Below are 57,671 nucleotides of genomic sequence, written 5' to 3' on the forward strand. Positions count from 1 at the left end.
CTGTTTCAATGAAATCGCCGGGGTATATCTTTTCGGCTCCGCCGTCGATAAAATGAGACCCGAAAGCGACATAGATTTAGGGATAATAACGGTACCCGGTGCAGTAAAATCAGAAATTGAACTTGAACTTTTTTTGGAAAAACTGCATCTCTCATTGAGAAATTTCGAAGGGCACTCCTTTGACCTTGTTTCCGTGACGGATGCAAATGTGATTCTTGCTTTTGAAATATTGCGGTATGGAATACCTATATTTATAAAAGACGAGGACGTCGTTTCAGATGTTATAGAACACGTTAGCCGAAAATATGCCGATGTATACCCGAGGTATAAAAAGGCTCTAGAATTGATAAGGAGTGAGTATTGATGAAAAATGAAATTATTGAAAGGAAAATAGCTTTTATCAAGGAACAAATTAACGATATAGAGTTGCTTATAAGAAATAAAAGCAGGGAAGAAATTCTAAAAGACCAATGGCTCATTAAAGGCCTCAAATATTCACTCCAAACTGCCATTGAGGCGATGATCGATATCACTTTCCACATTTGCGCCAAACATTTCAAAAAAGCCCCTATTGATGCGAGAGATGGCCTGAGTATACTACTAGATAAAAATATAATAACCGAACGAGATTTTTTAACTTTTAGCCAGATGATAGGTTTTAGAAATAGAATAGTTCATGGCTATGAACAGGTATCTGCTGAAAGGGTATACGAAATAGCCTCAAGTGGATTATCCGATTTGGAACATTTTATCGATTTGATATTAAGGTACACAAAATTATAATTAAATGACTTAAACCAGGCAAATTCATAATCTAACCGATTCAACTCCCAAAAACCTGACCGCACAGCTTGAAAATCCATAAACAAAATCCGCCCGCACCCGGTCGGCGAGCTCCCCCGCTCCCGGCCGGTTTTTTTGTTTTTTCGCGCCGCCGGATATAATGGAGGTGAAATCGCAAAGGAAAGGAGGTGAAGCCGATGGCGGTTATCGCGACTCCCGTAGACGCCACCTTGCAGGTTGTGGTCCAGACCGGGACCGATGACGGCGGAAGGCCCGTCACCAGGGTAAGGTCCTTCAGGAACCTGAAGCCCTCCGCCGTGGACGACGACGTGATGGCGGTGGCAAAGGCTTTTGCCAACCTTCAGGCCCACCCGGTGGACTCCATTGTGAAGGTGGTGGAAATCGCACTGACCGAGGAACAATAAGAAAACCTGAAACTTAGAAAGGAGGTGTAGCCCATGGCCCAGACCTTAGAGCTCAGCTTTCAAAACGAAGCGGGAAGGACCGCCCGAATCCTCATCGCCGACCCGAAGGAAAATCTGACCCCCGAGGAAGTGCAGCCGGTGATGGACCTGGTGGTTTCGAAGAACATCTTCTCCACGAGCGGCGGCGACATCGTAAAAGCCCTCGGGGCCAGGATAATCATAAGGGACGCCGTGGAAATCATCACTGCCGGGTAATTCTCTCCCCCGGGCTTTCGCCCGGGGCTTTAATTTAACCTGAAGGAGGTAGCCATAATGGAAGAACTGATAGCTCAGGTTGCCAACGTGGGCTTCCCCATCGTGGTTTCTATATATCTCCTCGTGCGCATAGAATCCAAGATGGAGAGCCTCACGGTCAGCATCCACGAGCTTTCAAAGGTAATAGAAGGTCTGAAAGTCCCAAAATAAGCTTTGGAGTGCCTAATACCGCCAGCTGGGAAGGGCGCTCTTCAAAAAGGCGGTAAAAATAGCCCAGCTGTCTAAACTGCAAGTTGCAGTTTAGACAAGAGGATAGAGAACATGGAAAGACTCTACCCCAGATTTATAGTGGTTCATCACACCGCGGGGCACGACGTTTCGGCCTTAGAAATAAACAGGATGCACGCATCGAGGGGTTTTGGCGTCAAAATAAACGAGCCCCTCTCTCTGGTAGAGGAATACAGGAAGCGGGGTTTCCCCTGCGAAGGCGATGCCGCTGTCGTGAGCATCGGCTACCACTATCTCATAAGGGCCGACGGAACGATAGAAAGGGGAAGGCCAGATTTTGCCCCGGGAGCTCACTGCGCCGCTGCGGGGATGAATTCCCGGTCTATAGGCATAGCCCTCACGGGAAACTTTTCTTCCAAAGACAACCCTGACGGCAAAAAAGGCCATACAGCGCCTACGCCAGCCCAGCTCAAAACCTTGAAGGAGCTGATATTCTTTTTGATGGACGTTTACTTCATACCCCCGCAGTCGGTGTTGAAGCATTCGGAAGTCATAGGTGCGAACACCGAATGTCCCGGGGACAGATTTTCCTTTTCTTTTTGGCATTGACAGCAAACATTTGTTTGGTTATAATTGTCTTAAAGTTCCGCCTTCGCCAGAATCTGGAGGTGTTTTGTAATGGACGTGGAAATGTTTATAAGCACGGGCATCGCGGCTTTAGTGCCCGTATACGAAAGCGGCCAGGGAAACGCGACCAGGCTAATCACTTCGGACGGAAAGGAACACCTCGTCTCCCATACGGTTAAGACCGTCATAAAAAGGATAGCCCGGGCTTACGGGGCCGACCTTTCCGCCCTTCGGAAGAATTACGGAAAGGCTGTAAACCGGAAAAATTACGTGCCTATTCCCCTTTCTTCCTCTTTAATCCTCATCCCTGTAAAGTTCCGGGAAAGGCCTTTGAGCGAGAACGACGGCACCGTGGGGTACCTATCGTATTACGAGATCCAGAAGGTTTCGGAGGAAGCCCCTGGCTGCCGGGTCCTGCTTTCCTGCGGACGGGAACTCAAAATACTACTTGCCAAAGCAACGCTCATGGATTACATGAAGGACGCAAGGCTCATCGCGGGCCTTTACGAAGAAAGGCATAAAAAAGATGGAAACTGCCTTCGGGAAAATAATTTCCCTTATGAAAGCGAAGCAAGGCTCAGAGAGGAGCTCGTAAAACTTCTTTTTCAAATTTTAGTAAAAAGCGGCGGTTGAAACCCGCCGCTTATATTCTAACCACTTTCCTTTCTCACTCCAACAAGTTCGATTATTTTGGACGCGATCTCGTAGTTCGGCAGCACGAATTCCGCACCACTTTTTTCGATGGCAACCCGTGGCATCCCAAAAATCACAGCGGTTTCTGGAGATTCGGCGATGGTCCTGCCGCCGGACTTCCTTATCTTGACCATGGCCTCGGCGCCGTCGTCGCCCATGCCGGTCATGAGGACTCCCACCGTATCTTTGCCGAAGAGCGAAAGGACTGACTCCATGGTGACATCCGCCGACGGCATGAAACGGTGCTTTGGGCTGTCGGTGAGCACTATCTTCTTTTTCTTCCCCTCTTCTGTTACCAGGAGGTTGTAACCGCCTTTCCCGACATAGCATACGCCGGGTTTTATCTCCATGCCGTCTTCTGCCTCGACTACCTTCATCGCACATTGCTCGTCGAGCCTTTTTGCAAAAGGGCCCGTGAAGGCCGGGGGCATATGCTGCACGAGGAACACAGCTGCGTTAAGGCGTGCGGGCAAATAAGGGAGCACCTTCATGATGGACCTCGGCCCTCCCGTGGAGATCCCTATGACTACGGCCTTCATATCGCCATCAGACAAAATGTATTCTTCGGGCATCTTCACCGGATTTTCCTTAGAAGACCCTATCGTCCTCGCCCCCGCTTTTACCTTGGCGATTAGCTCCTCTTCGAAATCCTTTAATCCCAGTCTCACCCCTTGAGGCTTTGCCACAAAATCGAAGGCGCCAAGTTCCAGAGCCCTCAGAGTCACATCGGCCCCTTTTTTCGTCTCGGAAGAGAGCATCAACACATTCCCCAGCCTTTTCTCCTTAATCTTTTCCAGGGCCGAGAGCCCGTCCATCCCCGGCATGTTGACGTCCATCGTTATGACATCAGGACGAAGCTTCTGTGCTTTTTCCAATGCTTCGCTCCCGTTTTTTGCCGTATCGACCACCTTTATATCAGGATCTTTTTCGAGCACGTCCTTTATAATAAGCCTCATTAAGGCAGAATCGTCTACTACGAGCACTTTTATCATACTTTTCACCTCAAAAAGTCCGTCAATTTCGGTGCAATGGTACCGGTAGGACTTAAATAAGGGCTCCCTTTCACCGGTTATCTTTTCAAGTAATCCCCCAAAGCCCTGTCGGTCTTTTTTATGTGGTTTATGAGCCAATCGACCAAAAATCCGTTCATCTTTACGACCAGGTCCACTGTCGGGCCGGTTTGCTCGAGTTTTTCTTTAAATTCCGTGAATTTTTTTATAAAGCTCTCGTGCTGAGTCTTGTGCCCATCATAGCCCGGGTAGTTTTCCGCCTTCATTATTTTCTCTTCCTCGCCGAAATGCATCACTACGTAGTTGCTTAGGAAATCAATCACCTTCACTACTTCCTCTTTGCCTTTGCCCTTGGTACACGCATCCATCAGGTCGTTTACCCGCCTAAAAAGCTCTTTGTGCTGATCATCAATTTTTTCTATTCCCGTCGAAAGGTCTTCCGTCCACTTTATAGCCATTAATATCCCCTCCTTGACGATAATATTCGCCGAAAAGTTATTTTTTCCTCCAGTGGTAAATTATACTTGACTGCTTTTTTGAGAAATTGTAAAATATTACTAGCATTTTTACGCAATATTCGACAAAATACCGCCGATAAGGGCAAACCTGTCGAAAGGCAGGGGCGCAAAGCCATGGGCCTACGGCTCTCAAAAAGAGCTACGGTCGCCAGGCTGCCGGCTGACTGAAGCTAGCAGCCTGTTTGTCAAGGGCTGCATTTTTTATTTCGTTGGTGGGAAGGGGGTAGCCGGTGAAGAGAATAGTCATATTTGGCCTAGGAAGCGAGCTTTACGGCATGGACATATACGAGCTGCAGGAGATAATACGGATGGTCGAAATAACGCGCATACCGAAAGCGCCTTCCTTTATAGAAGGGGTTATAAACCTGCGGGGGAAGGTCATCCCGATAATCGACCTTAAGAAAAAGTTCGGAATCGTGGGAGACGAAAATTCCTCCGAAAGAAGGATTATAGTTGCAAACATCGGAGAGCAGAAGGCGGGCCTCATAGTCGACCATGTGAGTGAAGTGACGACAGTAAGGGACGAAGACATAGAACAGCCTCCTGCCGTGCTGGGACTAGAAAGCCGTTTTATAAGCGGCCTTGCGAAGCTGGGCGAAAGGATAGTAATCCTTTTGAAAGCTGATGAAATTCTGAACGCCATGGAGAAAAAAGAGCTTAAAAATTTATCGGAGGAGGAGACGAATGATGAAGCTTCCCAAAATATTTAGAGCAAAAGGAAGTATAAGGACAAGGCTCGTAACTTTGTTTTTGATTACCGCTCTCTTGCCCCTTGCAGTCTTAGGCTTTTTTAATTACACCATTTCCAAAAACAACCTCACCCATGCGGCCGACCGGGAACTTCTCAGCAAAGCGGTTTTCGCCGCGGACTCCATAGACAGGTGGATAGGCGAAAAGATAAAAATAATAGAGGCCATCGCCGGAAATCCGGTGGTAAAAAGCGGCGATATAAAGAGCCTAGTGCCATTGCTCAACACCCTGCAGCCCACCATACCTGACGTGCAGCTCCTTTGGTATGCCACGCCTAATGGAAAATTTTATATGTATAGCAGCGGTGACTATACCGTCCCCGCAGGCGAAATCACTGACCGTCAGTACTTTAAAGACTTGATGGCTACCGGCAAGACAGTAGTGTCGGAAGTCGTGATCGACAAGGTTACCGGCAGCAAGATAGTAGTCATAGCATCCCCCGTAAAAGGCCCGAGCGGCATCACGGGAATAGTCGGTGCCGACGTCAACGCCGGAGTGCTTTCCGACATCGCAAACTCCACCAAATACGGAAAGACGGGATATGCCTTCGTCGTGGATAAAAAAGGCATGGTCATAGCTCACCCTGACGAGAGCAAGATAATGAATTTAAACATAACAAACACCGGCTCCGATTCCTTAAACAGCGTGGGGCAGCGCATGATAAAGGGCGAGGAAACTACAGTACACTATGAATTCGAAGGCGTTGAAAAGCTTGCCGCCATTTCGCCGGTGACCACCACCGGCTGGTCCGTGTGCGTCACTGCTCCAACATCCGAGGTGTACGCGGGACTAAATGGCTTTTTGTTCACGACCCTTTCAGTCATGGCAATTGCGGCGATTATAGTGATATTAATATCGCTCATCTTCAGCAGGCAGATATCGACGCCCCTTGTTAAGCTAACCGCCGTAGCCGATACCATTGCCACCGGCGATATGAGGGTGGACGTCCCCACCGACTTTTTCGGCGAATTTTCCGTCCTCGGCATGTCTCTCAAGAAGATGATGGAGAACACTAAAGATGTGCTCAACGTCATAAAAGGCTCCATAGACAATCTGGAAAAGGCCGTAAGGGACATATCTCAGGGTGCACAGGATACAGCCCAGGCGGCAGAACAGGTGGCTGAGACGATAAACCAGATCTCGGCGGGAGCTCAGGACATGGCCCAGAACGCGGAAAATATCTCTGAAGCCGTTGAGGGCTCGACCAAGCAGATCGAGGCCTTGGTGGAAAACATCGGGATCATAGCTCGGAATACCGCCGAGACCGCAGAAAGCACGGAAAAGGGCGACAAAACAATGCGGGAGCTCATAAGCAAGATGGACCTGGTCTCCAGCAAGGCTGAAGAAATAAAGTCGGCCATGGCAGGCCTCATGGAACACGCCAAGGAGATATCCGGCATTACCGATATAATAACGGGCATAGCCGAGCAGACCAACCTCCTTGCCCTCAATGCGGCTATTGAAGCAGCAAGGGCCGGCGAAGCTGGCCGGGGCTTTGCTGTCGTCGCCGAGGAAATAAGAAAGTTGGCGGAACAGTCCAGCCACCAGGCCAGCGAGATAAACAGGATAGTGAAAAAGGTTGCAGAAAACATCGAGCTTTCGAACAAAGTCTGGGAAGAAGTGGTTGGCCTCATAGTGGAGCAAGCTTCCATAGGCGGAGAAGCCATGTCCCAGTTCAGAAAAATTGCGGAGGGCGCGAGAAAGGTTTCTGAGCTCTTGAAAGACATAGAAGAAAAAGCCAGGGCCATAGGAGAAAACAGCAGGAAGATAAGCGAGGAAGTGGCCAACGCCGCCGCCATCTCGGAGGAAAACGCAGCATCTTCCGAGGAGATCGCCGCATCGGCCGAGGAAATGAGCTCGGCGGCCCAGACGATAAGCGCAAGCGCGACCAATCTCGTGGCCCTTGCGGAAAACCTGAAGAAAGAGAGCGAGAAATTCAAATTATAACAATTCCAATTACCGAAAGAGGCAGGATGCACCCAACGAGGGTGCATCCTGCAGTTAAAGGAGGATTTTTTTGAAGCTTCCTATCACGCATCTCAAACCAGGCATGAAACTTGAAAAGCCCGTCTACGGAAGCTGTGGTGAACTTCTGCTAAATCGTGGAATTGTGCTCACTAAGCGCTATATAGAAGCGCTTAGAAAAAACAACGTGTTAGTAGTAGAGATAGAAGGGCCCGTGCCTTTCGATGAAATTGAGATAAAGGAAGAACTTTCTCTCACTGTCAGGATAAACGCCATGCAGCAGCTTTGTTCCTTTGTGAAAAAGGATAATGTTTCGGTGGCCGACATTAAAGACACAGTAGAGGCCTTACTCGAAGAAATCCTTTCGGGGAAAGAAATCATCGACCACCTTGTAGACCTATGCTCCGCCGACCTTTATACCTTCGCCCATTCGGTGGACGTATGCATGCTTTCGCTACTTTGCGGGATGAAACTCGGTTTTAATAGAGAAAAGCTCCTTGCTTTGGGCATCGGGGCCATTTTGCACGACCTGGGGAAAACCCTCATCGACCCGCAGATCTTAAACAAGCCCGGTAAACTCACGCAGCAGGAATTCGAAATTATAATGACCCACCCCCTCAAAGGCTGGAAGCTGGTGGAAGAAAGGGGCGGCGATGCGATTCACCCCCGTTCGAAAAAAGTAATCCTGAACCACCACGAAAGGTACGACGGAAGCGGCTACCCGAGAAAGCTGAAAGCAGGCGAGATAGACCCCTTTTCGGCCATCTGCGCCGTAGCCGACGTGTATAACGCCATGACCACTGACAGGGTCTACAGGAAGGCCTTTCCTGCCCACGAAGTCTACGAAATGCTCCTAGCCTCCGGAAATGCAAAATTCGACAAAGACGTCATTCACGCGTTTTTGTCCTGCGTAAAACCCTATCCGGTGGGCACTCTGGTAAAGCTCAGCAACAGCAAGGTCGCTTGCGTGGTATCGCAAAACGATTCCCTCCCCTTCCGGCCCAAGGTCAAGGTATTGCCTTCGGGGGAAATCCTGGACCTGGAAAGGGAGCTTTCCGTAGTAATAGAGGCCGTCCTTTCTCCCGAAGAAATAAAAGACCTCATTCCCTGAAAGTCTAATTTATGTCGACGTCGGCCGCGAGAACGCCTATTATTTCGCCTCCCTCCGCCCTTACCGGCACCGATACGGTGACGGCCATGCGGTTTGCGGCGATGTCTATGTAGGGCTTTGATACGTATACGCTTCCCGCCGCGGCCTCGCGAAACCAGGGCCTGAAGGCCAGGTTTTTGACGGGCAGGTTGCTCGTAACGTAGACCACATCTCCCTTTTCGTCGAGGGTGATGAGCTCTAAAATCGCGGGGTTTTCCCGCTTTGCTTTGTCAAATTCTTCTTTCTGGGCTTTTTCGTCTTTTCTCACGACAAAATCTTTCCGGGCCAGGTCCAGGAGCTTTTGCTTTATCACCTCTATCCTGTCCTTCACAGCCTCCGACAGCTTATAATTTTTACTATAAGACTCAGACAATGCCATAAGTTCGCCCGCCATTTGAGAAAGCCTTGACGCCTCATCGGATATGGCCTTCACCATGTTCTTCTGTTCCTGGCTGGACGCGGCTATTTCTTCGACCCCTGCCGCCGTCTCCTGGGATACTGCCGCCATTTTTTCCGCAGCTTGCGAAACCTTTTGAACCCTTTCCACCTGTTCCTTGACCATGTTGCTAATCTTCTCCATGGAAATCTTAAAGCCCGAAATTTCTTCCACTATCTCGTCGAAGGCGGCCATGGATTCGTTCCCCTTTTTTATGTTTTCGTTAATCACTTCCTGGCTTTTTTCCACCTGCAAGGCCGTCTCTCTGGCTTCTTTTTGAATCTTTTCGGAAAGTTCCTTTATTTCCTCGGCCGCCCTGCCGGACTGCTCGGCCAGCTTCCTCACTTCGTCTGCCACTACCGCAAATCCCCGCCCTTGCTCTCCGGCCCTGGCGGCTTCGATGGCTGCGTTGAGCGCCAGGAGATTGGTCTGGTCGGCGATGTCGGTGATGGTCTTTACAAAATTGTTAATACCGGTGGTGAGATTTTCCAGTTCCTTCATTTTTGCCGCCGAAAGGGAGCTGGTTTTTGAAGAAAGGCTAAGCTGCTCGAGGAGGTCTTTAAGCACCTTCCTCGTTGTCCTCACCTTATCTATTATCGTTTTTACACCCATTTCTCTTTCCCGAGTCTGCTGCGCAATTTTTTCCGCAAGAGAAGAAAGCGAACTCATGTTGTCAGAAGTCTCCTGGGCGGCCTCGGCCTGCTCTCCCGTCCCTTGGGCGATTTCTTCGATGGAAGTTGCTATCTGCCCCGCCGCCTCGCTTATATGGTTCATGCTATCGTTAAACCGGCCGAAAAAATAATTTATTTCTTCCGAAGCCCTCTGGAGCTTTCCCATGAGTCCGAAGACCATTTCAAAGGCCTCAAGCACCGGTTCCACCAAAAAATCGAAGTTTCCCCGCATATTTTTGAGGCGGTTTACCGCAGGAAGCTCTCCCCTGGAAAACTGCCCGATGACCTCGGCCATCGCCGAAAGCTGCTTGAATAAGGTTTTTAAGATTAGATAATCGACAATGAATGCTACAATGAAGGCTAAAAGAAAGGCAAATAAAGCCTTTGAACCCCCACCAAGCCTATTTGCAGCAAATAACACAATGGCAGGTGGCAGTGAAAGATAAAATGCAAGTTTTGCCAAATTTTTTTGGGCATTCATATTCGAACCGAATCATCTAAACTGGGCAAATCCCCTAGTTTAGACGGCTGGGGTATTTGTAGTCCGCCTTTCAAGTGCCTCACCCCCAGCAGGCGGTTTTTGAGGCAGCGCCGTTAAGTATATTATAACAAATTGTAACAAATTTTGTCCAAATTTGGTAAATACGGAAAATCCTTTTTGATAATTGACATTATTTTCTATTTTTGATATAATGATTTATACAAGTAAATTTTTAAGCGCTGAATTCTTTCCGCTGAAGGCTGCGGAAGGAAGCGGGGGACCCACTTTCTTGGGGTGAATCTCCTTCCACTCGGGGAAACCCTGTGGAAGGGGTAGGGTTACCTCTTCGACCCGAACCCGTCAGCTAACCTCGCAAGCGTTTGAAGAGGAGGTTGATAGACGGAAATTTTTTTGCCAAAAAGCTATGGTCCTCCATAGCTTTTTTCGTTGCATTCAATCAACAAAACATTTACGAAGGGGGCGAGAAGATGAAGGTAGGAGTCTTCTGGCGGAAATTCCGCAACGTGGAACTTCAGATGAAAGTTTCCGGTGAAAACATTTATGACGACGCCTACGAAGAGGCCTACCAGCACTACTCGGCGATAAAAGAGGCGGGCTACGATGCTGCCTTAATAGAGTGGAAAAGCGAAAACCCGATGGAAACGCTGCAAAAAGTGCTGGAAGAAAAAGTGGACCTGGTTTTCAACGCCTCGTCGCTGCAGGAAGTGGCCTTTCTCGAAGCCTTCGGCATCCCCTTCGCCGGTTCCGGCATAGACCTCGTGGCAATTGATAAAGCCGCGAGAAAAAAGATAGTGGCATTTCACAACCTCCCCACCCCCAAATTCATGGTGGTGGAGGACCCAGAAAATATTCCAAATCACGACCTCAAATTTCCCCTTTTCGTAAAACCCGTCCGCGGGCGCGGCAGCGCAGGAATAAGCGAGGAAAACATTGTGGAAAGAGCCGAAGACCTGCCGCGGGTGGTGGCCAAGATAACAGGTAAAATTGGGCAGGCCGCTCTGGTGGAGGAATTCATCAAAGGAAGGGAGATCACCGTCGGAATCATAGGTTATAAGGATCCAAAGGTGTTGCCCCTGGTGGAAATCGAGTACAATTCCGTAAAGACCAACACCTTCGAGCATAAGATGTACGACAACGAGATAATCCACTGTCCCGCAAGGCTTTCCCCGGAAGAAGAAGAAAGGGTAAAGAGCACCGCCCTTGAGATTTACAAGGTGCTGAATGCCAGGGATTACGCAAGGATAGACATGATCCTGGGGGACGACGGCGTCCCGTACTTCCTCGAGATAAACACCTTCGCTGGGCTTACCATGTCAAAAGACGGCACCCATCACGGCTACATGGGCTACATGGCCAAAACTTTGGGCATGAGCAGAGCCGAGTTCATAGGCGCCATTGTAAAGAGCGCTGCAGAAAGGTATGGTCTAAGTTAAAAGGGTATCCGAATGGATACCCTTTTTTCATCCCTTCTACACCCCCGCCCAAATCCGCCCACCTTTTTTTGAACACAAAACGCTTTCCACGAGGAAGGCTACCCCGTCCTCGTCGTTTTTCGCCGTCACAAAGTCCGCCCTTTGCTTTACCGCCTCCGGTGCATTTCCCATCGCCACCCCGAGGCCCGCGAATTTCAACATCTCGATGTCGTTCAGGTTATCCCCCACCGCGATTATTTCTTCCCTTTTTATCCCAAGAAGCCCTGCGAGCACTTCAAGGCCCTTTGCCTTGGATACGCTGCCTTCTAAAATATCTATGCTGTTTTTTATAGCTGAGGTTATATAAATCCTGTCGCCCAGGTCTTTTGCAAGCTCCTCGGAAAATTCTCTTACCTCCTCGGAATCTCCTGAAACCACTATCTTGGTAGGCGCTTCTTTTAAAAGCACCGCCGCCCTTTCCAGACTCCCGGCGTTTTCCACCGGGAGGAGCACGAAGTCCTTCATGTAATTGTAAAAACCCCGAAATGAAAATTTCCTTGCGGAGCGAAAATACCGCCTGAGCTGCATCTTCCAGTAGGCCGTACCCGAAAAGATCTTTTTTTCTTTTAGAAAAATTTGCACTTCAAAGCTCGGGTATCGCTCGGCTCTCTTCAATACATGCTTTGCCACCTCAAGGGGAAGCGGCCGGAAAAAGAGTTCCTTTCCGGAATGCACGTCCTTTATCAAGGCCCCGTCGTTGGAAACCACCGGTGCGTTTACGGGGATGCTCCTCGCAATGCGCACCGCGCTTCCCCAAAAACGGCCTGTTGCAAGGGTCACTATCATTCCCATGCCCATCGCTTTTTTCAAAGCCTGCCGGGTGCGGCGGGATACAGTGTAGCCGCTGGAAATCAGGGTGCCGTCCACGTCTAAGGCTATCATTTTATAAGGTGTGTTCATAATTCCGCCTCCTTTAAGAGCCCGAGGAGCTGCCTTGCGTTTATCACCGCCGAAGCGTTGAAGTGATTGTTCATGGCTATAAAGACTATTTCAGTCTTCCGGGCAAGTTCTCTTATCCTGGGCACCCACTCGGCCAGTTCCTTTTCGGTGTATAGATAGTCGTACCGCTCGTAGGACTTCTGGTGATTATACCACTTTTCTGCATTCCTGCCGTGGAACCGCACGTAGCCTATGGAGCTGGTTGCTATAACTACAGGCGGAAGAAGGCCTTTTACTGGCGGTTCGTCAACGCACACGAAGGCCATGTCGTTTTCCCGGAGGAGCTTTATAACCTCGAGTCTTAACCAGTCGTCGCACCGGAACTCGACGGCAAGGGGAAAACCTTGTAGCCTTTCCCGTAATCTTTTTAGATAGTCCCTGTTTTTCTCTGTGTTGTGGAAGCTATAAGGGAATTGTGCAAGCACGCACCCGAGCCTTCCTGCTTCTGCAAGCGGCTTTAAGGCTTCTTTGAACTTGCTCACGGTCGTCTCCCCCAGGTCTCCCTGGTGGGTCATGCCACCGTAAGCTTTTACCACGAAGATGAAGTTTTCTGGAGTCTTTTTCATCATCTGGTAAAACATGTATGGAGACGGCAGGCTGTAGTAACTGGAGTTGACCTCGGTAAAGGGAAACTCCCTGCTGTAAAAGGAAAGCATGTCGCTTTCCTTCATGTCTTCGGGGTAATATTTCCCCTTCCAGTCCCGGTAAGAATAGCCCGAAGTGGCAACGAGTATCAAAAAAACTCCTCCCATTAAACTTTTTTTATACTTCTATCTTTACGATATCGTTTTTTATCGCCAAAAGCAAGGTCCTTTATGAGGGAATCATTTGTGGCAGAGGTCTCAATTTCGTTTAGTGAAAGGTCCTAAAGCGGGGCTTCCCTTTTGTCCCAAAAGGTCCTGGGACTTCAGCTTGGCCCGGAAAATGGCATCATCCCCGAATCTTTCCCTTATTTCGTCTATAACCCTATCGAGCCTCTTTTTCTTTTCATCAGCTTCGAATATGGAAATCTGGTCGAATTCCTTTATGAGCCCGGAAAGGCTCACCCCTAAGAGCCTGAGGGGTGTTTTCCCGTCCCAGTTGGAGTGTAAGAGTTTTTTTGCGGCCCTATATATGTCTTCGGTAAGGTTCGTGTAGGGAACCGTGGCGGAGCGGGTCACGGTGACGAAGGAAGAGTCCCGGAGGGTAACGGTCACCACCTTCCCTACGTATCCGCCGCACCTTATCCTCCTTCCCACCTGTTCGGAAAGGGAAAGCAGCACGGCCTCGGCTTCCTCCCACGTAGTGATATCCTGCGGCAAGGTCACCGAATGGCCCATGGACTTGGCCTTATCCGCGGAATGGGGGTCCACCGGGGAATCGTCGATGCCGTTGGCCCACCGGTGAAGGCGAAGCCCCACCACTCCAAAGGCCGCCTGCAGAAATTCTGGAGGAATCCTCGCCAGGTCCCCGATGGTGTTTATGTTCATCTTTTTGAGGTGTTCGGCCATCCTGGGACCCACGCCGTATAGTTCCTCGACCGGCAGGGGCCAGAGCATGTTTTGAACGTCGTCGGGAGTGATGACGGTAATGCCCATAGGTTTTTTCATGTCCGATGCCATCTTTGAAAGAAGCTTGTTGCAGGAGACTCCCACGGAGCAGGGCAGTGAAAGTTCTTCCATCATCGATTTTTGGATTTTCTCTGCTATGGTCAGGGCATCCCCGAAAAGCCCCTCGCATCCTTCTACATCCAGCCAGGCCTCGTCTATGCTGAAGACTTCCACAAGGGGCGTAAACTTTTTTAGGATTTCCATCGCCCGGTGGCTGAATTCTACGTAGAGCCGGTAGTCGGGCTTTAGAAAAACCGCTTTAGGGCACAGCCTTTTTGCCTCCCAGAGGGGCATGGCGGTCCTTACCCCGAACTTCCTCGCCTCATAGGAGGCGGTGAGCACTATGCCGTTTCTCTTTTTGGGGTCTCCAGCGACTATCACGGGCCTTCCCCTGAGCGACGGGTCTACCGCCTGGTGGCAGGAGGCGTAAAAGGCGTTCATGTCCACGTGGAGGATGGTGAGCATAAAACCACCTTCTCGAACATTTGTTTGCATTAATATTATAACGCCTGCCGCGGGCAAAATCAACAAATTCCCTTGTTTTTTGCCGCCGGTTAGTATACCATAGTAGCGGAAAGATTTTACTTTAAAAGACGAGTTAAAACAGAAAGGAAGGAGCGCGCATGAAGCGCGGCGGTAAAATTATTAAAGATGATATTACCTTCGCATTGCGCCGTTATTTTGCCAAAAAAGAAAACGTGCCGTTTGCGTACCTTTTCGGCTCATACGCTCGAGAAAAGCAAAAAGAATCGAGCGACATCGATATAGCCGTTTATTTATCCGGCACCCCGCAAGATGAATTTTTTAAGTGCAAACTGGAATTCAAAACGGAACTGGAAGAGATTTTTAAAAAACCTGTTGATGTGGTTATTATGAACAGCGCTCCACCCCTTTTAAACCACGAGATCTTTAAAGACGGTGTTCTCATTAAAAATGCCGACCCTTCTCTCCTCTCCGACTTTCGAAGGAAAAACTTTTACTTTTACCTGGACCAAATGTATATAATCAATACCTATCTGAAATCAACCAAAGAGAAGATAAGGGAAAAATTGCGTTAAAGAAGGGAGAAATTCTATGGTCAGGAGGGAAATAATTTCGCTATTGCATGACTTTTGGGGAGTTATCGTATCGATTCTCTTTGTCTTTTCCATCATAATTGTTTCTGAGATTTTGAGGAAAGCGGGAAGGTTCGACTCCGAATTTACCAGGAAATTCGTGCACATAGGGGTTTCCCACTGGTGGCTTTTGGCCATGCTTTTAATCGACGACATGCGGTACGCCCTCATACCTCCCGCTCTTTTCGTGGCGTTAAATTACTACTCTTACAAGAACAATTTGTTCAAGGGCATGGAAAGGCAGGAAAGCTCCGACCTGGGGACGGTGTACTTCCCAGTGTCGCTTTTGATTCTCATTCTCCTTACATGGAAGGGCGGGCTCTTGGGAGGTGATTTCGAACACATCGGCCTTGCAGGGGTCCTGGCCATGGGATATGGCGACGGGTTTGCGGCAATCTTTGGCAAAAAATGGGGGAAATTGAAGTACAGGGTTTTTAAAAGCGAAAAGAGCCTGGAAGGCTCTGGGGCGATGTTCGTCTTTTCATTTCCATCCATAGCTGCATCGCTGGGTGCTTTTCTGGGGGTTGACCCACATATCTTCAGGGTAAGCTTTGTGGCAGCCCTAACCGCCTCGACAGCAGAGGCCCTTTCGCCTTCCGGCACGGACAACCTGAGCGTTCCTTTGGCCACCGCACTTTCTTCGTACTATCTTCTTTATGTTTTAAAGGACATCGGCGTTTTTCTTTTTATCTATATGGCATCAATCGGATTTTTGCTGAGCTTTCTCATAGCGTACGCCGCTTACAGGAAAAATTCCCTCACCCTCGACGGCTCCGCGGGCGCAACGCTCCTTGGCACATTGATGTACGCCACGTCAGGAATTTTCGGCTCCTTATTGATGGTGCTCTTTTTCATTTCCTCGAGTCTCCTTTCCCACTTTAAAAAGAGCACAAAAAGCGATGTTGCACGAAAGTTCGACAAAACCGGCCGCAGGGACGCAATGCAGGTTTTTGCAAATGGCGGCGTCGGGCTTTTTTACTCTGTGCTTTATTACATTACGAAAAATCCGTCGTACCTCGTGCTGCTTGCCATATCCTTTGCTGCGGCAAACGCCGACACCTGGGCCACGGAGCTGGGGGTTTTGAGCACGGCAAGGCCGATTTCGCTTCGTAATTTCAGGAGGGTGGAACGGGGCACCTCAGGCGCGGTGAGCCTCCCCGGGACTTTGGCGGCCCTTTCAGGCGCCTTATTCATCGGCATCTTAACCCCAGTAGCATTCAAATTGATGGGACTTTTCGACCCGGTCTTAACAGGGCTCGGAAAAACATTCATAATAACCCTGGGCGGATTTCTAGGTTCCCTTATAGATTCGCTCCTCGGCGCCACGTGCCAGGGCGTGTACTATTCGGAAGAGCTGAAAACCGAAACGGAAAAGAGGTTTTCTTTCGGCAGGGAAAACCGGCTTGTCCGGGGATTCGGCTTTGTGAACAATGACCTTGTGAATTTCCTGAGCATCGCCATTTCCACTGCGCTGTTTGCGGGAATGGTGTAAACATTTGAATCTCCCAATGTAACCACCAAAAAACGGCCTGCATATATTGTAGTAGACACCACAATAAGGAGGGTTTGAAAAATGACAGAAGTCAGCGGCGGAGGCTATGGAAGGGATTACTTCTTTGACCGCAAAGCTTTCCTGGTGTTCCTTATCCTGATCCTTCTACTGATGGGCGACATCTTCTAACCTAGAAGCCGTGCCACAGGCACGGCTTCTATTTTTAGGTATTGCTTATTGCCGGCCGTGCTGATAAAATACAAAATAGCATTACAATTTATGGAGAATGACTTCCATGGACCCGGTAAAATTTTACGCAAGTCTTATAAAAAAGAATATGGAAAGGCCGGAACAAGTGAAAAAACTAATAAATTTTGGCCTTTATTTCGCCCACCATTACGTTAGTCTTTTTAAAGACAAAAGGGTGCCTCAATCTTTTCATTTCCTCAACAAGTACTGCATAAGATGCGTGATTGAACCGCTGAAACACCCTCAAAGTTCCGCCTGGGTAAACCTCTTTTCCCCTTCGGAGTTTTTGATGGCGATGGACATAAAGCCTCTATTCATCGAAGCTTACTCTTCCTTCATGTCAGGCTTTTTCATCGAGGATTGCCTCATCGACGCCGCCGAATCAAAAGGCATATCGAATACTCTATGCAGCTACCACAAAACTTTCCTCGGCGCCGGAGAACTCGGCATCCTCGAAAAGCCAAGACTTATGATTGCTACCTCCATCGCCTGCGATGCCAATATCCCAACCTTCCGGTACCTTTCGAAAAAGCTGGGCGTCCCCCTTTGCATTATAGACGTCCCGTACAGGTATTCAAAAGAGGCGGTTTCCTATGTGAAAAAGCAGCTTTTTGAAGTGGTTTCAAGTCTTGAAGAAGCCTTCAAGAGAAAACTGGATATCGATAAGTTAAGGGAAGTCGTGAAGACGGAGAACAAAACGCGGGCCCTAATGAAGGAGTACCTGAATTACGCCGGGAGGAAAAGCCTTCAAACCACTATGACCTTCGAAATGTACATGCTCTTTGCCTCCCACGTTTTCATAGGGAGCAAAGAGATTCTAAAGTTTTACGAGATGCTCCTTGCCGATATCAAAAAAGCTCCCGAAAAAAGCGGGAAAAGCGTGTTTTTCGTGCACCTTTTGCCCATGTTCGAGAAAAATTTCAAAGACTATTTTAATTTTGGCGAAAAATATTGTATCGCCGGAAGCGACATAAATTACGATTTTCTCGACGAAATAGACGAAAAGGACCCATTTTCGGGCATTGCGGAAAAGCTCATCCTGACTTCGTTTAACGGCGGTATAGACCGGAGGGTTTCCAGGATAAGGGAGCTTGTGGAAAAAATAAAGCCCGACGGCATCATCCAGTTTTGCCACCTTGGGTGCAAGCAGTCCATGGGCGGGGTCTTTTTTATAAAAAAGCTTGCATCGGAAATGGGCATCCCATTCCTTTGCCTTGACGGCGATTGCGTGGATAAAAGGAACAATCAGGAAGGGCAAAACAGGACGAGGCTCGAAGCTTTCCTGGAGATGCTCTAGAATTCAGGGGGGATAATCTTGGCAGGATACGTGTGCAAGTACACTCCCGTGGAAATAATCGAAGCCTTCGGGGAAACGCCTGTAAAGCTCGAACCGAGCTCAAAGTCTTACGAGCGCGCAGAAAGCCTCCTTCATTCCAACATCTGCAGTTTTGCAAAAGGAGTCCTTGAAAACATAATCGATAAAAACATCGAGGAAGTAGTGCTAACAAGCTGTTGCGACAGCATAAAAAGGCTTTACGATGTTTTAAAGCAAAGGGTAAAGTTCATTTACATGCTGGACCTGCCAAGGAAAAAGGCGCCTGAAGCAACAGACCTTTTTTTTCGGTGAAATAAAGGGTTTTATAAAGGCATACACAGCCTACAAGAAAAAGGATTTTTCCGAAGAAAATTTGCTCAATATTTTGGAGAAAAAGGCCGCAAAAGGTGAAAAGGTGTTTTCCGAGAGCATAGCTGTAATGGGTGCAAGACTCAAAGAAGACGTGGTGGAAAAAATTAAATCCTTTGGGGCAGAAATAATAAACCTCACGTGCACGGGAGAAGAAAGGACATTCGATGTCGAACCGGAGGGTGATTTACTTAGAAACTACGCCGAATCTCTGTTAAACCTTACCCCGTGCATGAGGATGGCAAAAGACCGGAATATCCTCGAGGGAAAAAGATTTAAAGGCATCATATACAACACTATAAAGTTCTGCGATTTTTACGCCTACGAGTACGCTGAACTCAAGGACAAGCTGGACATCCCCTTACTCAAAATCGAAACCGATTACACCGACTCGGGAAGCGGACAGATTTTAACGAGAGTGGATGCCTTTTTGGAGTCCATCGGCATGAAAAAAGTTGAAAAAGAAAAAGCAAGAGGCGGATACTTTGCAGGAATCGACAGCGGCTCCACTTCCGCCAATGTGGTAATAATCGATGAAAACAAAAACATAATATCGTACTCCATCGTGCCGACAGGTCCCAAGGCTTTAGAAAGCGCAAGGAAGGCTTTCGAATTGGCATTAAAAGACGCGGGCCTCAAAGAAAATGACATCAAAAAAGTGGTAGCGACGGGATACGGAAGGGTGAGCATCCCCTTTGCGGAAAAGACCGTAACCGAAATTACATGCCACGGTAAAGGCGCCTTCTTCATGGACAGCGCCGTCAGGACTGTGATAGACATAGGCGGGCAGGACAGCAAAGTGATAAGGCTGGACGATGAGGGCAATGTGGTGGACTTTGTGATGAACGACAAGTGTTCGGCTGGAACGGGCAGGTTTCTGGAAGTTATGGCAAGGACCCTAGGCGTTTCCATAGAAGAAATGGGAAAGGTAACCGACAAGGCAAGAGAGGATATCACCATCACCAGCATGTGCACAGTATTTGCCGAATCGGAAGTAATATCCCTAATCGCGGAAAATAAGGACCAGAGGGATATAATCCACGCCCTGAACAAAGCCGTGGCTTCAAAGGCTGTCTCTTTGATAGAAAGGATCGGAAGGAAGGGAAGTTACATGATGACGGGAGGGGTGGCGAAAAACAGAGGCGTTGTAAATGCCATAGAAAAGAAGCTCGGAGAAAAAATTTTAATTCCTCCCGAACCTCAAATAATAGGGGCGCTGGGGGCAGCCCTGATAGCCCTAGAAGGGAAATAAATGAAAAGGGCCGGCTTTCCAAAAAAGGAAGCCGGCTTTTTTACTGCTTTTCCGCCCTTATCAGGGCGCTGGCGAAGGCCCCGGCGACTTTTTCCAAATCTTCCTCACCTTCCACGAAATCCCTTATCTCATCTCTTCCGTACACGCCCGCTATTTTAATTTTTATATTCTTAAAACCCGCTTCCCTCAACAACTTTTCGTATTCCCCGACGGCCAGCGCCCCGGCAAAACATCCCGCCCACAGTTTATCATTTTTCTTTAGGTTTTCCGGAATACCTTTAAGAATCACTATGTCGGCCACCGCTAACCTGCCGGGCGATTTCAAAACCCTGTAGGCTTCTTTGAGAACCGCAAGCTTATCATGGGAAAGGTTAATCACGCAGTTTGAGATGACTACATCCACAGAATTATCTTCTAAAGGTATGTCCTCGATGTATCCTTTAATGAACTTTACGTTACTTATGCCCATCTTCTCTTTGTTCTTGTTGGCAATGGCTATCATCTCATCGGTCATGTCTAAGCCGAAGACCATACCTTCCTCTCCTACGCGCTTTGCCGCTATAAAGGCGTCTATCCCGCCACCGCACCCCAGGTCTAGCACCTTTTCTCCCTTTTTTAAATCCGCTATCGCCAGGGGATTGGCGCACCCCAGCGACATTTCAAGGGCCTCCTGCGGAAGGCCTTTCACATCTTCGAAGTCGTAAAGAACTTCATTTGCCTGCCCGCAGCAGGAAGAAGAGCAGGAGCAACACCCTCCCCCTTCTTTTTTTGCTATGCTTGCGTAATATTCCCTTACCTTCTCCCTGATATCCTCTACCATAAAAAACCCTCCTCGCAACATCTATTTTCCCTTACGGCATCGAGCAGGAGTTTGAGGCTCTCCAAAACCTGATGCCGCTTTTCTTCGGGTATCGAAGAAAAAACCCTCTCAAAATAGTCAGCCAGGTTCCTTTCGATTTCTCCGTAAACCTCCTTGCCCATTTCGGTCAGGCTTATCCTCACATAACGCCTATCCCTCTCATCCACCTTGCGAGAAACCAGTCCTTTATTAAATAAATTGTCTACACTTCTGCTTATGGTGCTGCTGTCGAGGTTTAAAAGTCCGGCAAGTTCGTTAAGTGAAACTTCTCCCGCCTTTCCTATTGCCAGTATGACGTGACACTGGGAAAGAGTCATGCCGCAGCAGGATGCCTCGGTCTTTTCCAAGACAAAAAGGTCCTTTTTCAGCATTTCCAAAAGCTCTCTTAAATAATGCCCGCCTCTATTTTCCATACCTTGACCTCCACTATTATGAATCACACTTTTATTGTATCATAAAATAGTTGTATATTGCAATTATTTTTCCTGGAATACAAAAGGAAAACATGCCGTATAAATTGTACAAAGCAAAGGGGGTATAACCATGTCGTGTGAGCTTTCCCCCATCGATTTTCATGAATATCCCCCGGTGAGCCGGGAGGTTTTTAAAGTCCTAAGAGAAGCCATCTTGAACGGCGCGTTTTCGCCCGGCACGAGGCTGGTGGAGCGGGAAATCGCAAGGAAATTAGGGGTCAGCCGGACCCCGGTGCGGGAAGCTATCCATAAATTAGAACAGGAAGGCCTCGTCCGCCATATTCCCCGGAAGGGCGTCGTGGTATCGTGCATTTCCGACCAGGATGTCCACGAAATCTACACCATCCGCGCCGTTTTGGAAGGTCTTGCCGCAAGGCTCGCCGCTGCGCGGATAAGCCGGAAAAAATTGATGCGACTAAATGAGCTCGTAAAAGCCATGGAAAGAGCTTTGGAGAAAGGAGACGAAGAAAACCTTCAGTCCCTTCACATGGAATTCAACCGGACAATCTACGAAAGCGCCCAAAGTCCCAGGCTTTTCCAGATGATCAGCATACTTTCGGACTACATCGCCTCTTTCGCCAAGGTTGGCTACAGCGTTCCGGGGAGGTCCCAAGAAGCCACCGAAGAACATAAGAGCCTGGTAAAAGCTCTTTTCGACGGAAATGCCGACCTCGCCGAAAAGATAGCAAGGCTGCATATTGAAAAATCGAGAGAGGCTTACTTTAGAAAGAAAAAATCTAAAGCATAAGGGAGGGAGCCTCTTGCCTGACAAAAACAAAATGAAATTTAAGGTCGTGGAAGCAGATATTCAGGATGCCAAAAAAGGTTACGTGCGAATCCCAAGCGCCGAAATTGCCCTTTTAGGCCTGAAACCCAACGATGTCGTAAAGATAACCGGGAAGCGCTCGACGGTAGCGAAAATATTGCCCGGCTTTCCTGAAAGCTGCCCCGCGGGATGCATCCAGATGGACGGGGTAATAAGGCAAAACGCGGGCACGGGCCTCGGCGATACGGTGGAACTCGCCCCTGCCGAAGCTCAGGACGCAAGGTCCGTTGTGCTTTCTCCCGTCCTTTCCGGCTTTCAGCGGGAAAAGCAGGCCGTGCCCATAATCAAAAAGAACCTGCTGGGCCGGGTGCTCATCACAGGGGATCGTATAATGATACCCCAATTTAGCGGCGGCGATGAAGCCTTTTCGGTGGAGGGAACGGCACCGCGAGGTCCCGTTGTAATCACCCGGGATACCATAATCCGGATAAAGGGTTCCGAAAACCTGGAAACTTATCGGGAACAGGTGACATACGAGGACATAGGAGGTCTTTCAAAGCAGGTCAAAAAAATCCGCGAGATAGTGGAACTTCCCCTCAAATACCCCGAGCTTTTCGAAAGGCTTGGAATAGAGCCACCCAAAGGCGTGCTTCTCTATGGGCCGCCAGGGACGGGAAAGACTTTGATAGCCCGAGCCATAGCTTCCGAAACCGATGCCCACTTCTTGCTGGTAAACGGCCCTGAGATAATGCACAAGTACTACGGCGAAAGCGAGGCAAGGCTAAGGCAGGTGTTCGAAGAGGCCAAAAGGAAGGCTCCCAGCATAATATTCATCGATGAAATCGACGCCATAGCACCGCGGCGCACCGAGGTCCACGGAGACGTGGAAAAGCGGGTGGTGGCCCAGCTCCTCGCCCTCATGGACGGCTTGGAGGCAAGGGGCAACGTCATCGTCCTTGCGGCCACCAACGTCCCCGACCTCATAGACCCCGCCCTCCGGCGCCCGGGCCGCTTCGACCGCGAAATCCTTATAGATGTCCCAGACCAGCAGGGGCGAAGGGAGATCCTAGCTATTCACACCCGTGGCATGGCTCTCTCCAAAGACGTTTCTCTCGAGCGCCTGGCCGCCGTGACCCACGGCTTCGTCGGTGCAGACCTTGCCGCCCTCTGCCGGGAAGCAGGAATGCGAGCGCTTCATCGGGCAATCCAAAGTTTAAAGGAAAATGAGGACTTCAACGAACTTCCCGAAGTCACCGTCACAATGGACGATTTTCTTAAAGCCCTCGACGATGTGGAACCTTCTGCCACCAGGGAATTTACCGTCGAACTTCCTCCTTCCAAATGGGAAGAAGTAGGGGGACTGGACAAAATAAAGGCAGAGCTTCAGGCCATGGTGGAGTGGCCTTTAACCCATCCGGAGCTTCTTGAACGATTTAGATTAAGACCACCTAGAGGAATTTTGCTTTCAGGTCCGCCGGGCACCGGAAAAACGCTGGTGGTGCGAGCCCTCGCGGGACAGTGCCGCGTTAATTTCATACCGGTTAATGGCTCGCTACTTTTTTCACGGCTCAGGGGTCAGGCCGAAAAAGTGCTGCACGAGGTGTTTAGAAAGGCCCGCCAGGCATCTCCTTGCATCTTGTTTTTCGACGAACTGGACGCCCTGGTGCCTGCCCGCAGAAGGGGCGAGGAGACTTCAAGCCGGCTGGTATCCCAGTTTCTCCTGGAGTTTGATGCCCTGGAAGAAATGCACCAGGTAGTGGTCATCGGCGCCACCAACAGGATAGACCTTATAGACCCGGCCTTTTTAAGACCGGGGCGCTTCGACGAGGTGCTGGAGTTTACCCTGCCGGACAAAAGCGAAAGGCGAGCCATTTTCGAAATACACCTGAAGCACCGCCCCCTTTCTTCCGATGTGGACCTAGACCTCCTTTGCCTGCAGTCGGAAGGCCTTTCCGGTGCGGATATAGAGGCCGTGTGCAGGCGAGCGACCTTCCTGGCAGCTTCGGAATTTGTTCAGTCCACGCCGGAGAAAATATCGGGCAAAATTGAAAGAAAGCACCTGGAAAAGGCCCTTGCAGAATTTTTGCAGAGAAAAATTAAGCAAAAAACCGAGTCATAAATTTGAAAATTCGCTCATAACTTTATCTTAGGGAGAAGGGAAAAGCTGTAAATCAATCCCAAGCTTCTGCATGTCGAGTTTTGGTATACCACATACCATATCTTTGAAGTACTCCATTTGGGGAGGTGATGCGAACAAGACAAGTTCAAAATTTTGTTAAAAATTCCAAAGAGAGGAGGATACTATGTCTTCCCATGAGCTCTTTGTTGAACCCAACCTTAAGCAAATTACGGTATGGTCGCGGGGCGTCATCATGAACAAAGACGCCCGGGACGTAGTCGTGGCCCTCACCGAAGCGGCAGCCATAGAAGGAAAGTACGTTCAGGCTTTCGAAAACTATGTGGACCTTCCGGACCGCATAAACGTTCCCGTACGGGCGTACGCCCGCATCAGCAGCGACCCAATAGAGAGCAGGTACGTTTACGAAAATGAATCCCCGGACATCGTGGTGGTCCTTGAGGAAACTTTAGTAAAAGGCGTACCGGTGCTCAAAGGCATAAAGCCCGGTGCCACCCTGGTAGTCAACACCCGGCGCAGCATCGACGATATATTGAAATTCCTCGGCGATACCGGAAATCTCGGGCAAATAGCCACTGTGGATGCAAGCAACATGGCCCAGGCGGTAATCACGCTTTCCGGCTCCGAAGGAGCCACCGACGCTACTGGCATAGGCGCCGGAATTGCCGCCCCCATCGCCGGAGCCGTGGCCCGGGTCACGGGTATCGTTGACGTGGAAAACCTGGCCAAAGTCGTAAAAAACCAAGCGGCGATGCGCCGCGGATACGAAGAAGTCAAATGCAGAACCCTTGAGGTAAAATACACAGCCCAGAAAAGCCAGACCTCGGCAAGAGAGCTCCTCAAGCAGATGCCCTTTGCCGGGACGGTTCCATCGCCTCAGGAAGAAAACGAAGGCATGGTAACCGGCAACTGGCGCATGAAGCGGCCAGTACTTAATGCCGAAGCGTGCACCCAGTGCTGGACCTGCTGGATTTACTGCCCCGACTCCTGCATCAAAAAAGGCGAAGACGGTCCCTTGTTCAACCTTAAATACTGCAAGGGATGCGGACTTTGCGCCGCCGTCTGCCCCACCGGAGCCATAAGCCAGGTGCCGGAGTTAGATTTTGACGATTAGGTTTGGGAGGTGAAAAAAATGGGTAAGATAAAAAATATTTCCGGTTGCGTAGCAGTGGCCCACGGCGTTCGCCTGGCCGACGTGGATGTGATATGTTCTTACCCCATCAGGCCCTACACGGGCATAATGTCGGAACTTGCCCGCATGGTAGCCGATGGAGAATTAGATGCCGAGTTCGTGCACGGTGAAGGCGAGCACGCCCAGCTGAGCGTCGTCTACGGCGCATCCGCCGCCGGCGCCCGCGTGTTTACCGGCAGTTCCGGCGTGGGAGTCACCTACGCCTTCGAAGTATATTCACCCATTTCCGGCGAAATGCTACCGGTGCAGATGGCCATCGCCGACCGCACCCTGGACCCGCCGGGAGATTTCGGCTCGGAGCACACCGACGCCGAATGCTGCCGCGACCAGGGCTGGATTCAGGGCTGGGCTTCCACTCCCCAAGAGGCTCTGGACAACACCCTCATATTCTACCGCGTAGGCGAAGACCCGAGGGTGCTTTTGCCGCAGTATTCTTGCATGGATGGCTATTTCGTAAGCCACATTTTGGGTCCGGTGGATATACCAGAACCCGAGCAGGTAAAGGAGTTTCTGCCCCCTTACAAAAACCACCACGTGCTAGATCCCAGAAAGCCGCAGATAATAGGGCCTCAAATTGAACCTGCAATGGGACCTCCCCTGCAGTACCAGCGCTATCAGGTCCTGCAGAACGTATTTGAAGTGCTCGAAGAAGCCTGCGAGGACTTTGCCCGCATCTTCGGGCGCCGCTATGACCCTTACATGGAAGAATACTACACCCATGATGCCGAAGTCGTAATCTTCGGTCAGGGAGCGCACATGGAAACGGCCAAAGCCGTGGTAAGGCGGCTCCGCAACCACGGTGAAAAGGTCGGCGCCGTACGGCTTCGCACCTTCCGCCCATTCCCCACCGCACAGGTAAGAGAGCGGCTTTCCCGCTTCAAGGCGGTGGGCGTCCTCGATAACTCCACCAACTTTGGCATCTCAGGGGGAGGCGGAGTGCTGCTTTCCGAAGTTCGCACAGCCCTTTACGACCTGGGTGAAAAAGTAAAGACCGTGGGCTTTGTGGCCGGTCTCGGCGGCGAAGTGGTCACCCATGACGAATTTTTCCGGATGTTTGAGAAATTAAAGGAAATCATGAAGACCGGCAAAGTGGAAAAAACGGCCTTCTGGCTCCCCTTTGAACTATAAAGGCGATGGAAGGAGGGGAAAACATGCTGGAAATGATTACTTCGATACGCAAAGCACCGGAAGAAGAATATTACCTTCCCGGACACCGGACCTGCGCGGGCTGCGGACCGGCTCTCTGCTACCGCCTGGTGGCGAAAGCCGCTGGCCCCAACACCATATTCGTCGGTCCCACCGGCTGCATGTACGTGGCCAATACCAGTTACGGGTGCGGCCCGTGGCGGGTGCCGTGGATTCACGCTCAGATTACCAACGGAGGCGCGGTGGCTTCCGGCATAGAGGCGGCCTATAAGGCATTAATAAGAAAAAAGAAGACCGACGCCGAGTTTCCCAACATCATCGTCATGGCCGGCGACGGAGGCGCGGTGGACATAGGTTTGCAGGCCCTTTCCGGAATGCTTTACCGCGGGCATGACGTGCTCTTCATTTGCTACGACAACGAATCTTACGCCAATACCGGCATCCAGACATCCCCGAGCACGCCTTACGGCGCGGCGACCACCTTCACCCCACCGGGTCCTGTGGTCCCCGAAGGAAAGAAGCTCTTCCCCAAAGATAATCCCAAGGTCGTCGCCCACGGCCATCCCGAACTGAAATACGTGGCAACGGCTTCCATAGGATGGCCCGTAGACCTGATGAACAAGGTAAGAAAGGGTCTCAATCAGAAAGGCCCGGCATATCTTCACATCCACGCCCCGTGCCCCAAGGGCTGGCAGTTCCCGGCCGACAAAACCATCGAGATGGCAAAATTGGCCGTGGAAACCGGGATGTTCCAGCTATACGAATACGAAAACGGCGAATACAAGCTCTCGGTAAAGATCGAAAAGAGGAAACCCGTCAGCGAATACATGCGCCTCCAGGGTCGCTTCAAGCACTTAAAGCCGGAACACATAGAAAAGATGCAAGCATTCGTGGATGCCCGCTGCGCCGAAGTTGGACTCACCGTGCCGGTAGTAGCTCCGTCGGAATAAATTTCATTCACTGCCCCAGGCACTTGCCTGGGGCAGTATGCTTGTCCCCCACAGCAAGTCCGAACTTTATAAAAAGTTTGGCTATATTTTTCATAATTTTTAAAATTTTTAGGGGGTGTTTTAATGAATACTGTGGTTCCCGAAACTCCCGAAAGGGGTATCAACAGCTGGATTGTAAACAAGTGGACCCAGCTCGTGCTCGCCATGATCGGAATGATAATGATTGCCAACCTCCAGTACGCGTGGACGCTCTTCGTGCCCGAGCTGGAAAAAGGTTTTAACGCTTCCCGTGCGGCGGTACAGCTGGCGTTTTCCCTTTTTATAGCGCTTGAAAGCTGGGGGCAGCCCATTGCCGGATTTTTCATCGACCGCTACAGCCCCCGCCTGCTCCTAATCATCGCCTCCTTAATGGTTGGAATCGGCTGGACGGCGATGGGGCTCGTGGATACCCTCACCGGACTGTACGTGGCCTACAGCCTTGCGGGTATCGGCGCGGCCTTTATATACAGCGGGGCCGTAGCGGCCGGCGTGCGCTGGTTTGAACCCGCCAGAAGGGGCCTGGCATCGGGCCTCGTGTCGGCGGCCTTCGGTTCCGGCGCCGCACTTTTCATACCCTTCATAGCTGCCGCGCTTAAAAATCAGGGTTACGCCTCGGCCTTCGTCTCCACCGGTATAGTGCAAGGGGTGCTGATATTTCTCGCAGCGCAGCTGATGCGGGTTCCTCCAAAAAAACCGGCTGCACCTTCCAAATCCGGCGCGGACTCCTCCCAGCACCAGTTTACGACCCTTGAGATGTTCCGCACCGTCCATTTCTGGCTAATATACCTCATGTTTTTGTTCATCGTCACCGGCGGCATGGTGGTCACTGCCCAGACCAAACCCTTCGGCCAGGATGCGGGAATCCCCTCCGGAATCATAGTGCTCGCCGCTTCTATAAACACCATAGCCAACGGTGCAGGCCGAATCTTCTGGGGAACGGTATCCGATAAGCTTGGGCGTTACCAAACCATGTTCCTCGCATTCACCATAAACGGCATCGCCATGGCCCTCGTCCCCTTCTTCGGCAAAAGTCCCGCAATGTTTGTCTTCCTCTTTGCCCTGATAATGTTCACCTGGGGCGAACTTTACGCCCTCTTCCCGGCGGTAAACGCCGACATCTTTGGGACGAAATACGCCGCCACCAATTACGGCTTCATGTACAGCGCAAAGGGCGTGGGCGGCATCATCGGAAGCTACGTGGCTGCCCTAATAGCCCAATTCAGCGGCTGGTCACCGGTATTTTTCACCGGCGCCGCTATGTCCGCCTTAGCCGGCATCGGCGCACTTGTATTGCTCCGCCTTCCCCGGCCGGTGCCTCCTTTCAGCGCCAAGGATTGACGGCGAAAATATTTTATATCCCAGAACCACTATAGTATAATATATAGTTTGAGAAAGTAGCTTTCAAGCTACTTTTTCTTTGTCCAAAAAAGCTTTGTCCGAACCATCGTTTCTCGTCTTAATCTCTTTGCCATCCTGGAGGGGTGAGAGAGATGAAGTTTGTCCGGAACATTTTTTCCCTTGTGATCGCGATAGTTGTTTTGATTTCAGCTTTCAACTCAGAAGCAGCCACAGCCCAGCAGGCAGTTTTCTTCATCGGCGCCAAACGTTATGTAGTCAACGGCCAATCCATCGAAATGGACAGCGCTCCATTCATCCAGGAAGGCCGAACCTTTGTACCGCTCAGGTTCCTGGCGTATGCATTAGGCGTGCCACCCGAAAACATACATTGGTCAGATGAATCTCGCACGGCCACCCTTTCAAAGGACGGCGTAATCGTAACTACGGCTATCGGGAAAAAGGCGCTTTACATAAATGGCCGCCAGGTGAAAACGGACGTAGCCCCGGTCATTATACCTCCCGGGCGCATTTGTCTGCCAGCTCGGTACATTGCAGAAGCCTTCGGGCACAAGGTACACTGGAATGCTTCAGCGCGGACCGTAACCATAACGATATCCACCCGCCGTGCCAAGGTCGTGATTGACCCCGGCCACGGAGGCCACGACCCTGGCGCAGTGGCCAACTCGCTTCGCGAATCTGACATTACTTTGGATCTTGCCCTCAAGGTAGCCCAGGAACTTGAGCAGCTAGGGTTCGACGTTCGACTGACGCGGGAGGACGACCGTTATATTTCCCTTGAAGGACGTGCCGCACTTGCCAACCAATGGGATGCAGACCTTTTTGTGAGCTTGCACTGCAATGCGGCTTCGAATCCAGCGGCGCGGGGATTCGAAAGCTACATCTACTCTAGGGCCCAGTCTTCTACCCGCGAGCTGGCCCGCAAGATCCACGAAAGGCTTGCTGCCTTCCTTTATCAGTTCGGCGTGCCGGACAGAGGAATAAAGGAAGCCAACTTTTACGTGCTTCGCGAAACCAAAAGTCCGGCTACCCTGCTCGAGTGCCTTTTTATCACCAACTCCGAGGATGCAAAACTCCTGCAGGACGTGAACTGGCGAAGCCGCCTTGCCAGTGAAATAGCCCAGGCTGTAGCTGCCGCGCTGTCAAGTTAAGATTTGGATTTTATGCCGACTATTTTGTAAATCGCATCCATATCAAGGGACTGCCTTAGAATGCTGGCCCATTTGTCAAATTGTTCTTCCTTGAAGCTGACAAAATCTACCTTTTTAGGAGAGGACCTTAAGCCTTTCCTTTCTGACAAGAAGTCTATAAATCTTTTCGCAAACTCGCCCCTGTCGAAAATGCCGTGCAGGTACGTGCCCCAAATGTTGCCCGTTCTATCAACGGCACCATCCAGCACTTCTTCCCCGTCTTCTTTTCGCCGGATTGCGGCAAAAGTTTCAGAGCCTTCCTTTACGGTCGTGTATCCCATATGTATTTCATAGCCTTCCACTTCCAGGTTTGATAGATGGGCTGCCAGCCCCTTTTCATGTTCCAGCACGCGGCCTTTCGCCTTTCGCGTTACCTTATTTTTCGTAATTTCGGTTTCCACGTCCAAAAGGCCTATCCCTTCGACTTCTTTCATCTCGCTTTCGACCCCGTAGGGGTCCCTGATGATTTTCCCGAGCATCTGGAAGCCTCCGCAGATGCCCACAATTACCGCCCCTTTTTGGGCAAGGCTTTTTATCTCCTCATCCCAGCCCCATTCCTTAACTCTTATAAAGTCGCCGATGGTATTTTTCGTGCCGGGTATTATAACCGCATCGGCATCGCCTATGCTCTCCCCGGGCTTTACGTATTCGAGGTATGTATTTTCAAAATTGGAAAGGGGCACGAAATCGGTGAAATTGGAAATGTGAGGCAAAAGCAGAATCTTTATTACCACGCTTTTCGCCTTATTATTCCTCAACCTCAGCCTTTTCATCTCATAAGTCGGGTCATCCTCTTCGTCTATATAGGAATAATCGTATGGGACAACTCCTAGGACAGGCTTTTTTATCAAATCTTCCAGCATTTTTATCCCTGGCTCGAGGAGCTTTATATCCCCCCGGAATTTGTTTATAATGACACCCTTTACCCTTTCCCTTTCCTTTTCGTCAAGGAGCATCACTGTGCCGTATAGAGAGGCAAAGACTCCGCCCCTATCGATGTCGCCCACAATTACAACGGGAGCGTCGGCCATCTCGGCCATGCCCATGTTGACGATGTCGTTTTCCCGCAAGTTTATCTCCGCTGGGCTGCCGGCGCCCTCAATGACTATTATTTCGTACTGGCTTTTTAATTCCTCGTAAGCTTCCCTGACCACCTCTTTCAACTTTGCTTTGAACTCGTGATAATCCATTGCCGACAAATTGCCGTATACCCTGCCTTTCAGGACCACCTGGCAGTTTTTGTCGGAAGTAGGTTTTAAAAGTACCGGGTTCATGAGCACCGACGGTTCGATTCCGCACGCCTCCGCCTGGGTGGCCTGGGCCCTTCCTATCTCCAAACCTTCTCTTGTGATATAAGAATTCAGGGCCATGTTTTGGGCCTTAAACGGCGCTACCCTAAAACCGTCCTGTTTCAATATCCGGCAAAGTCCGGTAACTATCCTGCTTTTTCCGACGGAAGACCCCGTACCCTGAATCATTATGCACTTTGCTCCCAACGGCATCCTCTCCCATTCATAAAAAATCCGCTTGGGTATTATTATACCAAATTCAGACTTTACCGGCTAGTTTGTACATTTTTATCTTTTGTTTTGCCCTCTTCCACTCTAAATAAACCCTGATGGAGTACGGCATCAAATTTTCGTGGGTCTTAAAAAAGTTTTCCATATCTTCTTTTTTCAAAGCGACCACATGGCTTAAAGGAGCTTCAAGACTGCGGTAACCCACGGGGCTGAAAAGGAATACTTTATGGGGGAAGTCTGAGAACATATTTGGATCGAGCATTCCATTGGAGCTTATTCGGACGAAAGCTTTCTCGCCCGTCGATTGATGCACCATCTGGAAGTTATAATTTTCTTCCGTATTGAAGGTGCTCGGGATTACATAATAACCATCTCTCTGGAGGAACAGCGCAACTACATCTTCCAGTTCCGAATTAGTAAGAAGACCAAATACATCAGTTTTTTCCAGAAAATCTTCCTCAACGGTGTAAAATTCTTCCCCGGAGAGCCTGTTGTATGAAATGCGGGAAAATAAGTGGGCTGAAAAGTCATTTATCTTTTGCACTATGCTTCCCGTTCTAAATCCGTGCTCGATGCTTCCCGGCGCATCGCTTCCCACTTTAAACAATTTGCATTTTCTCGCATTCGGCAAACCTACCTGCAAAAATTCAGGTTCGTCGCGGTAGTGCCATTCGCCTTCTATCCTTCCCAAGTAATAAAACCCCTCGAAATCCTTCAGCCACACTAGGTCATTTTCTTTCATCTGAAACAGGAACGGAGTAGCCGCGCGCACCCACTGGTTATCTTTAGCGTAAATCCCTTTTCCCATTTCCCAGTATTCTTCTTTTGAAAGGGGTTTTCCAGGCACGCTCCAGCCTATTGCCACAATGCCCTTTTCAAAGCAAAACTTCGCGGGGTCCTTTTCCGTCGCCAAAAAAGGCCTTACGTCCACCTGCCATACATTGACGTTTTTTAAAGCTTCATAATTCATGTAATGCACCTCCAAAAGTAGTTTCCCGAAAAATTTTCATGCTTATTCCCTGTAAAGACACATAAAAAAATTATTTTTTGATTTTTTCAGTGTTTGACCTTTATTGATATTTCGCGGTTATTGGTGTATAATATATTACGAAAAAAGCGAATATGGGGGCGTTTGGTCTCGACGGGGGCGGCAGAGATAAAAGCTGCAGGCCGAGCTTTCCGACTCGTAAATCCGGAAGCACAAATAAGTGCCAACGAAGAACTCGCTCTTGCTGCTTAATTAAAAAGCAGCACGCCCTTCCCGGCGCGCCCGGTCGCCGGAAAAGGGTGTCATAGCTCCGGGCTCTTCTTCCGCTGTTAGCTTTGGCAGCGGGAGAGAAAATAAACAAAGCTGGCCGGTTTTCAATCCTGCCCTCGGGAGTGAAGCCGGCGAGATCAAAACGAGGGATAAGCCTGTAGAGGCTTTTATCGATGCGCCTTCGGACAGGGGTTCGATTCCCCTCGCCTCCACCAGCTCTAAGGACAAATCTATCCTATCGGGATAGATTATTATTTTATTTTTATTTTTTTACCGCGTCTAGGGCTTATCGAACGTCATCTTTCCCAAGATTATTATTTCATTACAATTTCCCTCAGTATGATACTATAAGTTGTACAACACTTCTGCCCAATGTTCATGCAATTTTTTTGTCTAGCTTCAGAGGTATTTCTAATGTTGAAATTGTTCTAAAATATACTGCTGGAACATCGGTTCTACGAAAACGTAACTCCCCCGGGCTGTTCTTTCTATAACGGCCCTGCCAAGCAGGAGGTCAATGGCCCGTTTGACTTTATTGGGATGAATCCCTTCCTCGTAGGCATTTTCACCCAGCGCAAGCCGGTATAGGACCCTTCGCACCTGGGGACGTGCACTTAAATCATCCAGTATTTCGTCGAAGATGGGAGCAAGAGCCAACATAGCCCGTTCGTACCCCAGGCGCACGTGATCATGGGTAATGACATCATCTCCCGTTTCCAAGAGGGTGTAGTAAATTTCAGAGCAGAGGAACATAGTATCCTGCGGATGCCCACCGGAAAGGCGAATTATCTCTTTCACCATATCCGCATCCACCTGAATGTTCCTGGAATTAAATTTTTTGACGATGTATGGCACCCAATCATCTTCTGAAATACCAGGAATGGGAAGCATTGTGGCAAAGCGGTAGAACGCTTCCTTCCTCTCGCTGAAAAGGGCCTGCATCATGCCCTCTTTGGACCCCAGGAAAAGGTATGCCACGTCTTTTTGTGCCTGAAAATGAGCTCGCATTCGCTTAAAAATTTCGGTGTCCGTCATCCTGGGAGCATCCTGAAACTCGTCAAACATGACCACCATTAGCTTCTTGTCCCTGTCTGCCAAAATGCCCGGAAGCATCAGGGCGTAGTCAAGAAGTTCATCGTCCGACTTTTTCTCGGCAAAGCCGAAGGAAATTTCAAGATCCTTAAGCTTAATGGCAAATTTCGCTCCCCCTGATAGGGCCTTAGCCTTGTCTTGCAGAATACTCAGGGTTTTCTTGATTCCAGTTCTGTTTTCAAGACACGCGTTTATTAAACTATAAGCAAAATCCCGCTTGCCGGAAAAACGGAAGAAATCCACCGCGGCGGTATAAGCCCCTTTTTCTCTAAGCCTACGCAGGACTTCATGGGCTACAGATGTCTTGCCGATCCGCCTAGGTCCTGCCAGCATCACGCTCTGCCCCTCTTGCAAACGATTGACTAGAGAAACTATGAATTCTTCTCGGCCCACCAGGTCTTCTCTGTCAACAGGGCCGCCGACAGGGAATAATCCTTTAGTCATAATCATCCTGGTCATCTAAACTGTGACAAAATTCCCAGTTTAGACGGCTGGGGTATTTTTTACCGCCTTTTTTAGGCTTCCCAGCCCCAGCGGGCGGTATTTGGGAAGCCTTCAGCCCCTGCCTCAAGAAGCAGGGGCTCGCGCACCTAACCGGGTCTCCCAACTTGCCCTGAATGTAATAACCTTATTATACCGTTTTGCATTATCATTATTTCCAACTGTTGTAACCTTCGTTTTTTATCACATCTTCGGTGATATTATATCACATCTCAAATGATATCGCAATCTGTAAAAGTCTTTTTACCGGAGGCTTACTCCGGGTAGAAGCCGAACACGCAGCGAGATTTGCCGAATTAAACGGCATGATCCACGAGGACCTTTTTGAAAACATACGGCAAATGCTAGAGGGGGAGACCAGCGCCAACGAAGGAAAAAAACAGGCAGCCGACAAAGCAGCTGCCCTGGGGCTTGATTCTGCCAGAGATTACTTCAACGAATCGGCCAAGGATGAAGCAAGGCACGCGAGGATGTTTTTTTAAAAAAACAAGCTTAAAAAAACAAGCTCACCAATTCATCCACGGTAATGCCCGCAAAATAGTCGCCTATATTTATTTTTGAAAGGGCCTTTTTTATTTCATCTTCCTCGTGCCTTACGCCCTTTAAAAGCTCTTCTATTTCCGTGACATCCCGCCTTCCGAAAAAGTCCCCGTAAAATTTCACATCCTCTATAATGCCCCTTTCCACGTTCATGTTAACCTCGACGGTGCCTCCGGGGAATTTTTTTTCGTTTTTGAATTTGTATTTCGGCGATTCGCCGAAATTCCACTCCCAGGTGCCGTATTTTTCTTTGACCAGCTTTTCTATGTTTTTTATGTCTTCCGGGGTAAACTCGTACACCTTTCCTTCTTTGCGGCCTTTTACGTGGTCCATGATGAGGTCTATAAATTCTTCTATGGTGATGGGGTTTTTCAGGTGTTCGCTGATGTTGGTCACCCTTTTTTCCACCGATTTTACGGCCTTGTCCTCGAATTTTAAACTTTTCGGCCTCAAAGCGGCCGAAAGATCCCGGATGCTTGCGGAAAATAGCAGTGTCCCGTGGTGCAAAATCCTATTTTTGTAGCAGTACTGGGCATTTCCCGAAATTTTCTTGCCGTCTATCGTTATATCGTTCCTTCCTGAAAACTCCGCGTTCACGGAAAGCTTTCTCAACACCTCGATTATGGGTTCGGTAAACTTCTTGAAGTCGGCGAAGTTCGATATATCCTCGTTGACGATAAAGGTGAAATTCAAATTCCCCAGGTCGTGAAAAACGGCACCGCCCCCCGAAAGCCTCCGCACTACCGGTATGTTGTTCCTTTTTACGTAATCCACGTCTATTTCCGCAAGGGCGTTTTGATTTTTCCCGATGATGACCGAAGGCCCGTTTCGCCAAAGCATGAAAATTTCTTCCTCAAACTCTTTCAAAAGATATTCTTCCGCTGCCAGGTTAAAATAAGGGTTGGTGCTTTTGTTGTAAATGTAAAGCATGCTCTCACCCCGCATATATAAATAAAAGGGCGCTTTGAGCGCCCGGCGGCAATATTTTTACTCGGCCTTGAAATCGCCAAGGAGTCCTATTTCACCTGCAACCTTTTGCATGCCCTTTATGGTCTCTTCTATCACCCGGTCCAGGTCCATGCCGAGCATTTTCGCACCTTCCTCTATGACCTCCCGGTTTACTCCTGCGGCAAAGCTCTTTTGCTTCCACTTTTTCTTTACCGACTGAAGGGTAGTGCTCATGATGCTCTTATCGGGGCGCATGAGGGCCGTAGCCGTAACAAGGCCCGTGAGTTCGTCGACGGCATAGAGCACCTTTTCCATCCTTTCTGTGGGCTCTACATCCGAGCAGAGTTTCCAGCCGTGGCTCTGGACCGCCTTTATGTAGTCTTCGGGCCAGCCTTCTTGCTCCAATATTTCCCTTACCTTTTTGCAGTGCTGTTCGGGGTACATCTCGTAGTCCAGGTCGTGCACGAGGCCTACTATGCCCCATTTTTCCTCATCTTCGCCGAAAAGCCTGGCAAAGTGGCGCATTACGGATTCCACCGCAAGGGCGTGCTTTATGAGGTTTTCGCTTTTCGTATATCTTTTCAATAATTCAAAGGCCTCTTCTCTAGTGGGGACCTTCGCCATATTCAATTCTCCCCTCCAGCTTTTGTCAGATTTCCGCTTTCTTTTATCCACCTTGCCGCCTTTCTCATGCGCCTTGCGGTCTCTTCCCGGCCCAGGAGCTCAATTATATCGAATAGTCCGGGCCCCACGGTCCTTCCGGTTATGGCAAGGCGTGTCGGGTGGATGAGCTCCGCTGCCTTCACCCCCATAGCATCGGCGAGGCTCCTGAAAGCAATCTCTGCCTGCTGTTTGTCAAATCGCTCCAGCTCTTCAAGGGCTTCGGCGCCTTTCAAAAGAAGCTCGGCGGCGTTTTCTTTTGCGAAATGTTTTCTTACACCCTTTTCCTCGTACTCCTCAACATCCCTTAAGAAAAAGGCTATGGAGTCAGCGAGTTCGTCCAAAGTTTTCGCTCTGTCCCTGGAAATTTCCACCGCTTTTTTGATGTATTCGTACCGCTTTTTCGATTCCTCCTCCGAGATGATGCCCTTTTTGACCAGGAAGGGAATTGTCTCGGAGGTTATGTAATCCAGGTCGAGCTCCCGCAAATAGTGGCTGTTGAGCCAAGTTAGCTTTTTTACATCGTATATGGCCGCGGTTTTGTTTACCCTCTCTAAGCTAAACTCCTTTATGGCCTTTTCCATGCTCAGGATTTCTTCGCCATCCGGTGGGGACCACCCCAGCAGCGTGAGGTAGTTTATGATGGCCTGGGGTAGGTAACCCTGGTCACGGAACTCCTCGACGGAGGTAGCACCGTGGCGCTTGCTCAGCTTGCTCCGGTCCGGTGCAAGTATCATGGGCACGTGGGCAAACTCTGGAATTTCGTATCCTAATGCTTTATATACCTGTATTTGCTTGGGCGTGTTGGAAAGGTGCTCCTCCGCCCTTATTACGTGGGTAATTCCCATGGCATGGTCGTCCACCACGCAGGCGAAATTATACGTGGGCATGCCGTTGGATTTCATTATGATGAAATCGTCCAGCACCGAATTTTCAAAGACGACCGTACCGCGGATGATATCCTCCACGATGGTCTCGCCTTCCTGAGGCACCTTCAGCCTTATGGCGGGCTTTCTGCCCTCGGCCTCGTATTTTTTCCTTTCCTCCTCGCTCAGGTTCCTGCAAATCCCCTCGTACCTCGGGGCTTTCCCGGCCTTCAGCATGGCCTCCCTGCGGGATGCGAGCTCCTCAGGCGTGCAGTAGCAGTAGTAAGCCTTGCCCTCCTCAATAAGCCTTTCGGCCTCTTTCCTGTAAAGCTCAAGGCGCTGGGACTGAAAATAAGGCCCATAATTCCCGCCCTTGTCGGGGCCCTCATCCCAGTCGAGTCCCAACCACTTCATGGACCTTATAATCTGGGCCACCGACTCTTCCCTGGAGCGTTCGGTGTCGGTATCCTCTATCCTGAGGATGAAAGTTCCACCGTTATGGCGGGCAAAGAGCAGGTTGAAAAGAGCAGTCCTTGCGCCTCCTATGTGAAGGCTTCCTGTAGGGCTTGGCGCAAATCTTACCCTGACATTTTTCGTCATTTAAAACACTCCCAATTCCTTTTTTTGTAGTCATTATAACATATTTTTTGGCCGTTATTCATCTTTTTCGTTCAATAATGCAAGCATATCGTTATACACCTTGAGGACCGGGATATTGAAGCTGCGCGATATTTGACGCACATCCTCGAACTCCGGTGTAATTCGCACTAGCTTGCCGCTTTTTTTAAGCACCTTCACCCTCACAGCTCCCCACGGCGTTTCTTTTTTCTCAATATTTCTCTCCAGTTTGCACCTGTCGACTTCGTAGTACCTCACGCCTATGGTGGTGGTCTCCATCAAGAGGGCGTCGGCAATTTGTTCCTTTTTGTCAAAGGGCACTATGCAGGAAAGCTTCACCGCCGGCCGGCTTTTTTTCATTATAATCGGGGTGATAAAAACATCGAGTGCCCCTTTATTGAAAAGGCTTTCCATGACCTCATCGTAAAGCTCGGGATTCATATCGTCTATGTTGGCTTCCATCACCAGCACCCGGTCTTTTTCCAAATCCTCGCCTTCGACCTCCATGAGCACCGCCCGGAGCACGTTGGGGTTTTTGCGGTCCTTTTTACCGAGGCCATAACCTACTTTCTTCGTGATTCCCTCCGGCATGGGCCCGAACCTGCTTACAAAAACGGACAAAAGCAGCGCACCAGTAGGGGTGGTGAGCTCTCCTTCTTCCCCACGGGCGTAAACCGGAACGCCTTTTAAAAGTTCCAGGGTCGCCGGAGCAGGCACCGGCAGCACCCCGTGGGCGCACTCGATAGTGCCGCTTCCTACGTTCACCGGAGATGAAACCACCAGGTCCGGCTTTAAAATATCCATCAAGATGCAACTTCCAACGATGTCCACGATGGAGTCCACGGCGCCGACTTCGTGAAAGTGGATTTCCTCCGGGGCTTTGCCGTGAATTTTGCCCTCCGCCCGGGCAAGTTTCAAGAAGGCCTCCTTGCTGATTTTTTTGACTTCGGGCTTCAGCGCGCTTTTATCTATAATGTCGTATATTTCCTTCAAACCCCTGTGCGGGTGGTGTTCTGAGGACTTTATGCAAACATCGGTGCCCGCGATGCCCTTTTTCAATGCCTTTTTAATTTCTATCTCGTATCCGGAAAGCGGAAGTTTTTTCAATTCCGCAATAAAATCCCTTTCATCTATCCCCAGGTCCAAAAGGGCCCCTAAAAACATGTCGCCGCTTATCCCGGAAAAGCAATCAAGATATAAGAGTTTCATCTTCCCTTCCTCCTAACCGGTTTATCTGATGGGCGGCAAGACCCGCGCCGAATCCGTTGTCGATGTTCACCACTGTGATGCCGCCGGCGCAGCTGTTCAGCATGGTGAGTAAGGCCGAAAGGCCTGAAAAATTGGCGCCGTATCCGACGCTGGTGGGCACCGCTATAACGGGTTTGTCCACAAGCCCCCCCACCACGCTGGCGAGGGCCCCTTCCATCCCAGCCACCACCACGATCACCCGGGCTTTTTCCAAAACTTCCATGTTCATGAAAAGCCGGTGTATCCCGGCTACGCCCACGTCGTAGAGCCTTTCCACCCTGTTGCCCAGAAGCTCTGCGGTCACCGCCGCTTCTTCAGCCACGGGCAGGTCCGACGTCCCGGCGGAGACCACGGCGATGATGCCCCTGTTTTTCGCCGCCGGCTCCTTTATCACCGCAAATATCCGGGCGTCGGGGTAATACACCGCTTCGGGAATCGCTTTTTTCACTTCTTCAAAAACTTCTAAGCTTGCCCTAGTGCCCATTATATTCGTGCCCTTTTGCATCATCCGCTCCGCAATTTTCACCACCTGCTCAGGGGTTTTGCCCTGACAGAAGATGACTTCGGGCACTCCCTTTCTCAAAGCCCTGTGGTGGTCGACCTTGGCAAATCCCAGGTCTTCGTAAGGGAGGTCTTTTAAAAACTTCAGGGCCTCCTCAACGGAAAGCTCGCCTTTTTGGACTTTTTCGAGAAGCTCTTTTAGCTTTTCCAAAGTACTTTCTCCTCCTCTTTAAGCCCTTCGTTCATGCTACCGGTCCTGTATCCGATAAGGTCCAGCGAAACGTAGACGAAGCCCAGCTTTTTGAATTCGGCCACCACCTTTTCCCTCAAGCTTCTTTCAAAGAACCTTTCTATCTCTTCCGGAGAAACCTCAATTCTTGCTAGGTCCCCATGGCTCCTCACCCTGTATTGAATGAACCCTAGCTCGCTCAGCAGGTCTTCAGCTTTTTCAACCCGGTTCAACTTTTCCTCGGTTATCCTTTCTCCGTACGGAAAGCGGGAAGCCAGGCACGCAAACGAGGGCTTGTTCCACGTGGGAAGTCCCATTTTTTGGGATAATGCCCTGATCTCAGCTTTCGTAAGCCCCACTTCCTTCAGCGGGCTTATCACTCCGAGTTCGTCCTTTGCCTTCATTCCCGGTCTGAAGTCTCCGTTGTCGTCGGCGTTAGAACCGTCCACGACGAAATTAAATCCCCTTTCGCGGGCCATTTTAACGAGCTTTCCGAACAGCTCCTTTTTGCAATAATAGCACCGCTCCGGCGGATTTTCCGAAAAGCCGGGCACTTCGAGTTCTTCCGAGACTATAATCTCATGGTTTGCCCCGAAGCTTTGGGCAAGCTCTTCGGCTTCTTTCAGTTCCCTTGCGGGGTAGGTGCTCGAGCGGGCGGTCACCGCCAGCACGTTCTCTTTCCCGAGCACGTCCAAACAAACTTTCAAAAGGAAGGTGCTGTCGACCCCTCCCGAAAAAGCAACTATTACACTGCCGAGATTTTTTATCATGCCTTTTAATTTTTCAAGTTTTTCCATTTCTTTCAACGCCTAACCCCCCATATCAAAGATTTGACTTTTTTCAAACTCCTCGCATATCCTCTCCGAAAGACAGCTATATCTCATCAAAGCCCTGCTGTTTCTCACCGCTGCGGCCAGGGCCTGCTTCGAGCCCACCAGCACCATCAGCTTTTTGGCCCTGGTAATGGCCGTGTAAAGCAAATTTCGCTGGAGCATTACAAAATGCTGTATAACTAAGGGCATGACCACGACGGGGAATTCACTGCCCTGGCTTTTGTGGACGGAGAGGGCATAGGAAAGCGCAAGCTCTTCCAGTTCATCCCCTGCATAAACCACTATCCGTTCCCCTTGAGCATCGGGGAAGGAAACCAGCACCTTCTCATCGTCATCTATATCTACAATCCGCCCAAGGTCGCCGTTGAAGACTTCCTTTTCGTAATTGTTCTTAATCTGCATTACCCGGTCCCCTACACGGAAGGTAAAGGAGCGAAAAGAAATCTCCCTTTTTTCGGGCGAAGGGGGATTTAATCTTTCCTGGAGCCTGAGGTTTAGCGAAAGGACACCGACGGCGGTCTTCTTCATGGGCGTTATCACCTGGATATCTTCCATGGGGTCGAAGCCGCCGTAACCGGGGAGCCTCGAGCATACCAGTTCCACCACTTTATCCAAGGTTTCCTCCGGTTCCGCCGCCTGCTCAAAATAAAAGTCCCTGCCCTTTACGTTCAGGTACGGAAAAAGTCCTTTGTTTACCCTGTGGGCGTTTACCACTATCATGCTCTCCCGGGCCTGCCGGAAAATTTCATCCAGCATCACCACGGGGATGCGGTTACTCTCTATTATCTCCTTCAATACACTCCCCGGTCCCACCGACGGCAGCTGGTCCTTGTCTCCGACCAGAATCAGTCTTGCAAAAGGCTTCAAGGCTGAAAGCAAGTGGTGCATCAAAATTATATCCACCATGGAAGTCTCGTCGATTATCACCACGTCTTCGTCGAGGGGATTTTCGCGGTTCTTTCCGAAGACCATGCCGCCTTCCCCGGAAACCTTATATTCCAGGAGGCGGTGGATGGTCTTAGCTTCCATCCCCGTAGCTTCGGCCATGCGCTTCGCGGCCCTGCCGGTGGGTGCGGCCAGGGCCACTTTCATGCGGCGCCCTTTGAAAAATTCGATGAGGCATTTTATGATGGTGGTCTTGCCCGTGCCGGGACCCCCGGTGATGACCAAAACTCCGGAGGAAGCCGCCTTTTCCAGGGCTTCCCGCTGCTTTCGGGCAAGCTTTATCGCACACCGCTTTTCTATTTCGTTTATTTCCTCCGGGGTTAATTCAAAAGGCCTGATTTGTCCAAAACCTGCCAAAAGGTAAAGCTTTCTTGCCACGGACTTTTCCGAGACGTAAAAGGCCGAAAGATACACTTTTTTATCTTCCTGCGCCCCATCCACCACTATGTCTCCCTTTTCCTGAAGAGCTGGCAGCGACGCCCTTATCAGCTCTTCTTCGACTTCCAAAAGCGAAGAAGCCCTTTTTATTAGCTCTCTCTCCGGCAGAAAAACGTGGCCTTCGTCCGCCGCCTGCTGGAGCACGTATTTTACTCCGGCTGCCACTCGCTCCGGTGCGTCAATCTCCATTCCCATGTGCCGGGCTATTTTATCTGCTGTCTTAAAACCAATCCCGTACACCTCGTCGGCGAGCCTGTAAGGATTTTGCCTTATCACCTCTATGGCCTTTTCCCTGTAGACTTTGTACACCTTTACCGCCAAACCCGCTCCTATGCCGTACTGCTGCAAAAACAGCATTATTTCCCTCGTTTCCCTCTGCTCGTTAAAAGAGCGGGTTATCATTTCCAGGCGCTTTCTGCCGATGCCCGGTATTTCGAGCAACATCTCCGGAGACGAGGCGAGGACCTCAAGGGCATCTTCTTTAAACTTTTCCACTATCTTCCTGGCCATGGCGGGTCCTATGCCCTTTATGATACCCGAGGCCAGGTAATTCTCTATTTCCCTCACTGTAGCAGGAGCCAGGGTCTCGTAGGATTCTATTTTGAGCTGGTAACCGTGCTTTTCGTGGATTACCCAGCGGCCTTTCAACCTCACAAGTTCGCCCTCGTTTACCGAAGGAAAAAAACCCACCGCCGTCACCGTTTCGTCGGAATCCTTCATCTTTATCCTGGCTACGGTGAAAAAGTTTTCCTCATTGCGAAAGGTGATCCTTTCCACCACTCCTTCAAGTTCGACCATAAGAGCACCTCTATGTAGCTTTCTTAAATTGTTTATATCATTTTTGCTCATCATCTGCAACAATAAAAAATCCCCGGAAAGGGGATTATTCATCGCAATCGTTTGAATTCCACCACCCGGTTCCTGCCCTTCTTTTTGGCACCGAAAAGCAGGGCCTGGTCCGCCTTATTCACCAGTTCTTTTACGGTCAGGGCATCATCGGGACATGAGGCAACTCCCGCGCTCACGGTTATGAATATCTTTTTACCCTCTTCCGTCACCGCAAATTCGGTGCTTTCCACGGCCTTCCTTATCCTTTCGGCGATGGCGTAGGCTTCCGAACCCGAAGTATCGGGAAGGATTATCGCAAATTCTTCCCCACCGTAGCGGCCGACGATGTCGCCGGTTCTGACATTTTGCCTTAAGATTTCAGCAAGCTTTTTTAAAACTTTGTCGCCCATGAGGTGGCCGTAATTGTCGTTATAGGATTTGAAATGATCGATATCTAAAAGTATGAGGCTGAAAGTTCCGCCGCAGTTTTTCACGTGGTTGACCATATGCTCTAGCTGATTATATATATACCTGTGGTTATAAAGCCCCGTCAGACCATCGGTGACAGCAAGGTGGCTGGTTTTGTCGAACAACTGGGCGTTGGAAATGGCGACAGCCGCCTGGTTAGCTAGGATGCTCATGATTTTCAAGTTCTTCGCATTATAGGCGTCTTTCCGGCTGGATGTCAAGGTGATGGCCCCCACTATGCCGCTGCTATTTATCAGCGGGACCGACATCACCGTTTTCGTATCTTGGGGCAGGCCCGGCATTTTTAGCCAGGCGGATTCCTTTTTGTAACTCGCCACCTCTCCCTTTTTGCTTATCAATGTCTTTCCCGTAATCCCCTCCCCCGGCTTTATCCTGAAGTCTTTTATTGAATCGTCGGAAAAACCCTCGTACATAACCGGCACCAGAAACCCCTGCTGATAAAGGTAAAGGCAGATGGTGTCCCAGGGAGCGACGTTCTTTGCCGAATCGAATACTATTTTTATTACCTCATCGGTATTAAGAGTGGAACTCAAAGTCGCAGCCACGTCGTAAAGGGCCGTGAGCTCCCTGTTGGTAGTTACAAGGCTCATGTATATTTTGAAAACGTATACAAGGATGAAATACGGAACAAACCCCAAAAGGGAGACGAAAAAACCAAAATGATTGTTAAGCTCTACCGTCAGCAGTCCCGCCGGCACAGAGATGATATACGTGCCAAAGTCAAACTTCACCGCTTCGAGCGATTTTCTGACTGTATAATGTTCTCTTTCAAGAGCAAGATAAATCTCTATAAGGATGTTGTTGAGCAGAAAATAAATAAAAATAGCAAGGGCCTGAGAAAATATTTCCTGGTATCCTGCTTTTTTCAATACTACATAAAAACCCGCTGCGCCGAAAAAGCTAAGCATGTCCTGGCCCACATTAAAAAACACCCGGTCTAGTTCCCGCACAAAACTTCCTTCCGCCGACTTCATGTAAAGCTGGCTCAAAAAGGTACTCAAAGCTTTCATGACCGCGGCAGGAATGAATCCGAATATGAATCCGGCCGAATAAACGGTCCCGAACTCCATGCTCAGGCGCGTATTGTTCACCTGAACGGCGGATAATTCGGACATTACCATTAAAAAGAGAAATATGAGATATTTAAAGCCAAAGTACCCCCAAGGAAATCCGTATAACGTCGTCATCATCAAAAGAAGCCCTATGCCCGTTAACGCCACTGCCCTTGCGTAAGTTTTCGTATTCATGGCCGTGCCCCCACCATAACTTTGGTATATATTATTCTACACAAATAGTGTATTTCCTTTTTTTTGCACATAAAAAAAGGCCCTTTTTTTGGGCCTACCAAGAAAGAAAGGGGGCACTACGAACTAAGGGGTAACTATGAGAAGAATAGGGCTTTACGATTCTAATTATAAACATATCGACAATTTTTTTCAAATCAAACACCTGTCCTAATTTTTATGGGATCTTAGACCCATTTCGACTTTTTTTACACCGCACAATCTTTCAAAATACGCGGCAATTTCCTCAGCACCGATGTTTTGCAAATTGACCGCCAATACGAGATCAGCTTCAGGGAGATCCTCCTTCAGTCCTTCTTCGACATCGAATCCGAATTTTTGCGAAAGCCTTTTTAAGATATCAAAGGTACAATCTTGGGAACCAAGGTCTACAAAGTGAACCATGTCTGCCATTTCAAAGACCCCGCGGCCCGCCAGAATCCTTACAATCCCTTCCACCCTGTCTTCCAAATCTTTAACCAGGATGAGCAAACAGGTTTTTCCCAAAGATTGTTCTTTTTTTGCCTTCCACAGCATCCTTGCCAGGATAAGTTCCAGAATCCTGTATATGCCCACCGTCGCGAATACCGCTAAAATGAAAAGCCCTACATCAAATTTTTCTAACAAAGCCTCCATTTAAGTCCCCCCTCATTGCATCCTCATGTCTATATTTATTCGGGGGGACTTTAAATCGTGCGTGACGTCCTCCCCTCAATAAATTGAGGGGCATCCTCATGCGGATGCACACAGGGTTTTATCCCTGCGCTTCGGTTCAGCGACGCCGTGCCATCCCAAGTGGTATGACACGACCGCGGGCCGCGCCACACGGCCACTACTCCCCTTCACGGGAGATACCTGGTACGCCCTCTCGTAGATGTTCAGTGCACCGTTTATGTCCGCCTGTGCCTTCCAACCACAGGAACACGCATACAAACCCCGGTGTCTCCGGTTGGAAGCCATGACCTTCCCGCAGGCGTGGCAGGTAATGGACGTGCTTCCTTCATTTATGTCATCTCGCACCAGAATTCCCGCCAGCACCCCTTTGTATTTAAGCATATCAATCAACTTCCGGTACGGCCAGACATGCAGCCGCTGGTTCAACTGGTCTCCATAGTCAATGCTTTCCCGGATTCCATTAAGGTCCCCAATGGCTATTTCCTTCACACCACGTCGCACACATTCCGCAATAAAGTGAGATGTAGCCATGTGCAACAAGTGTTCTACCTGTTTCTTTTCCCGGTGCGCTATTTGTTTCCACCGGCGGGAATTCTGTTTGAGGTTAGCTCGTACCTTCTGCCAATATCGCCTTATAGCTTTTATCAGTTTACCTGAATAAAGCATTACCATACCATCGTCAAATACAGCAGCCATTAAGATGTTTTCTCCAAGGTCTACCGCTGCTCTCCCAGTCCCTTTGTTTTCACGGGCCTTAACTTCCACCACCAGACGGGCTTCTATTCGCCCGGAAACCTTGTCGTAGATGATGGAAAGTTCACGCACCCGTTCGTATTCAATATCGGGACGGTGAGATATACGGAAAGAGACCTGTCTTACACCATCTTCCCGGCTGGTGCCCAGACTTAGAGTAACTCTCTCTCCATCTACCCTGAACCCACTTTGGACGTACTTGAGCGGTGAAAGACAATTCTTCCGGCGGAAGCCGGGAGCCTCGTGCCGCGTGAGTCCCTTTCTCTTGAGGGCAAAGAAAGACTTATATGCTTCCCGTACTTCGTCCCGGGTGAGTTGCACTGACATCGAGTAGTACCCTTTGGCTCTGGGCAGCTCCTTTAAGATGCGGTTGAGGTTCTTTCGGGAAATATCTACTCTCCCGGTTTCCTTGTGCTCTTTCCACAGATGCCACAAAAGCCCGTTGTAGACCTTGGTGGCACAGAACATGGCGTCCTTCAGAACAGCTTCAGTCTGCGGGTCCGCATGGATTTGGGCTTTGAGTGTAATTAGAGGCACTCATTCACCTCCCTCTGTTTTTTGAGCTTCGATGTACCGCCTGATAGTCTCGCTGGAGACCTCTCCGGCTGTACCTACATAGTAGCTTGGGTTCCATAAATGTCCGCCCCAGAGCTTTTTCTTAAGTTCCGGATGCTTCACAAAGAGCCGGCGAGCCGTGGAACCCTTTAATATTTTGGCTATCACCGCCGGAGCTATCTTAGGGGGTCCGTGGATCCCATCAATAAATTGAGCGGGATAACTACCCCCTCGCTCTCCCCCATTTTTCTAAACCAGGTTATTTTTAAGGGCGTAGACCGCCACCTGGGTCCTGTCCATCAGGTTCAGCTTCCTTAAGATGCTGCTCACGTGGTTTTTCACGGTCTTTTCACTTATTCCCAGTTTTTCCGATATCTCTATGTTGCTCATACCTTCTGCAATGCACGCCATCACTTCCTTTTCCCTGGCGGTCAGCGGACGACTGGCCCGTGGGAGCGGCTGGCTAAGGCGCTTGTACTCCGCCACTAAGGCGCGGGTGAGGGTGGGCTGTATGTAGGTCTCTCCCCTGTTCACCGCCCTCACGGCCTCCAACAGAGCATGGGGCTCTATGTCCTTTAAAAGGTAACCCGATACGCCAACTCTTAAAAGCTCCAGCAGGTACTCGCGGTCGTCGTATATTGTAAGGATGATAACTTTCGCCCTGCACTTTTCCTTTTTTAAAAGCCTTGTAGCTTCAATCCCGTTCAATTTCGGCATGTTGATGTCCATCAGCACCACATCGGGGTCTTTTGTCCTGACTTCCTCCACTGCCTCAAGTCCATTTGAAGCTTCGCCCACCACCTCGATGTCGCTTTCCATCTCCAGGAGCTTTTTTAACCCCTTCCTCACAAGGGCATGGTCATCCGCAAGAACCACGGATATTTTCGCCATATTAAAAAATCCCCCCTCTCACCTAAGAGGTATGGTGATATAAATGTTCGTACCGCGGCCCGGTTCAGACCTGATCCTCACCGTGCCGTTCAAAAGGTCCACCCTCTCCCTGATATTTACAAGGCCGAAGTGTTCGCCTTCTCTTTCATCTAATTTCTCAATGTTGAATCCCACTCCGTCGTCCTCTATGACAAGGTTCACCATGTGGGGCAAAAATTCTAGCTTTACTCTCACGTTTTTCGCCCTAGCGTGTTTTTTCACATTGCTCAAAGCTTCCTGTATCACCCGGAATAGAGTTATTTCCACGGTGGAATCGAGTTTAACCCTTTCTCCCAATACCACAAAGTCCACGGATATCCCCGTGTCCTCCTGAAATTCAGCACAGTATCTTCCCGCTACTGCCTCGATCCCAAGGGCATCCAACGCCGAAGGGCGGAGGTTAAATATAATCTTCCTTATCTCCCCCAATGTATTCTTGACCAGCTTTTTCAAATCCTTAAGTTCTTTTTTAACCGTATCTGGGTCTTCCTCGCAAATTTTTTCTAAAACCTCAAGCTGCAAAAGTAAGTTGGCTATGGACTGGGCAGGACCGTCATGGATTTCCCGGGCAATTGCCTTTCTCTCTTCCTCCTGTACTTTAATTATCTTCCCCGCAAAGAGCTGCTTTTGGTTTATGTCGGTGAGCTTTTCCGAAAGGTCTTGCAGGTTGCCTTTTAAAAAGTTAAGGGCTACCCCCATCTGCAGGGAAACCCGTTCCGCCTTTTTTAATATCTCCTGCATGTTTTTGAGATTTCGCTCCATCTCGTCTCTTTTTTCCCGGAGCTGTTTTTCTCTTTCCCTTTCCAATGTAAGCATTATCTGGATTTCCCGGGAGCGCTCGTACGCCGCCTTAATGTCTTCTTCACTGTATTTTTCAAAGTCTTTGCTCACGATCATAAGCTGGTATCTCGAATTTTTCTCCATTTTTTCCAGCCTGTCCACGCTCTTTATGGTTTCCGCAATCTTAATTTTAATCTCCTTTATGTCTTTTTCCAGCCGCTCACACTCTTTCTTGGCGTGTTCGGCTATTCTGAAGGTTTCTTCGTGTCCCTTTTCTACAGCTTCAATGGTGCTTTTTATAACGTTTTCCAGGTGTTTTGGATCCAGGCGGACTCTTTTCAAAAATTATCCCTCCCGGTCTTTTTATATATTTTGACAAAATTCCCCAAAATTCCTGCTAACACCCAAAAAAAAGCAGCCTTGTTTAAAGGCTGCTTGCCTGCTTTTTCAAAATCTCCGCTTTGTCCGTCTTTTCCCAGGGCACGTCCAGATCCGTTCTGCCGAAGTGCCCGTAGGCGGCTACCTGCCGGTAAATCGGCCTTCTCAAATCCAGATCCCTTATTATGGCTGCCGGGCGAAGATCGAAGTTTTCAACAATCAGCTTTTCAATCTTCTCATCCGGCAGCACCCCGGTCCCGAAGGTATCCACCATTATTGAAACCGGATGGGCCACTCCTATGGCGTAAGCCACCTGAACTTCGCACTTTTTCGCAAGGCCCGCGGCCACGATGTTTTTAGCTACGTATCTTGCGGCGTAAGACGCCGAGCGGTCCACCTTCGTTGGGTCCTTGCCCGAAAAGGCCCCACCGCCGTGGCGAGCGTAACCGCCGTAGGTGTCAACTATTATCTTTCTTCCGGTAAGCCCCGAATCGCCGTGGGGGCCTCCGATTACGAACCTTCCCGTCGGGTTAATGTAAAATTTGGTGTTTTTATCCATAAGCTCTTCAGGTATCACTTTTTTGATTACAGTCTCGACTATGTCGCTCCTCAAAGTAGCAAGGTCCACCGTGGATTTGTGCTGGGCCGAGACCACCACCTTGTCTACCCTCACCGGCCTTCCGTCTTCGTACTCCACCGTGACCTGGGTTTTCCCATCGGGTCTGAGATACGGCAAAATCTTCGTTTTTCTGACTTCGGCAAGCCTGCGGGCCAGCTTGTGGGCCAGCATTATGGGCATCGGCATGAGCTCGGGAGTTTCGTCTACCGCAAAGCCGAACATCATTCCCTGGTCGCCGGCGCCTATTCTATCAAGTTCGTCGCCCTGTCCCTCTTCCCTCACCTCGTAGGCGGAATCGACCCCGATCGCTATATCCGGAGACTGTTCGTCGATGGAAGTTATAACGGCGCAGGTGTCGCAGTCGAAGCCGTACTTAGCCCTGGTATATCCGATTTCCCTTATGGTTTCCCTGGCGATGGAGGGTATGTCCACATAACAGTCACAGGTTATCTCTCCCATGACGAGGACCAGTCCGGTGGTGACCGCCGTCTCGCATGCCACCCTGGCCATGGGGTCTTTTTCGAGAATCGCATCCAGTATAGCATCGGAAATCTGGTCGCAAATTTTATCCGGATGCCCTTCCGTCACCGATTCGGAAGTGAAAAGATACTTCCTTGCCATTTTGCATTCCTCCTTTTTCTCTAGTCAAAGGCCTCCGGATTTACCCTCATGTCAAAACCGTTTTTCATGTTTATAAGGGCAACCCGCAGGCTTTCTATTATCATCCTCTGGATAAACGGGTGATAGTGGAGAGGGTCTGAATCAAGGTGCAGCATTGCCGAAAGCACTACCTTGACCAGTTCCCTTTCGCCCATCCTGTTTAGGAAATCTGCCGCCAGCTCCAGCATCCTTCTTAAGGTTTCCACGCGGGGTTCGATGAGCTCGGCGGTAAATTTGGAAAAAAGACTTTCCGCTTTGGAAAGCGTCATCTTCTTAATGTAATACCCGTTTTTCGACTTATGTTCCTCGGCATAATCGTATACCCTCGGTTCTGCCACAAACCAGTCTTCAAAGAGGCGGTAGTTGAAAAGGTCAAAAGTGCTTTTGTAGTAATCTTCATCGGCCTTTATGGACAAAAGGTCGTACATACTGAAATCGGGCCTGTATGGCTTTGGCGCAAGGCGGCAGGACATGCTTTCTTCTATTACGCCCTTCCAGAAAAAAAACTGATAGGGTATAGGATTGCCTGTCTTTAAATTCCAGTAAAAGGCATCTTTTATCAGAGCGACGGCGTACTGGGCATCGGTCTCGACTATTATCGTGCTTCTTGAAAGGTCCCTCACGGAATTTTCAAATTCCCGGCTCGTCATCTGGGAAATGCTCCAGCAGTCCTTTATTCCTTCCGAAACGTTCACGAGGAGGTTCATGGAGCAAAGTCTTCTTTTTTTAATCGGATTTCTCCAGGCAATCCACAAGGCCCTGCTCCCCAGTCCGTCTATGGAGGACAATATCACCTTAACCGGCTTTTTCAAAGTCACCGGCATTTCGTAAGGTTCTTCCGCCACGCCGCTAAACTTAAGCCTCCGGATTTCCCTTTCTACGGTCTTTTTCAGCCGCTCGTTTGTAACTTCCCGGAAAACTTTGTTCAGGGCGTAAAGGGCTTTCCCGCTTTTTATTTTACCCAGAGCTCTTGCAGCCTCTTCCGCCACCGGAACGTCGTCTACCTTTGATAGAATCTCCAGCAAAACCACGGCCTTTTCCAGGCGGTGCTCGCCTATGTCCCTGATGTACGCGAGTTTTACTTCGGGCGGAAAGTCCTGCAGGTCATCCAGGATGTAGGGGATTAAAAAATAATCTTTGTTGATGTCGTCTATCATCTCTACCAGTGACTGGGTTACCACTTTTTCGAAATCTTTCATTATGCTGTTAAGGGGCAGGTCTCCCGTATCCACACCGTAGTGGGACAGCACCGAAAGAATCCTGGCCTTTACCTTGTCCGACACCTGCGGCATCACGAGGATATCCATGAGAGGCTCAACCAAACGGTAGTCGTTGGCGTATTCAAGGGCGTAGCACACTATAGGGGCCAGTTCTTCGTCGCTTTCCTTGAGCTTGGAAAGGCACACCGGCACCACCAGGTCGCCCATGCTGAAAAGCTTTTTCATCGACCTGTCCAGCTGCCCCACCGTGCAGTCTTTATTTTTCAAAGCCTCCAGATAAGAGAGAATTTGCCTTTTTATGAGGAGGCTGTAATCCACCTTAGAAGCCTTCTTCTGAGTTTTTCTTTGCATTTTGCACTCCTTCCCAAAGGCAAAGTGAAACCCTATTAATTATATTATAGCGGACCTGTTTTAGCAATGCCTTTACCTTTGGCCGTACGAGTTGAGGTAAAAGTCCCTTATAAACTTCACTTCGCCTTCGGTGAGGGGTACGGGATTGCCCGCAATTTTAGATTTGAGAAAAATTTCGGCGCTTTTTTCCACCACGAGGCAGACTTTAAAAGCCTCAGCCAGGTCCCTGCCCACGGCCACCACGCCGTGGTTGGCAAGCAGCACCGCATTCCGGTCGCCTAAAGCTTCCACCGCATTTTTTGCCAATTCCTGCGACCCGGAAGGCGCGTACTTCGCCACCTTGACCGGCCCCCCGACCATTGCCGCCATGTCTTCCATGATGCAGGGTATTTCCACCCTGGCAGCAGCACAGGCGCTGGCGTTGGTGCTGTGGGTATGTATTATCGCCCGAACGTCTGGCCTTGCCCGGTAAATGGCTGCGTGCAGCGGCGTCTCTACTGAGGGCTTGCGGTTCAAGGTCAGAGGCCTGCCTTCAAGGTCGACTTCTACGATGTCATCCGGCTCCAGCATCGTGTAATTCATGCCGCTCGGTGTAATAACAAACACATCGTCTTTACAGTTGCGCGCGCTTAAGTTGCCCCACGTCGCCACAACCAATCCTTCTTTTACTATTTTTTCCCCGTATTCTACCACCATTTGCTTTACTTTAAGCAAGAGCATTTCCATCCCATCCTCCAAATATTAGTTCCAGAGATTTAGTCCCGTAACTTCGTCGTATTTCCTCTCTAAGGAATCGCCAACAAGCTCTTTTATGTAAAACTCCGCCGCGAAAACTTCGGTTCCTTCCAAAAGATGGCCGCCGAAGGCCTTTCCATCGCGGTCCCCTAATACTATATGAAGGTGCAGGGCCGGTTTCCCCTGGAATCTCGATATATTGCCAACACAGCTCAAAATTTCCATCGGTTTTTCCAAAGTCACATTGTGGTATGTCTTTTTTTCCTGGTCGTAAATGGCCACCACCGACTTTTTACACGCACCTATTACCTTTACTATTCCCGTTTTTATATCCTTTTCTTTCACCAGGGCAAGCAAGGACAAAAAAAGGTCACTTCCGTGGTCCAGCCTTCCCGCAAATTCTCGTCCGGATTTGTACTCGTTTACCAGCATGATAGACCCCTCCTTACCCCATGCGGGCGGTTTTTAGTTCTTCACCGCACCGGCAGTGGCGCTCTTTCGGAATTCTCTCGATTATGGTATATATCAGGTCCTTTAATTTTTCCAGATTTTCGTTGAAGACCTTCAACACCATCTCGTGGCTCACGGGTTCGATATCGGGATGTCCTTCCAGGCCCACGTCGTAGTCAGTCACCAGGGTAATATTGGCGTAGCAAATTTCCAGTTCCCGGGCAAGTACCACTTCCGGGTACTGGGTCATGTTTATTACTTCCCATCCGTGGCTCGAAAATTCCCGGCTCTCGGCTTTCGTGGAGAACCTTGGGCCCTGGACCACCACAACGGTCCCCCTTTCATGAAGCGGCAGGCCCTTCTCCTTCGCCACCTCTATGGCTATCTTCCTAAGCTCGGGACAATACGGCTCCGCACCGCCTATGTGGGTGGTAATAGGACCGTCGTAAAAGGTGTCCTTCCTTCCCCAGGTGCGGTTTACGAACTGGTCGCATATCACAAAATCCCCCGGTTTTACGTGGGGCTGAAGGCTGCCCGACGCACAGGGGCCCAAAATCCTCGTCACGCCCAGCTGTTTTAAGGCGTAGATGTTTGCCCTGTAGTTTATCATGTGAGGAGGAAACCTATGGTCCTTGCCGTGCCTGGGCAGGAAGGCTACGGTTTTATCCCCTATTTTCGCGAGGGCGATTTTGTCACTGGGAGCTCCGTAGGGAGTTTCAACCGTTATTTCCTTCACGTCATCGAGAAAAGCGTAAAAGCCCGTTCCTCCTATCACTCCTATATCCGCCTTTAGATCCATCAAACTTACCCCCTTACCTCAGATTTGTACAAGGATATTTTACTATTTTTTTTATCCTTTTGCCATACTTCCAAAAGTTTTTCCAAAATCTTTATGTTGGCCTTTTCGTTGAGGCTCGCCTTTTTTATGTCTTCTCCGCTTAAAAATACAAGATCGCAAGAAATTCTCCATTCGCCGCACACATCCGCTCCCACAATGGGGACGGCCTCGCCGATGACTTCTATGAGGTCCAAAAGTTCCTCCAGGCTCATTACACCCTGGTCCCAGTTGGTCGCCGCGTCTTTCTCCGAGAGCACGTCTTTGTCAATGCTTATGTAAACCGGTCCTTTAATCCTTTCAAGTTCCATCAATATGCCCGATACTTTCTTCTCATGAGGTAAATCTTCCGGGAAAATAGCGACTTTTCCTCCGGAAAAATCCTTAAAAAGGTCTTCTTCCATGGAACTCACTCCGACCACCAGACATTTTCCCACCTTCCCTTCAATCAATATCTGCCTTGCCCACGAACCGCAAGTTACAAAGCCCGCGGGGGAGCTCTGCATGTCCGAATGGTGGTCGAACAGGATCAACACCGGCACCGGTCCTGTTCTTTCCAGAAAATAAATGGAAAGGTGATGGAAATCGCCTGGCCCCAAAAACGTTATTCCGCGCGATGACACCTTAAATTTTTTCTTAAGCTCTGCAAGTTGCCTTTTTTCGCTGCAGAACCTGAACCCGGTGACTCCTGCCAAATCTATGACGGCATTTGCCCTGCCCAACAGTTTTTTTTGAAAAGCTACGCTTTCATCACTCTTCAATATATTAACCGCGGGTGAGGTCACAGGGCATCCCTCCCACGATTTTTGAATATTCTACTAAATAATATTATATAGCAAGGGGCAAGATTTCCGTAAAAAAAACTGCGAAGTTTCCACTTCGCAGTTTAAAAAAGTCACATTTCATATTAAGTTCTGTTTTGACCCTGTGACTTATAAGCCAAATTTATGAAGTAGATCGTTCCACCCCATATAATACCCAGAACAATTATCATCGTGATGAGACTTCCGGTACCCATCTTCTACACTCCTTCCCCAGCTGATATGTCGTGGGAGGCTTCGGCTTCGGAGGGCTTTATGGCCTTGGCCAATCTGTTATTATAAGCAAGGAGCACGATTATAGCAATGGCCCACTGCATGAACATGGTGGCCGGGCTGTAAACCTCAAAGGGATTCCACCAGGTGTCAGGATACCACGTAAACTGCTGGTACACCCACCAGCCGCAGATGATGGCAAACATTGCCGGGAAGAGCGTAATGCAGGTATTCCACCACCTGTTTACTTTTATATCGGATACAGCGTTGATATCTTCTATCCTCGCCTTCTCTAACCCGTATTTCATCATGGCAAAGGATACCATAAGTCCGCTTACGAGGAGCGCCACGCCCCACACCAGGTCCTGATTTTCGAAAATGTTGATGTTAACTGCCGACGGGATGCCGCATATAAAACTCAGAGCGACTATAAACGCCGCAGCCTTTTGCCTCGACCAGCCTGCGTCCATTAAGTTTCTTATGTTCACTTCGTACATGGCGTAGAGGGAAGTCAAAGCAGCAAAGGCCATCGCGAGGAAGAACAATGTGGCGATAATCTGACCTCCGGGCATTTCGGGGAAGAGCTTGGCTAGCCATACAAAAGTAAGGCCCGTATTGCCCGCCCCTATGGCTTCGTCCACGTTCTGGGGCGCCAAAGCGAAAATGGTGGGGATTACCGTCATGGCAGCGATAAGAGCCGCGGAGGTGTCCGCAAAACCCGTGATGAAACCGTTACAGGCCACGTCTTCTTTTTCCTTGGTGTACACGGCGTAAGTTATCATGAACCCCCAGCCGGCTCCGGTGGACCAGGCTGACTGGGTAAAAGCTTCCAGCCACACTTTGCCGCTCAGCAATTTGCTAAAATCGGGATTAAACAGGTAATTTAGACCTCCCACCGCATTGGGCAAGGTAAGGGCTCTTATCATCCCTATTATGAGGAGCAGGAACAGGCTCGGAATCATGAACTTGGAGGCCTTTTCTATACCTCCCTGGACCCCGCGGAATACTATGAAGGCAGCAAGGCCTACGGATATGGCGTGGAACAATATGCCTTCCCAGGGCGACGCGATAAAGCTTTTCCACAGGGCTTCAGTATCGATACCAGGTTTGAGTACGCCAAAAAGTCCGTAAAAGAAGTACCTCAACGTCCAGCCCATCGTGACCGAATAATAAGCGCCCAGAGCAAAGCATACGAATCCTACCCAGCCGCCCATCCAGGTGTATTTTTCCCCTATTAAATCCCTGAAAGCGCCTACCGTACCTTTTCTAGTCCTTCTGCCTATCACCACTTCAGCCAGCAGAAGCGGAACACTCCATACCAATAAGGCCACGATGCATGCCACCATGAAAGGCCCTCCACCGTTAGCAGTGGCAACACGGGGAAACCGCCATACGTTGCCGGTACCTATGGCCTGTCCCATGGCGGCGGCAATAAATCCAAAACGAGTGGCAAAGGATTCGCGTTTTTCCATAATATACCTCCTTCTGTTGTATAAATATTCCAACCCAATCCTCCAGTTTAACCCCTTTATCACCTCCCTATTTTGGGTTATATTTTTCTTCATAATTCTACTTGCCTTTGTATAATCCTCCTTGCAGAGGTATATTTCTTGCAGAGGTATATTTATTTATAGAAATTTTGCAGGCTTACTTTTCAATATTTGTTTGGTTTTATATATTTTATATTTTTTATATTTATTGCTAAATTCCTTCTTATTATGCTAATTCGCACATATTTTTTTTCGCATCAATATATGACAAAACCCCTCCCTAGAGGAGGGGTTTTCTTACTCAAACCTTTCCTTTAATTTTTCCATAACCTGGGGCATGGTCGTGTATTCCATCTCATCAAGCGGCAGGCGGTGCGGTTCGAAAGGCCCGAGCTGCCTTAAGTAATCGGCTATCTTCAAAGCTTTCTGCCTTGCCTTATCGAATGCCACATCCGCGAACATATCCTGCGGTCCCACCAGCTTTCCTTCTGCCAGCTGGAATCCCAAAGCTACAACTCTCGGCGGACCGTCGAACCTGCTAGGGGTAGCATCCTTGCAGGACACCGGCATCAGCGGACCGAAGTGGGAACCTCTCATCCATCCGGCCACCAGGTGGGGGTTGGCAAAGGGCTCCAGCGCCTCACCCACCGCGGGGAAACCGTTCTGGCAACGGACTATGAGCACCGGGTCGTCCTTACCCACATACCTTCCGGCCATCAGGTTCATCCTCTGGGTGGAAGATACGGCGGCAGGCTCACCCTTCTTGTTGTAGACCGCCTTTACGGCAAACCGGTTGGAAGCTCCCAAAAACACCAGCATGTCGTAAATCTCCTCGGGGCAGGAGAAGACTACTTTTTTATTCTCGATAGTATCTAAAACCTCAAATTTAAATCCATCGTGCATCTTCGGGTCTATAACAAGCCCTATGGTGTTGAAAGGGTCGGCGAACATCCTGTAAAGCGGCAGGTTCCACGCACCGGGCTCGGTTTTGTCCGCCATGAAAACTATCACCGGCTCGCTGGGGCGCTCTTCGAACTCCATTTCCGCAACGCCCGGTCCCATTCCCTTTATGTTGCCCGAAAAGGAATCCGACAGAAGGTCCTGCCCCGCTCCGTAAAGCTTTAACCTTTTTGCGACTTGAGTGCAGGAAAGAAAAGTATCCCATGCCAGCTTGTGGATATCGGGGCTGTCGACACCTTTCCTGTGCGTCATTATCAGGTTAATGTCATCGCCTACATTAGTGACGACGTAGTCTTCCAAAAGGCCCTTACCTTTTTCCTCCATAACTTTTTTGGCTTCTTCGATCAATTCGGGGTGCACGCTGCAGTGCCCCACGTAACCGCCGATATCGGCCTTAATTACCGTTAGCGTTATTTTCGGCATCTCGCTATATGACCCCCTAATATTAGAATAATAGTGTATCACATTACCCGCTATACACTTAATTATTATAGCACATTCAGTCTTGTCTTAACAATAATTTTTGCACAAAAAAA

General features: G+C 49.5%; 53 protein-coding genes, 1 other RNA gene, 3 pseudogenes and 2 riboswitches (1 of these 59 only partly in view). Of the genes and pseudogenes, 24 read left to right on the plus strand and 33 right to left on the minus strand.

The genetic code is table 11. The annotated features are described in order from the left end of the window. From AN618_RS02150 to AN618_RS02175, 7 genes are all read left to right on the plus strand, one after another. Positions 1-364: the 3' portion of a nucleotidyltransferase domain-containing protein gene (locus AN618_RS02150; RefSeq protein WP_066351506.1), read on the plus strand. The gene continues 65 nt to the left of window position 1, outside the view; the window shows 364 of its 429 coding nt (coding positions 66-429); the start codon falls outside the window, past its left edge; its stop codon occupies positions 362-364. Then, positions 364-783, plus strand: a complete 420-nt coding sequence (gene hepT / locus AN618_RS02155; protein ID WP_245628349.1) for a type VII toxin-antitoxin system HepT family RNase toxin — start codon at positions 364-366, stop codon at positions 781-783. The genes AN618_RS02150 and hepT overlap by 1 nt, the downstream gene beginning before the upstream one ends. 197 nt (positions 784-980) lie before the next feature. Beyond that, positions 981-1,208 (plus strand): DUF1659 domain-containing protein, encoded by a 228-nt coding sequence (locus AN618_RS02160; RefSeq protein ID WP_066351513.1) that lies wholly within the window; start codon positions 981-983, stop codon positions 1,206-1,208. Positions 1,209-1,241: 33 nt separating this feature from the next. Next, the gene (locus tag AN618_RS02165) at positions 1,242-1,463 is read left to right on the plus strand and encodes a DUF2922 domain-containing protein (protein ID WP_066351515.1); all 222 of its coding nucleotides are present in this window, start codon (positions 1,242-1,244) and stop codon (positions 1,461-1,463) included. 57 nt (positions 1,464-1,520) lie between these two features. Further along, complete coding sequence (locus AN618_RS12555) at positions 1,521-1,673, plus strand: YvrJ family protein (protein WP_083514997.1); 153 nt, start codon at positions 1,521-1,523, stop codon at positions 1,671-1,673. Positions 1,674-1,784: 111 nt separating this feature from the next. Next, the gene (locus tag AN618_RS02170; RefSeq protein ID WP_066351516.1) at positions 1,785-2,300 is read left to right on the plus strand and encodes a peptidoglycan recognition protein family protein; all 516 of its coding nucleotides are present in this window, start codon (positions 1,785-1,787) and stop codon (positions 2,298-2,300) included. A gap of 69 nt (positions 2,301-2,369) precedes the next feature. Further along, complete coding sequence (locus AN618_RS02175; RefSeq protein WP_066351518.1) at positions 2,370-2,951, plus strand: competence protein ComK; 582 nt, start codon at positions 2,370-2,372, stop codon at positions 2,949-2,951. A gap of 17 nt (positions 2,952-2,968) precedes the next feature. Here AN618_RS02175 and AN618_RS02180 read toward each other — a convergent pair whose 3' ends face one another. After that, a complete protein-coding gene (locus tag AN618_RS02180; RefSeq protein WP_066351519.1) occupies positions 2,969-4,003 on the minus strand; it encodes a protein-glutamate methylesterase/protein-glutamine glutaminase in 1,035 nt (344 codons plus the stop codon). A gap of 77 nt (positions 4,004-4,080) precedes the next feature. After that, positions 4,081-4,479 carry a bacteriohemerythrin gene (locus tag AN618_RS02185; RefSeq protein WP_066351520.1) on the minus strand — a complete coding sequence of 133 codons (399 nt, stop codon included), beginning with the start codon at positions 4,477-4,479 and terminating at the stop codon, positions 4,081-4,083. 131 nt (positions 4,480-4,610) lie between these two features. Beyond that, positions 4,611-4,700, plus strand: a riboswitch (cyclic di-GMP riboswitch). 69 nt (positions 4,701-4,769) lie between these two features. On the opposite strand from AN618_RS02185, the gene AN618_RS02190 reads away from it, so the two are divergent. The 3 genes from AN618_RS02190 to AN618_RS02200 all read left to right on the plus strand — a co-directional run bounded on the left by AN618_RS02190 (position 4,770) and on the right by AN618_RS02200 (position 8,365). Then, positions 4,770-5,249: a chemotaxis protein CheW gene (locus tag AN618_RS02190; RefSeq protein ID WP_066351522.1), complete on the plus strand. Its 480-nt coding sequence runs from the start codon at positions 4,770-4,772 to the stop codon at positions 5,247-5,249. Continuing rightward, entirely contained in the window at positions 5,224-7,236 is a 2,013-nt protein-coding gene (locus AN618_RS02195) for a methyl-accepting chemotaxis protein (protein WP_083514998.1), read from the plus strand. The genes AN618_RS02190 and AN618_RS02195 overlap by 26 nt, the downstream gene beginning before the upstream one ends. A 70-nt stretch (positions 7,237-7,306) precedes the next feature. Beyond that, positions 7,307-8,365 (plus strand): HD-GYP domain-containing protein, encoded by a 1,059-nt coding sequence (locus tag AN618_RS02200; protein ID WP_066351528.1) that lies wholly within the window; start codon positions 7,307-7,309, stop codon positions 8,363-8,365. Between the two features lie 4 nt (positions 8,366-8,369). Here the strand turns inward: AN618_RS02200 and AN618_RS02205 are convergent, their stop codons facing one another. Next, the gene (locus AN618_RS02205) at positions 8,370-9,992 is read right to left on the minus strand and encodes a methyl-accepting chemotaxis protein (protein ID WP_066351530.1); all 1,623 of its coding nucleotides are present in this window, start codon (positions 9,990-9,992) and stop codon (positions 8,370-8,372) included. 227 nt (positions 9,993-10,219) lie between these two features. Next, a riboswitch (cyclic di-AMP (ydaO/yuaA leader) is annotated at positions 10,220-10,385 on the plus strand. 95 nt (positions 10,386-10,480) lie between these two features. Here AN618_RS02205 and AN618_RS02210 point away from each other — a divergent pair. Next, on the plus strand, positions 10,481-11,446 hold the full coding sequence (locus AN618_RS02210; RefSeq protein ID WP_066351651.1) for a D-alanine--D-alanine ligase family protein: 966 nt from the start codon (positions 10,481-10,483) through the stop codon (positions 11,444-11,446). Positions 11,447-11,482: 36 nt separating this feature from the next. On the opposite strand, the gene AN618_RS02215 is transcribed toward AN618_RS02210, so the two are convergent. The 3 genes from AN618_RS02215 to AN618_RS02225 form a co-directional block, all read right to left on the minus strand. Further along, positions 11,483-12,385: a Cof-type HAD-IIB family hydrolase gene (locus AN618_RS02215; RefSeq protein WP_066351534.1), complete on the minus strand. Its 903-nt coding sequence runs from the start codon at positions 12,383-12,385 to the stop codon at positions 11,483-11,485. Beyond that, a complete protein-coding gene (locus tag AN618_RS02220; RefSeq protein ID WP_066351539.1) occupies positions 12,382-13,161 on the minus strand; it encodes a DUF72 domain-containing protein in 780 nt (259 codons plus the stop codon). Before AN618_RS02220 ends, AN618_RS02215 begins: the two co-directional genes overlap by 4 nt. A gap of 105 nt (positions 13,162-13,266) precedes the next feature. Further along, positions 13,267-14,478: a DNA polymerase IV gene (locus AN618_RS02225; RefSeq protein WP_066351541.1), complete on the minus strand. Its 1,212-nt coding sequence runs from the start codon at positions 14,476-14,478 to the stop codon at positions 13,267-13,269. Positions 14,479-14,636: 158 nt separating this feature from the next. On the opposite strand from AN618_RS02225, the gene mntA reads away from it, so the two are divergent. From mntA to AN618_RS02245, 4 genes and pseudogenes are all read left to right on the plus strand, one after another. Further along, positions 14,637-15,071, plus strand: a complete 435-nt coding sequence (gene mntA / locus AN618_RS02230) for a type VII toxin-antitoxin system MntA family adenylyltransferase antitoxin (RefSeq protein ID WP_157081600.1) — start codon at positions 14,637-14,639, stop codon at positions 15,069-15,071. A gap of 16 nt (positions 15,072-15,087) precedes the next feature. Beyond that, positions 15,088-16,620 carry a DUF92 domain-containing protein gene (locus tag AN618_RS02235; RefSeq protein ID WP_066351543.1) on the plus strand — a complete coding sequence of 511 codons (1,533 nt, stop codon included), beginning with the start codon at positions 15,088-15,090 and terminating at the stop codon, positions 16,618-16,620. 295 nt (positions 16,621-16,915) lie between these two features. Beyond that, positions 16,916-18,166, plus strand: a complete 1,251-nt coding sequence (locus tag AN618_RS02240) for a 2-hydroxyacyl-CoA dehydratase subunit D (protein ID WP_066351545.1) — start codon at positions 16,916-16,918, stop codon at positions 18,164-18,166. 18 nt (positions 18,167-18,184) lie between these two features. After that, positions 18,185-19,805, plus strand: a pseudogene (locus AN618_RS02245) (acyl-CoA dehydratase activase). A 40-nt stretch (positions 19,806-19,845) separates the two neighbouring features. Here AN618_RS02245 and arsM read toward each other — a convergent pair. Together arsM and AN618_RS02255 are read right to left on the minus strand one after the other, a co-directional pair. Further along, positions 19,846-20,625: an arsenite methyltransferase gene (arsM, locus tag AN618_RS02250; RefSeq protein WP_066351548.1), complete on the minus strand. Its 780-nt coding sequence runs from the start codon at positions 20,623-20,625 to the stop codon at positions 19,846-19,848. After that, positions 20,619-21,077 (minus strand): MarR family winged helix-turn-helix transcriptional regulator, encoded by a 459-nt coding sequence (locus tag AN618_RS02255; protein WP_066351550.1) that lies wholly within the window; start codon positions 21,075-21,077, stop codon positions 20,619-20,621. Before AN618_RS02255 ends, arsM begins: the two co-directional genes overlap by 7 nt. A gap of 130 nt (positions 21,078-21,207) precedes the next feature. On the opposite strand from AN618_RS02255, the gene AN618_RS02260 reads away from it, so the two are divergent. The 7 genes from AN618_RS02260 (at position 21,208) to AN618_RS02290 (ending at position 29,874) form a co-directional block, all read left to right on the plus strand. Continuing rightward, positions 21,208-21,885 carry a GntR family transcriptional regulator gene (locus AN618_RS02260; RefSeq protein ID WP_066351552.1) on the plus strand — a complete coding sequence of 226 codons (678 nt, stop codon included), beginning with the start codon at positions 21,208-21,210 and terminating at the stop codon, positions 21,883-21,885. 13 nt (positions 21,886-21,898) lie between these two features. Continuing rightward, the gene (locus tag AN618_RS02265; RefSeq protein ID WP_245628351.1) at positions 21,899-24,022 is read left to right on the plus strand and encodes a CDC48 family AAA ATPase; all 2,124 of its coding nucleotides are present in this window, start codon (positions 21,899-21,901) and stop codon (positions 24,020-24,022) included. Between the two features lie 184 nt (positions 24,023-24,206). Then, entirely contained in the window at positions 24,207-25,154 is a 948-nt protein-coding gene (locus AN618_RS02270) for an oxalate oxidoreductase subunit delta (protein WP_066351554.1), read from the plus strand. Positions 25,155-25,172: 18 nt separating this feature from the next. Continuing rightward, the gene (locus AN618_RS02275) at positions 25,173-26,360 is read left to right on the plus strand and encodes an oxalate oxidoreductase subunit alpha (RefSeq protein ID WP_066351556.1); all 1,188 of its coding nucleotides are present in this window, start codon (positions 25,173-25,175) and stop codon (positions 26,358-26,360) included. Between the two features lie 23 nt (positions 26,361-26,383). After that, positions 26,384-27,328, plus strand: a complete 945-nt coding sequence (locus tag AN618_RS02280) for an oxalate oxidoreductase subunit beta (RefSeq protein ID WP_066351559.1) — start codon at positions 26,384-26,386, stop codon at positions 27,326-27,328. Positions 27,329-27,451: 123 nt separating this feature from the next. Beyond that, positions 27,452-28,705 carry an oxalate/formate MFS antiporter gene (oxlT, locus tag AN618_RS02285; protein WP_066351561.1) on the plus strand — a complete coding sequence of 418 codons (1,254 nt, stop codon included), beginning with the start codon at positions 27,452-27,454 and terminating at the stop codon, positions 28,703-28,705. A 152-nt stretch (positions 28,706-28,857) separates the two neighbouring features. Continuing rightward, a complete protein-coding gene (locus AN618_RS02290) occupies positions 28,858-29,874 on the plus strand; it encodes an N-acetylmuramoyl-L-alanine amidase (RefSeq protein WP_066351564.1) in 1,017 nt (338 codons plus the stop codon). On the opposite strand, the gene AN618_RS02295 is transcribed toward AN618_RS02290, so the two are convergent. Both AN618_RS02295 and AN618_RS02300 read right to left on the minus strand, forming a co-directional pair. Then, positions 29,871-31,415, minus strand: a complete 1,545-nt coding sequence (locus AN618_RS02295; protein ID WP_066351566.1) for a cobyric acid synthase — start codon at positions 31,413-31,415, stop codon at positions 29,871-29,873. The genes AN618_RS02290 and AN618_RS02295 overlap by 4 nt on opposite strands. 46 nt (positions 31,416-31,461) lie before the next feature. Beyond that, positions 31,462-32,403, minus strand: a complete 942-nt coding sequence (locus AN618_RS02300; RefSeq protein WP_066351568.1) for a hypothetical protein — start codon at positions 32,401-32,403, stop codon at positions 31,462-31,464. A 154-nt stretch (positions 32,404-32,557) separates the two neighbouring features. On the opposite strand from AN618_RS02300, the gene ssrA reads away from it, so the two are divergent. After that, positions 32,558-32,906, plus strand: a transfer-messenger RNA (tmRNA) gene (gene ssrA, locus AN618_RS02305). Positions 32,907-33,102: 196 nt separating this feature from the next. On the opposite strand, the gene AN618_RS02310 is transcribed toward ssrA, so the two are convergent. Next, a complete protein-coding gene (locus AN618_RS02310; protein WP_222926254.1) occupies positions 33,103-34,242 on the minus strand; it encodes an AAA family ATPase in 1,140 nt (379 codons plus the stop codon). 308 nt (positions 34,243-34,550) lie between these two features. On the opposite strand from AN618_RS02310, the pseudogene AN618_RS02315 reads away from it, so the two are divergent. Continuing rightward, positions 34,551-34,766 (plus strand): annotated as a pseudogene (locus tag AN618_RS02315) (ferritin family protein); the annotation flags it as partial. A gap of 10 nt (positions 34,767-34,776) precedes the next feature. On the opposite strand, the gene lplA reads toward AN618_RS02315, so the two are convergent. The 22 genes and pseudogenes from lplA to fbp all read right to left on the minus strand — a co-directional run bounded on the left by lplA (position 34,777) and on the right by fbp (position 57,558). Continuing rightward, positions 34,777-35,754: a lipoate--protein ligase gene (lplA, locus tag AN618_RS02320; RefSeq protein WP_066351573.1), complete on the minus strand. Its 978-nt coding sequence runs from the start codon at positions 35,752-35,754 to the stop codon at positions 34,777-34,779. Positions 35,755-35,811: 57 nt separating this feature from the next. Beyond that, positions 35,812-36,396: an HDIG domain-containing metalloprotein gene (locus AN618_RS02325; protein ID WP_066351655.1), complete on the minus strand. Its 585-nt coding sequence runs from the start codon at positions 36,394-36,396 to the stop codon at positions 35,812-35,814. Positions 36,397-36,398: 2 nt separating this feature from the next. Next, entirely contained in the window at positions 36,399-37,898 is a 1,500-nt protein-coding gene (gene gltX / locus AN618_RS02330; protein WP_066351579.1) for a glutamate--tRNA ligase, read from the minus strand. 54 nt (positions 37,899-37,952) lie between these two features. Continuing rightward, positions 37,953-39,125, minus strand: a complete 1,173-nt coding sequence (larC, locus tag AN618_RS02335; RefSeq protein WP_066351580.1) for a nickel pincer cofactor biosynthesis protein LarC — start codon at positions 39,123-39,125, stop codon at positions 37,953-37,955. After that, positions 39,106-39,876, minus strand: coding sequence for a nickel pincer cofactor biosynthesis protein LarB (larB, locus tag AN618_RS02340; RefSeq protein ID WP_066351581.1), 771 nt, complete (start codon positions 39,874-39,876; stop codon positions 39,106-39,108). Before larB ends, larC begins: the two co-directional genes overlap by 20 nt. Further along, positions 39,864-40,700, minus strand: coding sequence for an ATP-dependent sacrificial sulfur transferase LarE (gene larE / locus AN618_RS02345; RefSeq protein WP_222926258.1), 837 nt, complete (start codon positions 40,698-40,700; stop codon positions 39,864-39,866). The genes larB and larE overlap by 13 nt, the downstream gene beginning before the upstream one ends. A 3-nt stretch (positions 40,701-40,703) precedes the next feature. Beyond that, positions 40,704-42,908 carry an SF1B family DNA helicase RecD2 gene (recD2, locus tag AN618_RS02350; protein ID WP_066351660.1) on the minus strand — a complete coding sequence of 735 codons (2,205 nt, stop codon included), beginning with the start codon at positions 42,906-42,908 and terminating at the stop codon, positions 40,704-40,706. 89 nt (positions 42,909-42,997) lie between these two features. Next, the gene (locus tag AN618_RS02355; protein WP_066351582.1) at positions 42,998-44,674 is read right to left on the minus strand and encodes a sensor domain-containing diguanylate cyclase; all 1,677 of its coding nucleotides are present in this window, start codon (positions 44,672-44,674) and stop codon (positions 42,998-43,000) included. A gap of 207 nt (positions 44,675-44,881) precedes the next feature. Beyond that, entirely contained in the window at positions 44,882-45,346 is a 465-nt protein-coding gene (locus AN618_RS02360) for a hypothetical protein (protein ID WP_066351584.1), read from the minus strand. A 96-nt stretch (positions 45,347-45,442) separates the two neighbouring features. Next, the gene (locus AN618_RS02365) at positions 45,443-46,675 is read right to left on the minus strand and encodes an RNA-guided endonuclease InsQ/TnpB family protein (RefSeq protein WP_066351585.1); all 1,233 of its coding nucleotides are present in this window, start codon (positions 46,673-46,675) and stop codon (positions 45,443-45,445) included. Further along, positions 46,676-46,879: pseudogene (gene tnpA / locus AN618_RS02370) on the minus strand (IS200/IS605 family transposase); the annotation flags it as partial. Positions 46,880-46,942: 63 nt separating this feature from the next. After that, positions 46,943-47,584, minus strand: coding sequence for a response regulator (locus AN618_RS02375; protein WP_066351589.1), 642 nt, complete (start codon positions 47,582-47,584; stop codon positions 46,943-46,945). A gap of 18 nt (positions 47,585-47,602) precedes the next feature. After that, positions 47,603-48,745 (minus strand): sensor histidine kinase, encoded by a 1,143-nt coding sequence (locus AN618_RS02380; RefSeq protein ID WP_066351590.1) that lies wholly within the window; start codon positions 48,743-48,745, stop codon positions 47,603-47,605. A gap of 82 nt (positions 48,746-48,827) precedes the next feature. Then, positions 48,828-50,021 carry a methionine adenosyltransferase gene (metK, locus tag AN618_RS02385; protein ID WP_066351592.1) on the minus strand — a complete coding sequence of 398 codons (1,194 nt, stop codon included), beginning with the start codon at positions 50,019-50,021 and terminating at the stop codon, positions 48,828-48,830. A gap of 20 nt (positions 50,022-50,041) precedes the next feature. Next, entirely contained in the window at positions 50,042-51,631 is a 1,590-nt protein-coding gene (locus AN618_RS02390; protein ID WP_066351595.1) for a HEAT repeat domain-containing protein, read from the minus strand. A gap of 72 nt (positions 51,632-51,703) precedes the next feature. After that, positions 51,704-52,357 (minus strand): class II aldolase/adducin family protein, encoded by a 654-nt coding sequence (locus AN618_RS02395; RefSeq protein ID WP_066351598.1) that lies wholly within the window; start codon positions 52,355-52,357, stop codon positions 51,704-51,706. Positions 52,358-52,372: 15 nt separating this feature from the next. Beyond that, positions 52,373-52,798 carry a PPC domain-containing DNA-binding protein gene (locus AN618_RS02400; protein ID WP_066351601.1) on the minus strand — a complete coding sequence of 142 codons (426 nt, stop codon included), beginning with the start codon at positions 52,796-52,798 and terminating at the stop codon, positions 52,373-52,375. Between the two features lie 13 nt (positions 52,799-52,811). Next, positions 52,812-53,615 carry an S-methyl-5'-thioadenosine phosphorylase gene (locus AN618_RS02405; protein WP_066351606.1) on the minus strand — a complete coding sequence of 268 codons (804 nt, stop codon included), beginning with the start codon at positions 53,613-53,615 and terminating at the stop codon, positions 52,812-52,814. Positions 53,616-53,620: 5 nt separating this feature from the next. Continuing rightward, positions 53,621-54,436, minus strand: a complete 816-nt coding sequence (locus AN618_RS02410) for an arginase family protein (RefSeq protein ID WP_066351608.1) — start codon at positions 54,434-54,436, stop codon at positions 53,621-53,623. Between the two features lie 122 nt (positions 54,437-54,558). After that, positions 54,559-54,669, minus strand: a complete 111-nt coding sequence (locus tag AN618_RS14130; RefSeq protein WP_157081601.1) for a MetS family NSS transporter small subunit — start codon at positions 54,667-54,669, stop codon at positions 54,559-54,561. Positions 54,670-54,672: 3 nt separating this feature from the next. Beyond that, positions 54,673-56,157, minus strand: a complete 1,485-nt coding sequence (locus AN618_RS02415) for a sodium-dependent transporter (protein ID WP_066351663.1) — start codon at positions 56,155-56,157, stop codon at positions 54,673-54,675. Positions 56,158-56,472: 315 nt separating this feature from the next. Then, positions 56,473-57,558, minus strand: a complete 1,086-nt coding sequence (gene fbp / locus AN618_RS02420) for a fructose-1,6-bisphosphate aldolase/phosphatase (protein ID WP_066351609.1) — start codon at positions 57,556-57,558, stop codon at positions 56,473-56,475. Between the last annotated feature and the right edge of the window lie 113 nt (positions 57,559-57,671).

This window comes from Fervidicola ferrireducens (assembly GCF_001562425.1).
Taxonomy (GTDB): Bacteria; Bacillota; Thermosediminibacteria; order Thermosediminibacterales; family Thermosediminibacteraceae; genus Fervidicola; species Fervidicola ferrireducens.

Coding starts and splice junctions, on each gene's coding strand:
- AN618_RS02175 (WP_066351518.1), top strand. CDS start 2,370: ATGGACGTGGAAATGTTTATAAGCACGGGCATCGCGGCTTTAGTGCCC.
- AN618_RS02280 (WP_066351559.1), top strand. CDS start 26,384: ATGCTGGAAATGATTACTTCGATACGCAAAGCACCGGAAGAAGAATAT.
- AN618_RS02360 (WP_066351584.1), bottom strand. CDS start 45,346: ATGGAGGCTTTGTTAGAAAAATTTGATGTAGGGCTTTTCATTTTAGCG.
- AN618_RS02165 (WP_066351515.1), top strand. CDS start 1,242: ATGGCCCAGACCTTAGAGCTCAGCTTTCAAAACGAAGCGGGAAGGACC.
- AN618_RS02240 (WP_066351545.1), top strand. CDS start 16,916: ATGGACCCGGTAAAATTTTACGCAAGTCTTATAAAAAAGAATATGGAA.
- AN618_RS02295 (WP_066351566.1), bottom strand. CDS start 31,415: ATGCCGTTGGGAGCAAAGTGCATAATGATTCAGGGTACGGGGTCTTCC.
- AN618_RS02310 (WP_222926254.1), bottom strand. CDS start 34,242: ATGACCAGGATGATTATGACTAAAGGATTATTCCCTGTCGGCGGCCCT.
- arsM (WP_066351548.1), bottom strand. CDS start 20,625: ATGGTAGAGGATATCAGGGAGAAGGTAAGGGAATATTACGCAAGCATA.
- AN618_RS02375 (WP_066351589.1), bottom strand. CDS start 47,584: ATGGCGAAAATATCCGTGGTTCTTGCGGATGACCATGCCCTTGTGAGG.
- lplA (WP_066351573.1), bottom strand. CDS start 35,754: ATGCTTTACATTTACAACAAAAGCACCAACCCTTATTTTAACCTGGCA.
- AN618_RS02405 (WP_066351606.1), bottom strand. CDS start 53,615: ATGGATCTAAAGGCGGATATAGGAGTGATAGGAGGAACGGGCTTTTAC.
- AN618_RS02300 (WP_066351568.1), bottom strand. CDS start 32,403: ATGAATTATGAAGCTTTAAAAAACGTCAATGTATGGCAGGTGGACGTA.
- oxlT (WP_066351561.1), top strand. CDS start 27,452: ATGAATACTGTGGTTCCCGAAACTCCCGAAAGGGGTATCAACAGCTGG.
- metK (WP_066351592.1), bottom strand. CDS start 50,021: ATGGCAAGGAAGTATCTTTTCACTTCCGAATCGGTGACGGAAGGGCAT.
- AN618_RS02415 (WP_066351663.1), bottom strand. CDS start 56,157: ATGGAAAAACGCGAATCCTTTGCCACTCGTTTTGGATTTATTGCCGCC.
- AN618_RS02260 (WP_066351552.1), top strand. CDS start 21,208: ATGTCGTGTGAGCTTTCCCCCATCGATTTTCATGAATATCCCCCGGTG.
- AN618_RS12555 (WP_083514997.1), top strand. CDS start 1,521: ATGGAAGAACTGATAGCTCAGGTTGCCAACGTGGGCTTCCCCATCGTG.
- AN618_RS02390 (WP_066351595.1), bottom strand. CDS start 51,631: ATGCAAAGAAAAACTCAGAAGAAGGCTTCTAAGGTGGATTACAGCCTC.
- AN618_RS02400 (WP_066351601.1), bottom strand. CDS start 52,798: ATGCTGGTAAACGAGTACAAATCCGGACGAGAATTTGCGGGAAGGCTG.
- AN618_RS02355 (WP_066351582.1), bottom strand. CDS start 44,674: ATGAATACGAAAACTTACGCAAGGGCAGTGGCGTTAACGGGCATAGGG.
- AN618_RS02180 (WP_066351519.1), bottom strand. CDS start 4,003: ATGATAAAAGTGCTCGTAGTAGACGATTCTGCCTTAATGAGGCTTATT.
- AN618_RS02395 (WP_066351598.1), bottom strand. CDS start 52,357: ATGGAAATGCTCTTGCTTAAAGTAAAGCAAATGGTGGTAGAATACGGG.
- hepT (WP_245628349.1), top strand. CDS start 364: ATGAAAAATGAAATTATTGAAAGGAAAATAGCTTTTATCAAGGAACAA.
- AN618_RS02205 (WP_066351530.1), bottom strand. CDS start 9,992: ATGAATGCCCAAAAAAATTTGGCAAAACTTGCATTTTATCTTTCACTG.
- mntA (WP_157081600.1), top strand. CDS start 14,637: ATGAAGCGCGGCGGTAAAATTATTAAAGATGATATTACCTTCGCATTG.
- larC (WP_066351580.1), bottom strand. CDS start 39,125: ATGAAACTCTTATATCTTGATTGCTTTTCCGGGATAAGCGGCGACATG.
- AN618_RS02290 (WP_066351564.1), top strand. CDS start 28,858: ATGAAGTTTGTCCGGAACATTTTTTCCCTTGTGATCGCGATAGTTGTT.
- recD2 (WP_066351660.1), bottom strand. CDS start 42,908: ATGGTCGAACTTGAAGGAGTGGTGGAAAGGATCACCTTTCGCAATGAG.
- fbp (WP_066351609.1), bottom strand. CDS start 57,558: ATGCCGAAAATAACGCTAACGGTAATTAAGGCCGATATCGGCGGTTAC.
- AN618_RS02170 (WP_066351516.1), top strand. CDS start 1,785: ATGGAAAGACTCTACCCCAGATTTATAGTGGTTCATCACACCGCGGGG.
- AN618_RS02225 (WP_066351541.1), bottom strand. CDS start 14,478: ATGCTCACCATCCTCCACGTGGACATGAACGCCTTTTACGCCTCCTGC.
- AN618_RS02270 (WP_066351554.1), top strand. CDS start 24,207: ATGTCTTCCCATGAGCTCTTTGTTGAACCCAACCTTAAGCAAATTACG.
- AN618_RS02215 (WP_066351534.1), bottom strand. CDS start 12,385: ATGAACACACCTTATAAAATGATAGCCTTAGACGTGGACGGCACCCTG.
- gltX (WP_066351579.1), bottom strand. CDS start 37,898: ATGACGAAAAATGTCAGGGTAAGATTTGCGCCAAGCCCTACAGGAAGC.
- AN618_RS02160 (WP_066351513.1), top strand. CDS start 981: ATGGCGGTTATCGCGACTCCCGTAGACGCCACCTTGCAGGTTGTGGTC.
- AN618_RS02275 (WP_066351556.1), top strand. CDS start 25,173: ATGGGTAAGATAAAAAATATTTCCGGTTGCGTAGCAGTGGCCCACGGC.
- AN618_RS14130 (WP_157081601.1), bottom strand. CDS start 54,669: ATGGGTACCGGAAGTCTCATCACGATGATAATTGTTCTGGGTATTATA.
- AN618_RS02255 (WP_066351550.1), bottom strand. CDS start 21,077: ATGGAAAATAGAGGCGGGCATTATTTAAGAGAGCTTTTGGAAATGCTG.
- AN618_RS02325 (WP_066351655.1), bottom strand. CDS start 36,396: ATGGCGAAGGTCCCCACTAGAGAAGAGGCCTTTGAATTATTGAAAAGA.
- AN618_RS02210 (WP_066351651.1), top strand. CDS start 10,481: ATGAAGGTAGGAGTCTTCTGGCGGAAATTCCGCAACGTGGAACTTCAG.
- AN618_RS02185 (WP_066351520.1), bottom strand. CDS start 4,479: ATGGCTATAAAGTGGACGGAAGACCTTTCGACGGGAATAGAAAAAATT.
- AN618_RS02235 (WP_066351543.1), top strand. CDS start 15,088: ATGGTCAGGAGGGAAATAATTTCGCTATTGCATGACTTTTGGGGAGTT.
- AN618_RS02195 (WP_083514998.1), top strand. CDS start 5,224: ATGATGAAGCTTCCCAAAATATTTAGAGCAAAAGGAAGTATAAGGACA.